The following is a 56988-nucleotide window of genomic DNA, read 5'->3' as shown; positions in this document are numbered from 1 at the left end:
TTCACGGGAGAGCCAGGCGCCGCTGGTGTCGGTGTCCATCTCGCTCATGCCGTCATTGTGTCAGCGCGCTCCGGTGGCAGGGCGGTCGCGTCGCGGTGACCTGACAATGCCGGCAGGGCCGGCGGAATGGGCTTCGCGAAGATCCTCGGTGAGCTCGGCTGAGCCGTCGGCGACCGATCAGCTGCTTCCGCTCACCACCACGGGGATGATCACCGCGGTCATCATCGCGGTGTTGAGGGCCTGGATCGCGCGCGAGACAGCGTCACCGCCGGGGTCCCCGGCTGCTACCTGCTCGATACGGGCTTTCAGGTCGCGCTTGCCCAGACCGCCGGACTCCTGCTCGAGCACCTTGTGGGCGACGTCCAGGCCCTGCAGGATCGACAGCAACGTTGCGTCCTGCGAGGTCGCCGCAGCGCTGCCCGACAGCACAGCAGCCAGACGTGTTCGAGTCTCCTGCTCGGGTTGCGGGTTGAGCACCGGGTAGCGCTCCGGGACGAAGCCCAGTGCCTTCTTCTCGACGACCTCGACCACCCCGTTCGCGGCAAGTCGTTGCACGACAAGGCTTTCCGGGTTCAGCTTGCGGTCATTGATCAGGGACGAGAGCTTCTTGCCGTTGTACTTCTCAGCGATTCTGGCCAGTCCGTGGTCGAGCACGGGGTCGCCGGTGGGGGAGCCGTCCACCATCGTGAGGCGCGGCTGCTTCTCCTTGGTGACGTCGATCTTCCCGGCGCGGATGAGATCGGACAACATGGCGCCCACCAGGCCGTAGCCGCGTTGCGTACCCTTCCCCTCGAGCTTGCCGTCGTCCTTCGTCAGCAGCATGAACAGTTGATCAGTCGTCGGCGTCATGTCTTCGACCCTATGAAAGCTGCCCACCGATGTGGCCGGACGGGGATGACCGCCGGGTGGACCTCTGCTTGGATCGTGGACGGTCGCGGAATCGCGCGGCCGGCGACAGATGGAGATGCGATGACCCCGCCAAGGTCCACGACACCCGCCGCCGATTCCCACGAGATGATCCGCGTGCAAGGCGCTCGCGAGAACAACCTCAAGGGTTTCGACGTCGACATCGCCAAGCGGCGCCTGACGGTCTTCACCGGTGTCTCCGGTTCCGGCAAGAGCTCACTGGTGTTCGCCACGATCGCCGCCGAGTCGCAGCGGATGATCAACGAGACCTACTCGACCTTCGTCCAGGGGTTCATGCCGACGCTGTCGCGCCCCGAGGTCGACCGGCTCGAGGGGCTGACGACCGCGATCGTCGTCGGGCAGGAGCGGATGGGCGCGAACCCGCGCTCGACCGTCGGCACCGTCACGGACGCAAACGCGATGCTGCGGATGCTGTTCAGCCGTCTCGGCGACCCGCACGTCGGCGGACCCAACGCGTACTCGTTCAATGTGCCGACCGTGAAGGCGAGCGGGGCGATCACCGTCGAGCGCGGCGCGAAGACGATCGCCGAGAAAGCGACGTTCAACCGGCTCGGCGGCATGTGCCCGCGCTGTGAGGGACGTGGCTCGGTGTCCGACGTCGATCTCACCGCGCTGTACGACGAGGAACTGTCGCTGCAGGACGGCGCACTGAAAATCCCGGGCTATTCGATGGACGGCTGGTACGGCCGCATCTTCGGCGGGTCCGGCTTCTTCCCGATGGACAAGCCGATCAAGAAGTTCACCAAACGCCAATTGCACGACCTGCTCCACAAGGAGCCGACGAAGATCAAGGTCGACGGGATCAACCTCACCTACGAAGGCGTGATCCCCAAGATCCAGAAGTCGATGCTGTCCAAGGACGTCGAGGCGCTGCAACCACACATCCGCGCGTTCGTCGAACGAGCCATCACCTTCCAGACCTGCCCCGAGTGCGACGGCACGCGCCTCACCCCGGAAGCCCGCTCGTCCACGATCAAGGGCATCAACATCGCCGACGCGTGCTCGATGCAGATCAGCGACCTCGCCGAGTGGGTCCGTGCCCTGGACGAGCCGTCGGTCAAGCCCCTTATCGCCGGGCTGCAGCACCTGCTCGATTCCTTCGTCGGGATCGGGCTCGGTTATCTCGCGCTGGAGAGACCGTCGGGCACCCTGTCCGGCGGTGAGTCGCAGCGCACGAAGATGATCCGGCATCTCGGTTCGTCGCTCACCGACGTCACGTACGTCTTCGACGAGCCCTCGATCGGGCTGCACCCGCACGACATCGACCGGATGAACGATCTGCTGATCCAGTTGCGCGACAAGGGAAACACCGTGCTGGTGGTCGAGCACAAGCCGGAGATGATCGCGATTGCCGACGAGGTCGTCGACCTCGGTCCAAAAGCGGGGACGGACGGCGGGGAGATCGTCTTTCAGGGCACGTTGGACGAACTGCGCAAGGCCGACACACTCACAGGCAAGCACCTGGACGACCGGGCTTCGCTCAAGGAGTCGGTGCGCGACCCCGACGGTGCACTCGAGATCCGTGGAGCCTCCACCAACAACCTGCAGGACGTGGACGTCGACGTACCGCTCGGCGTGCTCGTTGCGGTCACCGGAGTCGCAGGTTCGGGCAAGAGCTCGCTCATTCACGGGTCGTTGGAAGGACGCGACGACGTCGTATCGATCGACCAGGGTGCGATCAAGGGTTCACGCCGCAGCAACCCCGCCACCTACACGGGACTGCTCGATCCGATCCGCAAGACCTTCGCGAAGGTGAACGGGATGAAACCCGCTTTGTTCAGTGCGAATTCGGAGGGCGCCTGCCCGGTCTGCAACGGCGCCGGCGTCATCTACACAGAGCTGGGCTTCATGGACACCGTGACCACCGTGTGCGAGGAGTGCGAAGGCAAGCGCTTCCAGGCGGCGGTGCTGGAGTACAAGGTCGACGGCAAGGACATCAGCGAGGTACTCGCGATGTCGGTCGAAGAAGCCGAGGAGTACTTCGCCGACGGTGAGGCCAAAACGCCTGCGGCACATAAGATCCTGCAGCGACTGGCCGATGTCGGACTGGGCTACCTCACGCTCGGCCAGCCGCTCACGACACTATCGGGTGGTGAACGCCAGCGGATCAAGCTCGCCACGCACCTGGGCGAGAAGGGCGGGATCTACGTCCTGGACGAACCGACCACCGGCCTGCACCTGGCCGACGTCGAGAATCTCCTGGGCCTGCTCGACCGCCTGGTCGATTCCGGCAAGTCGGTCATCGTGATCGAGCACCATCAGGCGGTGATGGCGCATGCCGACTGGATCATCGATCTGGGTCCGGGAGCCGGTCAGGACGGCGGCAAGATCGTGTTCGAAGGGACGCCCGCCGAGTTGGTGAAGAAGAAGTCGACCCTGACAGGCAAGCACCTCGCCGCGTACGTCGGATCGAAGTAGCCCCCCTACACCTGTAGTCAAGGGCGGTCAGAAACCGCCGATGTCGCCACCACCGAAGTCGCCGCCGCCCATGTCGCCACCGAAGTCGGCGCCCCCGAAACCGTCGTCCATGCCATGATCCATTCCGGGGTCCTCCGCGAAACCGTGGTCCGCTGCGCCGGGGTCGCCGGCGTCCGCGCCCGGATCTCCGGCCGCCTCGTCCGCGCCGCCGTTGTTTGCGAAACCGTCGCCGAAGCCGTTCCCGTCGAACATCTCCTGCGCAATCGCGGTGCCGATGAACGCGCCGGCGATGCTGCCCATGAGTGAGCCGCCGATCATCGCGCCCATGCCCATTCCGCCCATTCCGCGCCCCATACCGCCGCCGAACATGCTGCGCATCGCGCCGGGCCGCTGCATCTCCATGCGGGTCGCGCTGCGGGCAAGCGTCTTGGGGGAGTCGTCCTGGGGAGGCTGACCGGGGGCGGCCTCGGCCAGCTGCTGCAACACCTGACGTCGCTGATCCGGAGTCAGCTGCGCGAACGCCTGCTCGTGCGCGGCTTCGATCTGGTCCGGGGGAGCGGTGCGCAACAGATACTCGTACCGCTCGATCGCCTGATCATCCGACATCTGCTGCTGCCCGCCCGGCGGCTGTCCACCCTGGGGCACGCCTTGCTGGCCGGGCGGCGGACCGGCGTCCTGAGCGCCGAACCCACCCGACTGCTGGTGGGGTTGCTGACTGGTGCGGCCGAGGAGCCGATCGAGAATTCCCATGGGTCGACGCTAGAGCCGAACCGTCACGTCGATAGGTCGTACGCAACGGCAGTTTTTCCCGGACGCGAGACCACCCCTTCGGTGCCCCGGCCCGGTCCGCATCGCCGCTACGTTCGAGGGATGACTGATCCCACCGCAGGACCCGGCCGTTCCCGTGGTCGCTTTTCCGCGTTCCCGTTCCCGCGCTACTCCCGCCGCACCAAACGCGGCACCAACGTCTCCGTCGGTGGCTGCTGCCTGCCGATCCCGATCGGATGCATGACCCTCACCACGGCCGCCGCCGTCGGTGCCTACGCATTGCGTAAGGGCTCCGGCCTGGGCTGATCCGACACGCTCGGCAGACTTTCCCGCGAGGCCATGTCGAGAACGACACGGTGGCTCCGTCTCCTTGATGTCAGCGGCCCAGAACGGGCCGAGACGTCACGAAGGGAAAGTCTGATGGCCAAGTACCTGCTCCTGAGGTCCCGACCATCCCTCTAGGCTCGTCCGATGCAGAACGAGCACAGGACGCAGCCGGCCGAGGTCCTCAACCCCGAGGCGGGCATGTACCGGATCACCGCCGATCCGGATCTGCTGGCGGCGTGCGAGCGCGCCATCGACGCGACGTATGCCGAGCACCCGTATTACGCGGCCCGTTTCGCTGAGCGTGGGCGTTCGTTCTCGACCACCGATTCAGGCTGGCTCGTGCACACCTCCGGGCAAGGTGTCGAGCACGCGACCGAGCAGATCGCTTGGTTGTCGAGGGTGCTCGCTTCCCGCGGCATGCCGACCGTGCTGCTCGAGCACCATCTCGGATTGCTCGCGGATGAGGTGCGAGCGGTACCCGGCAATGACGACCGGGCGAACGTCCTTTCGCAGGTCGCACAGCAGATGACCACGCAGCGAACTGCGGTCATCGATGCTCGGTCCACCGCTCGACTCGAGCGAGACTTCGACGAGGCGACTGCCGCGGAGCCGGATCGGGTGGCGCGTATCGGTTTGCTCATCGTCTCCGCAGTGGCGGACGAGGTCAGGGGTTTGGTGAACGTCGAGACGTCGTTGCGCACGTGGGTCGCTGACCCCGCACGGTTCTCCTGCGCGTGGATCGACGCCGTCGACACGTGCTCGAAGGCAGCTCGCGCGGCGGTCCGGACGGCCTGACAGCCGTGTCGATCAGCCCGGCTCGCTCAGAACGGTGTTGATCGTCCCGATGCCCGATCGCGCGAACTGCGGCCAACTCGTCCAGTAGTACGGCATCGCCAGCAGGGAGATGAGCATCGCCCAACCGAGGGCTCGGTGCCAGGTGTCGTCGTCGATCGCCAAGCGTACTCGGTACGCATGACGGGCCTGTTCCGGCAGTTGCCACACCGCTGCATGTTCAGCAGTGGGATTGCCGATGCTCAGCGCACCGAAATCGATGACTCCGGCCAGCTTTCCGTGGTTCGCAGATTCGCGCTGCGAAGGTCGCCGTGCAGTAGCACCTCGTCGACCACCGAGACGGAACATCTGGTTGTCGGTGCCGTGGCCGGCGGGGAGAGGGGCAGGGCTCGCCACTGCGGAGCTTGGGCGTCGATCAATCGTCGTGCGTCATCGACATCGACCGGGACTTCGTCTGAATGCAGGCTCACTCCCTCACCCAATCGGTGCTCGCCCGGACGGTGCAACAGGTCAGCGCATTCCAGTTCGGACTGGTCGCCGCCGCCGGGGGAGTAGCAGGCATCGGCGCAGCCGTCACGACACGAGTCGGACGACGTGACGGCACCGGCCGGACCATCATCCTCTGCCACGTCGTCCCAGCCACGAGGTGGATGAGAACGGTCGCCGCGTGGATGACCGCGAGTTTACCGGCACCCAGGACATGTTTCGCGTGCTGTCTACCTCGGCTCAGATGCGGTACCGCGCCACGGGCCGCTTCCCGTCCGGGATCGCCGGGAGTGTCTATGGGCCATCCGACTTCGCGAAGCGTGGCTTGCCCGCCGATCACGGCACTGTTGAAACGGTCAGCTCTGACGGGCAACAGATCATGTTCCACCGCACCACCGTGTCCGGATGGGTGCTGGGACTCAGCCTCACGCCCGTCGGAGACTCATTTACTGACCTGCTGTACGCCGCACCTGCCACACCGGGCGGACTCCCTGACGGGCCGGGAAATGGATGGGGTCACTCACCCCCTGATTGGCGATAGCACTGGATCATTCAGCCGATGACGTGAACCCTTGCGTCAGCGACGGCGTTTCGTGCTTCAGTCCGCTTGACTCACTCGGTCACCGTTGAGTTGACCGTAGCGGGATGCTAGCCCGCGTGTCGGTGTACGTCGGTGGCCACGTGCGGTTTGACCTGCAGGCGTTCCCACATGGATGGGTATACGGACTGGCAGAGTAAGAGTGTCGCTACGCACGAGCTTGGTCACGCCCTAGGACTGGCCGATCACTACTCGACCTACATCTACGACGTGATATGGGGATACACCGACTCCCGCAAGGCGTCTGTGCCGTATACCCATGACAAGGCCACCTACTACTCGCTCTGGGGATGATGAGATGAACATTCAACGCACCACCCTCGTGATCGCCCTTGCTGCGGCCACGTCGCTCACCGCCTCCGCCTGTTCCCAGGGCTCTGGCGAAGATCAGGCATCCGGACCTACAAAGACAGCTCACTTGAGTCACAGTTTCGACGTCACGGATCAGAGGGCAGTCGCAGGATGGAGCGACCGCATCTTCGTCGGCACGGTCGAGGCCAAAACCGGTAGCAAGTCCAGGGTCAAGGACCTTCCGGCCGGCCAGTGGAAGGTCCGAGTGAAGGAAACCATTAAGGGGCCACAGCTTCAGGTCCAGACCGTTTCGCAGACGGGTGGCAAGGACGCGGATGGCACAGTGATCCTGATGGACGGCGACCCCATCCTGGTGAAGGGGAAGACCTACATCTTCGCGGGCCGGTACGACCCCCGCACGGACACCGTGGTCGTCGTGTCCAAGTACGGGGACGTCCCCGTCTCCGATGTCGCCGACACCAAGGTGAATGCCATGAAGGCATCGGCGAAGAACCCCAAGGCGGTTCACAAGCCGGCGATCTAGACATCTTCAGCCTGTGATACCGAGGGGGTTGATGTCTCGGCATCACAGGCTTGTGTCAGGTCTACATGTACTTGAACTCCCGTTGATTAATGTCCGATAATCTACATTATGTAAAGTCGGATGAATCATCCGTCGACCATCCACCTCTACCCCGTGCGAGCTCAGGCAGGTCGCTGACCTGCAGAAACAGCTATGGAGAGGCGGCGGTTCGATGTTGGCAGCGAGCCGTTGAGTCGATCCCTGGTCGCCCGTCGCTACGTCGCGACACGCCGCTGACCTGCACAAACAGCTATGGAGAGGCGGCCTGCGAACCTCCACCGGTCCGGACAGCCCCTGGCTCTTCCCCGGATATACCGCCGGAAAGCACCTGCACCCCAACACCGTGATGGTCCGACTCCGAAACCTCGGAATCAATCTCCGCGGAGCCCGCAATCGCGCGATCGGCGAACTCGTTCTCGAATGCCCACCATCACTCGTCGCCGACGCACTGGGCTACAGCCACCAAGTCGCCTTCCTCCACGCCAGCAGGGCAGCCGAACGTACGTGCTTGTCGTTCGTGCCGGGGCGGTAGTTTTCCCACCTACTCGTAGCCGAGGCCAGACTCTGGGCGTCGGCGAGTAAGCGCAAGGTTCTCACGAACATCCGTGCCGACGCTCGCAGGTCTTCATCCCGGCAGCGTGTGACGATCTACTCATGAATGACTCATCGGAGCAGTTGATAGCCGAGGCTCGCGGAGCGGCGTGGCTGCCCGTCGGCAGTACCGCTCAGGTGTGGGCAGGCGATGACTGCTCTGGGTTCGTCCCGGCCGTCATCGTCCGGCTGCTACTAACGCGACGATCTCCCGAAGGCGAGCAGTTCTTCACGATCGCCGCGCCAAAGGGAGACGACCTGCCGACGCTGTTCCTCGGTCACTCAGATCAACGACGAAGCGGCGAGGACGGCGTGCAGGAACTGGCAGCCCAGATCGTCGGGGATGCCCAAGCGCCTGTGCAATGCGTTGGATTCGTTCGGAACGTCGTTCCGACGGCAGACGAGACGTATCCCCATCCGGTCCCGCACGCCAACGTGCCCGTGTTCAGAGTGACCAACAGCGCCACTCCAGTGGTCGAGGGCACTTGGTACACCGTTGAGGCCGCACGCGATGCATTGCACCAACGGCACTGGTGGCCCATCGTCGAGCACGCCCTGGAGAAGTGAGGACCATTTGCCAGCGGACGCCACCTGAAGGACATGGGTGGAAGCCTCGCCTTCAGCCGTTCGGTAGTTGGGCCCGACGGCGTTGTCCTGACAGGCACCACGAATCCACAACATCTCGCTGAGACGAGGGCTGTGTGGTAGCAAGCGTGCGGTGGATGGAGACCCGCTCAACTGCCTGCGAGTCGAACGTCCGCAATCAAGGCAAATACGCATGATCTTGATACGCAGCCTGTCCAGTAAACTTCGTAAAGCCGTCCAAGATCCTGTGCCAAGGCCACGGACCACCTCAGTCACAACGCATTGCTAGACGGATCCGTGGACAGAGCCTGAAGTCCGCCCGCGCCGACGTGGACCGGGCGATCGCCTACCTCAAGAACCAGGACGTCACACCATGAGCACCAAGGGAGAACAAGACCTATCCAGCATGCCATTTCGCGCACTGGAACCGACCCGCTCCCCTACTCCGCATACTCACTATGGGCGTCATCACCAGAGGATAGACCGCGCCTTCAACAGCGGTACGCTTGGGAATCCAGGATCAAGCTTCGCGTATCACTACGACAAGCATGGCTGGAAATACGGATCCCGATCCAACTATCTACGCTCAGCGGAGCGCGCACAACGCCGCCTCAAGTCGTCTCCCGGTAATCATTTTCGGGGATCCCCAGGCGGTAAACGACACCACGGAAGGTGGTCGACCTTCTGGTGATTAATTTCCTGCGCCGATATTCGAAGAGGCGCGAGGCCGGCCGGGAGCTGGATCTGGCATACCTCTCGCTGGAGCCATTTGGCTATGACCCCAGGGGCACCTACCCTTCAGATCATCACGAAGTCGAGGCCATGAATGTCGAGGAGATTCTGTCCTTCTTGGCAGGGCTAGTCCCCAGGAACTCGGATCTATTACGCCGAAATTTGCCCCTCACTCTAGCGTTGCTGTCGGAGGTAGAGAAAAGTGCGTCGCAAAAGGGCTTAGAAGAAGCATGTGTTAAGGTTTCCAGACACCTACATGAGGTAGAAAAATTGATGGACCTCGGATGAGTGACGCCACCCTCCCACCGAGCACGCAGTCCTTGGGCTGAATGAACCGTTCCTGCACCCACCAACATCTCGCACGGGCCGATGAAACCGTCCGGACCTTCGAACCTGAGTTGGGTCAAACGCTTAGTGCCTTGAGGGCGGGCGTTCCAGCGCCTCGATGATCTCGGCTTCGTCGCTGTTCAGTGCGGGTGGGATGGTCGTGACGACGCCGTTGATTTCGATGGTGGCTGAGCGCAGTGGTTTGAGGGCGCGCAGGACACGGCGCAGGGACAGCCCGGTCCGGGCTTGTACTTCGCGGCTGACGGCGAGGGCGGTGAACACGATGGTGAGGTGGGCCTCGATCGCGTCGCGGGTGCGGGCGAACATGGGCCGGGCGCGCAGGTCGGTCTTGGACATCCGGAATGATTGCTCGACGTGCCACAGGTCGTGGTAGCTGGCGATCACTTCGCTCGCGGGCATCAGTTCGGCCGGGATGTTGGTGACGTACCCCTTGAGCCCGACCAGCCGGCGTGCCCTCGCCAGTGACGCCTCATCCAGCGTGCGTGAACCGTTGGTGGTTTTGACGAATCGTGGTGTCCGCGCGGCCTTTTCACCGGCGACGACGGCCTTGGCGCGGTTCTCCTGCAGGGTCAAGGTGGTGCTGTCCCGGGCGGCGCGTTTCGCGGAGTACGCCCACACTGCCCGCCACGACCCGGGATGCTGCTCCCGATCCCACACCGGTTCCGCCTTGAGGTTCGGGTCGTTCTCGACCGTGTGCCCGGTCCGTGGGGTGAGGGTATCGATGAGCTGCCCGTCGGTGAACGCGTCACCGTGCCACCGGAAATGAGACTCCAGATCCTTGGGTGCCTTGGTCACCCGGGAGCCCACGATGAACCGCAAGTTCGCCTCGTCGAGGGCTGTGAGGTTGGACGTGGACAGCATCCCCGCGTCGGCGACCACGACCATGTCCGCGATGTTGTGGCGTTCCTGGAACTGCTTGACGATCGGGATGATCGTGGCCGTCTCGGCCTTGTTGCCTTCGAAGCAGCCGATCTCCAGCGGGAACCCTTCCCGGTCGACCAGCAACCCGACCACGATCTGCGGGTCGACCCGCCGCTCCTTGGAATACCCGACCTTACGCAGGCCGTCCTCCTTCTCCGCCTCGAAGTAGAGCGTGGTGACGTCGTACAACACCAACGACACATCACCGCTGGTGCAGGCGTGCTCGAAACAGGCCACCGCGACCTGGTCGCGGTACGAGCCCTGATGCGCCCGCCGCAACGTCCGCTTCCGCGTCGACAGACTCACCGCTCGCCGCCCCAACTCGGCCAGGACCCGGTCCACATCGAGCAGGCTCGTCGGCTCCACGACCCGAGCGATCACCAAGTCCCGGAAGATGTCATCGGCCACGACATCGAAACCCAGGTCCGTGTACACCCCGGCCAGGGCCCCGTACAGCAGCCCCGAGGACGTCTTGAGCACCCGTGACCTCGACACCATCGGCCGAGCCGCTGACACCGCTGGCACTGCCGACACTGCCGACGATGGCTCGGGGTCCATGAACAGCCCCGACGGCCGCGCCGCGGGCACCATCACCGCCTTCGCGGCCACCGGCGTGATCCCGAGGTCCAGCACCCCCTGCCGGTCATCGGCGAGCAGAGCCCGCGCCTGCTCCATCAGCAACCCGAGGTCGGCCTCGTTCCTGGCGGACCCGACATGACGCACGATCCGACGCCGACCGTTGACCGACTCAGCGATCTGCACCGCGGTCGCTCCCGAGGCCGTCCGCACCCGCCGAATCCACACCACCGCGCGACCCTCACCATCGAATTAGTGCCTTAGCGACACACTAATCGTCGGCATCCCCGCAGGTCACAGCGATTCAAACCCCTCGAATCCATCAAAGTGACCCAACTCAGGTCGAACTGTCCGAGCGCGTCCTCCACCGCGCGCCACGTCCTGGGGTTCGACCTCCGTGAGTCCCGCCATCATCTGGTGGAGCACCGATCGACTCACGCTGGAAGCGAACGCAGCCGGCCGCCGACGGCAGCACGACCGGCGACGTGATCGCTCTGGCCTCCACGTCGACGAAGTCGGGCGCTGTGCCCGACACCTCCACCGTCTTGGGTCGCTCCCCCGCCGCCCAGCACTGAGTTGGGACCTCCCCTTGCTCTCACCCCGGTTCCCGAACCCTGTACCGGCCCATCGATGTTGAGTAGCGTCCAGACATGGACATGCTGACTGGGGACCAGATCGCCGAGGCCGACCTGACCGATTGGCGAAAGCTCGCGCAGGGGTTGCACGCCCGCTACGCCGTCGACGACTTCGGTGCCGCTGCCCGGTTCGTAGCTGCGCTGGGCGACGTAGGTGATGAGTTCGGTCATCATCCGCAGGTCTCGATCTGCAGGGGTTACGTCGACCTCAGACTGACTTCCAGCGACGCGATCTACCGCGACGACGACGGCACCGAACACGTCGTCGAGTGGGTGACACAACAGGACGTCGACCTCGCCCGCCGCATCACCGAACTCGCCTCCGACCAGCACCTCTCCCCCGATCCCGCATCGGTCAGTGTGCTCGAACTCGGGTTGGACACAACGGATTCTGCCAAGATCGCACCCGTTTGGGCGGCGTTGCTGACCGGCGACCCGAATGCCCAAGGCCTCGGCTCCCCCAGCGACGAGGTTCGGGACGCCCTTGGACGTGTCCCGAACCTGTGGTTCGACGACCTCGCCGACGACAACGCCTCGGGTCAACGCTTCCACATCGAGGTCTACATCGCCGCCGAAGTAGCCGAAGAACGGATCGCCGCCGTCGTCGCCGCCGGCGGGACGGTCGTCGACGACAGCGACCACCCCGCACTCACGGTGATCGCCGATCAGGACGGAAACCGCGGTGTCCTGTGCGTCGCGGCCAAGCCCACGAGCACGGACTGAGGGAATGGTGAGCACCGAACCCACGTACACGATCGCCTCCCTTACGCCGCAGACGTGGCCTGCGTTCGAAGCACTCGTGCAGCGGCACAACGGTATCTTCGGGGGTTGCTGGTGCACGTGGTTCCACGACGGGCATCCGAACTGCGAAGGACGCGGCGAAACCGCGGAAGGCAACCAGGCTATCAAGAAGCGATTGGTCGACGACGGAGTCGCGCACGCCGCACTGGTGATGGACGGCGACGAGGCGGTTGCGTGGGCCGAGTACGGCACCCCGGAAGAACTGCCGACCCTGCACCACGGCAAGCAGTACCACGCTACGAAAGCAGCCGATCCCGATTACCGCATCACCTGCGTCTTCGTCGACAAGCGACACCGGCGCCGCGGTGTCACCGAACTGGCGATCAGCGGCGCACTCGACCTCATAGCCCAGGCCGGGGGCGGACGCGTGGAGAGCTATCCGCACGACCTCACGGATCAGACCAAGAAGATGTCGTCGTCATTCCTCTACAACGGCACCCGGCGCCTGTATGAGCGGCTCGGGTTCGACTACGACAGACCCAAGGGTCTGAAGAATTGTGTGATGGTCAAGACCGTCGACCCGTCCTGACTCGCGTCCTGGTCGACCGCCTGTGGCCACGCGGGGTGAGTAAGCGGGCCGCTCGATGACTGGTGCAAGGAGGTCTCTCCGTGCACCCAGTTGCGCAAGTGGTTCGACCGTCACCCTGCGAAGTCACCGAGTTCGCCCACAGGTATCGCGCTGAACTCGACGACGCCCCGGACGCAACCTCTGAGCCAGCACTCGACGGTCCCGCTGCTCGACGGAGCGAAGGACACCGAACACAACGAAGCCGTCGTGCTCCAGCGCTACTGCGAGCATCAGGTCGCGGACGTCGTCGGTGCTGGGTGGTTGGCTGCCTATATGCAGCAGAAGCCGGCGGTCGACATCGATCTGATCATCGATCAGATCCGTGAACTACGTTCTGCCCCAGACGATTTCGACAAGATTACGCAACTCGAGAAGATCGAGTCACTCGATTCCGCACTGGCCGCAGCCCGGGCCCGCGTCATGGCCGACTTCGACCGGTCGCAGCGAGAAGAGCAGTGCCAGCAAGGCGTGAGGTCCAGGCAACGTGGACGCGGCATCGCCGACCAGATCGCGCTGGCGCGCCGCATCTCCCCCACCAAGGCATCGCGCGATCTCGCGATTGCCAGGGCACTGCGCACTTTGCGCTGCGACTGGCAGTGGCCTCCTGACTCAACTCGCCGAGGTGCCGCACGGAGTCCACGTCCCGCACCGCGGCCACGGCGGCGAATCTGCCGCACCGGAATGAGTCGGCGAGCAGTGAGGTCTGGATACCGTCGGTGGATGAAGAGCTACGACTTGGTGATCATCGGTAGCGGGCCCGCCGGGACGAGCGCCGCTACGTCCTACGTCGAGTCGGGAGGAACAGGCCGCGTCCTGCTGGTCTCAGCCGATCGACTGCCTCCGTACCAGCGCCCGCCCTTGACGAAGGATGTGCTCGCCGGCCGAAGCGATGTCGAGGCCACCCCGATCGAGGGAAGTGACCTTCCCGACCAGGTGGAGATCAAACTCGGGACGACCGTGAGCTCCATCGACCTCACGGCCCACAGCATCCGTGCCGGCGATGAAGCGATCGCGTTCGAACGACTCATCGTCGCCGTCGGAGCTCAACCGATCCCGCTCCCCGACACCGACTCTGACGCCGAGGTTCTGGTCCTGCGGTCGTTCGACGACGCCGAGCGCCTGGTCGCGTCGGCACAACGGGCGAGGTCGGCCGTCGTCATCGGTTCCGGTTTCATCGGTTGCGAGGCAGCAGCCTCGCTCGCAATTCGCGGGGTCGACACCACGCTCGTGACGCCGGAGCAGGCACCACAGATCGACCGGCTCGGCGAGTTCGCGGCCAGCCGTATCCACGAATGGCTCACCGGGCTCGGTGTCGAACTGCGTACGGGCGTTCAGGTGACCAAGGTGGCCGCGCCGTCGACCGTCCACCTGGACGACGGACACACCCTCTCTCCCGACCTGGTGCTCGCGGCCGTCGGCGTAGCACCGGGCGGGGAACAGTTCGCCGACTCGGGCCTGCAACTGCACGAAGGCCGCATCGTTGCCGATGACCACCTGCAGGTGGCGCCGGACGTCTGGGCGGCCGGCGACGTCGCACGCGCCCACCATGCGATCGCGGCCCGCCCGGTCCCGGTCGAACACTGGGGTGACGCCCTGGCGATGGGTGAGCTCGCCGGACGCAATGCGGCATCGGACGACGACGATCAGCAGCAATGGCGCGATGTGCCTGGATTCTGGAGCACGATCGGTGACCACACCCTGAAGTACGCAGCGTGGGGCGACGGGCACGAGCGTGTCGAGGTCGTCGAATCCGCGGGCGCCTACACCGTCTGGTACGCCGACGCCGAGGACACCGTCGTCGGAGTGCTCACCTACAACAATGACGACGACTACGAGCGCGGTCAGATCGCCATCGAAGCAGCCGAATCACTGGATCAGGTGCTCGACGGGGCCGTGCCCGCCACGGACGAACAAGAGTCGCCAAGGGACGCGGACGGGTGATCGACGCTCGACTGCATATGACGCCGTGCCGATCCCACCCTTTCGGTACGCCCCTGCGGTATCCGCACAGGATTACCGTGACAATCTCCCCTGCCTGGAAGGTGCGCCGATGCCGTCTGCACAGCACGTCTCCGTCCGACTCACCGTCGACGGTCAGGACCACGAACTCGAGCTCGACCCGCGCGTGAGTGTGCTGGACGCACTGCGCGACCGGCTCGCCATCACTTCGGTGAAGAAGGGGTGCGACCACGGCCAGTGCGGCGCCTGCACTGTCCTGGTCGATGGACGCCGCATCGTCAGCTGCCTGACCCTTGCCGCGTCCTACGACGGTGCGGACGTCACCACGGCCGCCGGCCTCGGCACCGCCGACAACCTCGGCGACCTGCAGGCGGCCTTCGTCGATCGGGACGCCCTGCAGTGCGGGTATTGCACGCCGGGTCAGATCTGTTCTGCTGCAGGCATGTTCGCCGAAGCCGAGGCGGGGATGCCGTCCCATGTCACGAAGGATGTAAGCGACCTCGGCCAGGTACGGCTGACTCCCGAAGAGATCGCCGAGCGGATGAGCGGCAACCTGTGCCGCTGCGGTGCTTACTGCCACATCCGTGAGGCCATCACGGACGTCGCGAAGGAACGGGGTCAGGCATGAAGGAGTTCGAGTACGTCCGGGCCGCAACGGTTTCCGATGCACTCTCGATGAGCGGCGTCGGTGACACGGCGTACCTCGCAGGCGGCACGAACCTCGTCGACCACCTACGGCTCGGCATCAAGCGTCCGGATCGCATCGTCGACATCAGCCGCCTCGACCTCGGCGGTGTCGAGGAAACCGCAGACGGCGGCCTGCGCATCGGCGCGAACGTTCCCAATGCCGACCTTGCAGCGGATCCACTTGTGCGGCAGCGTTATCCATTCGTGAGCGAGGCTCTTCTCGCGGGTGCTTCCGGCCAGATCCGTGCGATGGCTTCGACCGCCGGCAATCTGCTGCAGCGCACACGTTGCGTGTACTTCCAGGACACCACCACCCCGTGCAACAAGCGCGAACCCGGTGCGGGCTGCTCGGCGATCGACGGATTCGGCAAGTACAACGCGATCATCGGTCAGTCCGACCAGTGCGTCGCGGTGCACCCTTCCGACCTGTGTCTCCCCCTCGCCGCCCTCGATGCAGTCGTGCACGTGACAGGCTCGGACGGCGACCGCAAGATCCCGTTCGCCGATTTCCACCGGCTACCCGGCGACGACCCCTCTCACGACACCAACCTCGTTCCGGCAGAACTCATCACCGGCATCGAGATCCCGCCGCTGCCTTGGGCAGTTCGCTCTCATTACCGCAAGGTGCGCGACCGGGCGTCGTACGCCTTCGCGCTGGTCTCCGTCGCCGCCGCGATCGACGTCTCCGGCGGTCAGGTGAACGATGTGCGTCTCGCACTCGGAGGCGTCGCCCACAAGCCCCACCGAGCGCGCACCGCAGAGGATCAGCTGCGTGATGGGCCGGCGACCGCTGAGGCGTTCGAGGCGGCCATCGACGCCGAACTCGCTGCTGCACAAGTCGGTTCGGAGAACGCCTACAAGATTCCGATGCTCCAGCGCACTGTCGTCGCGGTGTTGCAGGAACTGGTCGAAGGAGCAAACCGATGAGCATCTCGATGAGCACCGACGCACCGGTCCGCCCGCAGACCCGTCCGGACGAGACCGAGACTCCGGAGCGGACGAACGAAGCACCCGCCGGAGGCGAGAAGAGCGTCGGCACCCCGGTACGACGGGTCGACGGACCGTTGAAGGTCACCGGCACCGCGCCGTATGCGTACGAGCATGACGTCGAGAATCCTTGTTACCTGTGGCCGGTGCCCGCACCGATCACGAAGGGCAAGATCGTCCGCATCGAAACAGAAGCGGCGCGAGCCGTCCCCGGGGTACTGCACATCCTCACCCACGAGGACTCTCCTCGGCTCGCGGTGAAGTCCGACCCGGCGCTGTGGATCCTGCAGGGACCCCAGATCGCCCATCGGGGACAGATCGTCGGTGGCGTCATCGCCGAGACTCCCGAGGCAGCCCGCGCGGCGGCCGAGTTGGTGGAGGTCATCTGCGAGGAGGAGCGGGCGAAGGTCGAGTTCGACCCGCACGACCCGGAGGCTGAGAGCCCGCGCATCGTCCTGATGAAGCGCGGCACGGAGAGCAAGGGTGACCTGGACGAAGGGTGGCGCGAAGCCGTCCACCGGATCGATCAGGAGTATGCGAACCCCACGCACTTCCATGCCCAGATGGAGCCGCACGCGGTGATCGCCGTCTGGCACGACGTCGATGGCTTCGACCCGCGAGCCACTCGCCTGACTCTGTTCGACACCAACCAGGGCCCGATCATCCACCGCACCCTGCTGCCGCCGTTGCTGGGCCTGCTGCCGAATCAGCTCGAGGTCATCTCGCCGTACGTCGGCGGCGGGTTCGGCGGCAAGGCGTTCCCGCACCCGCACATCGCCCTCGCCGCGATGGCCGCGAAAGTGATCAGCCCGCGCCCGGTGAAGCTTGCGCTCACCCGCCAGCAGATGTTCCAGAGCGTCGGCCACCGCCCCGAAGCCAGCCAGCGCATCCGCCTCGGCGCCGACCGCAACGGACGGCTCACCGCGATCGAACACATCAGCACCCAGGCGGCGTCCCGCCTGAAGCGCAACGTGGACCAGTCGTGCTTCGCCACCCGGATGATGTACGCGACACCCAATCGTCGGACCGAGCACCGCGCGGTGATGCTCGACCTGCCGCCGGAGACGTGGATGCGCGCGCCGGGCGACTTCAACGGCATGTTCGCTCTCGAGAGCGCGATGGACGAACTGGCCCACCAGTTGGGCATCGACCCGATCGAACTACGGCTACGGAACGAACCGGACGTGGACCCGGAGACCGAGAAGCCCTGGAGCACAAGAGCATTGGTCCCCGCACTCAAGCGCGGGTCGGAACTTTTCGACTGGGAACGCCGCCAGGAACCGGGCACTCTGCGCGAGGGTGAGTGGCTGATCGGTCTCGGGGTGGCGTCGACCTGCTTCCCGAACCAGCACGTGGCGAGCCTCTTCGCCCGGATCACCTACACCGGCGGCAAGTACGTGGTGCAGATGCAGGCGTCGGACATCGGCACCGGCGCACACACGGTGCTGCGCCAGATTGCGGCAGATGCCCTCGACGTACCCGTCGAACAGGTGGAGACCGACATCGGTCGCACCGGCACCCCGATGGCGATCATGGCCGGCGGCAGCCAAGGCACCTACGAGTGGGGCAACGCCATCGTCGCCGCCTGCGAGAAGCTGCGTCGCAAACACGGCGACAACCCGCCGGACGGTGCCTCCGCCCGCGCCCAGGGACGGCCACCCCGGGGCGCGAGCAAGTACTCCCGGCACGCGTTCGGCGCCCAGTTCGCCGAGGTGGCCGTCAGTTCCGTCACCTCGGAGGTACGGGTGCGCCGGCTGCTGGGTGTGTACGGAGCCGGCACGATCATCAATCCGCTGACCGCACGCAGCCAGATGGTGGGTGGCATGACGATGGCGCTCTCCGCGGCATTGTTCGAGGAGTCGTACCACGATCCGCGTTTCGGCAAGGTGATGAATCACGACCTGGCGAGCTACCACATCGCGGCACATGCAGACATCGGCGAGCTTGAGGTCGAGTTCCTGCCCGAGTACGACAAATGGTTCGGTGCCAAGGGTTCGAAGGGCATCGGTGAGATGGCGATGGTCGGCACACCCGCCGCGATCGGCAACGCGATCTTCAACGCAACCGGAATCCGCCTGCGGGACACGCCTTTCACTCCGGCTTCGCTCATCGAGGCGACCAGTTGAGGTCGCGCCACAGGCCACCGTGGTGATAGCTGCGATCGTGCTGGCCGCCGGTCGTGGCGAACGGATGGGAATGCCGAAGGCTCTGGTCCACGACGCCGACGGGTCGTGGCTGCAGCGCACGGTGGATGCGGTTCGAGCAGGTGGCTGCGACGACGTGGTCGCGGTCCTTGGTGCCGGAGCGGACGAGGCAGCCGCGCTGATACCCGAGGTGGATGTAGTGGTGGCTCAGCACTGGCAGGAAGGCATGGGCGCGTCGCTGCGTACAGGCCTGGACGCGTGCTCGACCCGAGATGTCGACGCTGCCCTGATCACGCTCGTCGATCTGCCGGACGTCGACGCCCGCGTCGTCGCTCGGGTGCTGACCGCGGCCGCGACAGACCCACGCGATGTGCTTGTCCGGGCCACCTATGACGGCGTTCCGGGCCATCCCGTCATCATCGGACGGACCCACTGGGCGGCAGCCGCCGACGTGGCCACCGGTGATCAGGGTGCACGCGCGGTCTTCGTGTCCACCCCGCACAACCTGGTCGAGTGCGGCCACCTGGCGACCGGCCGGGACGTCGACACACCCGTCGACACACCCCAGGAGTTCGACCGTGCGTGACATCCTGCCCGAATTGTTGCGGCGCTGGACCGCAGGTGAATCGGTTGCTGTCGCAACGGTGGTCGCAACGTGGCAGTCCGCTCCCAGACCGGCCGGTGCCACGATGCTCGTCGCGTCTGACGGCCAGGTCACCGGCTCTGTGTCGGGTGGTTGCGTGGAGGGCGCGCTCTACGAACTCAGCCGCGAAGTACTCGGGTCGGGAACGCCGGTGCTGCAGCGGTACGGGGTCAGTGACGACGACGCGTTCGCTGCGGGACTGACCTGCGGGGGAATCCTCGACGTTTTCGTCGAACGGCTCTCCCCCGCCTCCTTCCCCGAACTGGCAGAGGTCGCGGACCACGTCGAAGCACAGCGCCCGGTCGCCATCGCGACGATCGTCGAACACGACGATCCCGATCGCGTCGGGCGACGCCTCATCCTGCGCCCGACCGACGACGGATCTGCCTTTCACACAGGCACCCTCGGCTCGGACCGGGCCGACTCAGCGGTCGTGGACGATGCCCTCGGCATGCTGGCCGGGGGACGTTCCGACACCCTCGTCTACGGTCCGGACGGCCAACGTCGGGGCGAAGGAATGCGCGTCTTCGTGCAGTCCTTCGCCCCGAAGCCGCGCATGCTGGTCTTCGGCGCCATCGACTTCGCCGCAGCGGTCGCGCGGATGGGCAGCTTCCTGGGCTACCGGGTGACGGTCTGCGACGCACGCCCGGTCTTCGCCACGTCCACCAGGTTCCCCGACGCGGACGAAGTGGTCGTCGACTGGCCGCATCGCTACCTCACAGACCAGGCAGAGTCCGGAGCCGTCGATGAGCAGACGGTGATCGCCGTGCTCACACACGACCCGAAGTTCGATGTGCCTGTGCTGTCGGTCGCGCTCCGATTGCCGTCGGTCGCCTACATCGGTGCCATGGGTTCGCGCAGAACTCACGACGACCGGCTCGAACGGTTACGCGAGGAAGGACTGTCCGATCAGGAACTGGCACGCATGTCGAGCCCGATCGGCCTTGACCTCGGTGCGCGCACTCCGGAAGAGACTGCCGTGTCGATCGCGGCCGAGATCATCTCGCTGCGATGGGGTGGCGACGGCGGACGGTTGTCCGAGCGGGGCGGGCCGATCCACCATGACCGGCACTGACCGCGCCCCGATCAGTCAGCGGATCGTCGCCAGCATCGCGCCGACCCCGACGAAGAGACCGCCGAACAGCCGGTTCAACCGTCGCTGACCCCGAGCGCTGCGGGTGAGTCGTTGCAGGCCCCGCGCGGCAACGGCGAAGAAGAACCACATCACCAGCACGTCGATGACGACGACGGTCACGCCGAGCACCGTGTACTGGGGCAGGAGCGCGTTCTCCGGCCGGATGAACTGCGGCATGAAGGCCAGGAAGAAGACGATCGCCTTGGGGTTGGTCAGATTGACCAACAAGCCACGGCGCATCATCGACCAGCGCGGCTCGATCGCCCGCGCCCGATCGGTCTCTTCGGTGTCCGCCGTACGTGAACGCCATTGCCGCACACCGAGATACAACAGATAAGCAGCTCCCGCGTACCGAATAACGTTGAACATCAACGGCGACTCGGCGACGATGACCCCGACACCGGCGGCAACGATCGCGATGTGGATCACCAGGGCGATCTGTTGTCCGAGGATTCCCCAGATGGAACGACTCCACCCGGATGTCAGCGAGTTCGACATGGTGTTGATCGCTCCCGCACCGGGAGTGAACGAGATGAGAGCCCCGGCCGCCACCAGGGTCAGCCAGACCGACCACGACATGGGTCGAAGGATAGAGATGGTCGAGGTGACCGCGCACGAGCGTTCACAGTGCTGAGACGACACGCGAGAATGCATGGGTGTCGGAACTGCATGTGTCCCCCGGACCGGGTATCCCGGGCGGGTTGATCGTGCCGTCGGGCGAACTGCTCGAACGCTTCTCCCGCAGCTCAGGCCCGGGAGGTCAGGGCGTCAACACGACCGATTCTCGGGTGCAGCTGAGCTTGGACCTCGCAGCCAGTTCCGCCTTCAACGACCGGCAGCGCGAGCGCGTGCTGAGTCGTCTGTCGGAGCGACTCGTCGGCACGACGATCACCATCGACGCATCAGAACACCGTTCCCAGCGGCGCAACCGGACGGCGGCCAGAGAGCGACTGGCCGAGATTCTGCGCGAGGCACTCGCACCTGCTCCCCCGCAGCGTCGAGCCACACGTCCGACCCGTGGATCGCAGCGGCGGCGCCTGGCTGCGAAGCGTCGACGTGGCGAGATCAAGAACGACCGCGCCCGCCCCGCAGCGGACGACTGATTCAGTGGCCGGCGACGATGCGCACCCAGTTCGCGCCGCGTCCGATACCTACCCTCGCAAGAACGGTCAGCCGGCCGTCGTCCTCCACGCGGGACAGCGCGGCGGCGGTGGACTTCTCCCCCACCGCGATCACTAACTGCCCGTCGTCCGTGGCGGCGAACCCACGCGGACGAGTCTCGGTCGGTGCGAAGTCCGCGACCTCGCCGAGATGTCCAGCAGCATCCAGTGCGACCGTCGCGAGGGTGGACGCGCTGCGCTCGGAGCCGATGATCCAGCGACCGGCACGGTGCACGTCCGCTCCCCACACCAGACCCTCCTGTGTGGGATCGGCGCCGAATCGACTGTGTTTCAAGCCTGCTGACGGATCGACGATGCTCACCGACTCCGCCGGGGCGAGCGAGCCGTCGGCGCCGACGTCATGGCGGATGACCTCACCGGAGAACTCGGTGATCAGGTAGGCGTTCTCGTCTTGGATGATCAGGTGGCGTGGTCCGCTGCCGTCCGGTTGGGCGATGGTCGCCGGGTCGAGCGGGGTGAGCGTTCCGTCCTCACCCAGGTCGTACTGCGCGATCAGATCATCGCCCAGCGAGACGAAGTAGGCGTGTCCGCGATCGGGGACCACGCAATGCAGGTTCGCAAACTCGACATGTGCGGTGGCTTCTCCCAGATCACCCTCGTTCCCGACCGGCCACACCTCACCGAAGCCACCGCCGTAGGACGCACCGAGCAGGAATGAACGCGATGGGTCCAAGGCGAGGTAGGTCATCGACGCGTCGACGTCGCGGCGGGAGACCGGGTGCAACTCACCGGTCGTGCGGTCGAGCTTCAACGTGACGATCCCCGCCGGCTCACCCTTGTACGCGGCGAAGACCAGATCGCGCGCGGCGTCGATCGCGAAGGTGCTGCACCCCTGCCCGGCCACCGAGGTCGCGATCACATCGAGCCGAGGTTCTTCGCGGCGCTCCAGCCGCAGGGTCGAGATGGTGCCGTCGCCGGCGTTGGCGATCAGCACGAGATCATGGGCGAGGTCACTCATGTCTCAACCCTAAGCACGAGAGAGTGGCTGTATGCCTGGGGCCTGCGTCCGTGATGACTGGCCCCGCGGGTCCTGACAGGTCAGGAGGGCCGGTCGATGCGGTAGTCGATCGGGGTGCAGTTGCCGTTGTTCGACTTCTCCGCCGAGCATGCGGTCAGGCCCACCACGAGATCCATCTCGGCGCGCAGCGTCAGTCGGTCGCCCGCCATCGTCGGCGGCGGGTCGATGTGCAGTTCGCCGTCGAGGTCGGTCCATACGTCCATGAACACGTTCAGCGTCGTGGAGATGCGGTCGGACGAGATGTCGAACGCGTCGAACGCGCTGACGAGGTTTGCGAAGCAGCTCGGGTGTTCGGCACCCTCGAACTCCGGATAGAGCAGGTCGAACGTGTCCTGGCTGCACGGCGTGAGCGTCATGTCGTGCACACCGACAGTGTCCTCGACGATCGTCGCCATGACCCTAGAACGGTTGCTGTACAACCGATCTCCCGGACCGACGTAGATCGAGTTCTTGTAGTCGGTGGTACGGCCGGTGGAGAACCACTCGTCGTGGTCGTCTGCACCGAAGGCGAAGAAGTCACTCACCTGTTCCCCGCACGGGTCAACGATCGTGAGCATCTCCCCCGCTCGCAGGACGAGTCCGACACCTGTCTGTGGCGCGATGCGCTCGAAGCCGGGCGCCGGGGCGTCCGCCCCTCCGGCATACGAGACGTGCGCGTCAGGGCTCGGGGTGCGCGGGCGAACGTGCTGCGTCGTCATCGGGTCTCCTGGGGGACGAAGGGTGCGTGCCAGTCGGGTTCGACGGCGCGACCCGAGTACTGCCGTGCTTCGGAGGAGTCGCCATGGTCGACCGCCATCGGATTCACCGATCCTTGCAGGGCTCGATCGCGTGCCCTGATCAGGTCACGCATCCGTTCGAAGCCACCCTGCTCGCGAAGCAGCTCGAACTGCTCGTGCAGGTTGAACACCAGACAGGGCCTCGGCGCGCGACGCGCCACTCTCGAGGAGTTCGGGTGCAGTCCCACGACGAAGTACGCCACGCCGGCGTAGGAGAACGCGAAGTGAGCCGCATCCGGGTCGGCTCCGACGCCGCGCGCCCAAGGCAGGTCGTCCCCGTCGTGCAACTGCTGCAGCGTGCGCCAGAGCAGATCCTCGAAGGCACGTTCGTCGTCGATGACCGGTCCGTCGAACGTGGCGATGAAGGACTGGAACGGACCGGTCGGATCCGCCGAGCGCCCGTAGACGGCAAGCGCCTTTCCGAGGTCCCGCGCACTGGTGGGGTCTCCCAGTTCGCCGAGGTCGATGCTGGTGACGTTGTCGCGACGGAAGACCGACCTCGCTCCCAGACAGGGATATTCGGGTTGGGCGACCATGTCGGCCAGATCTGACAATCGATCCGATTCGTGGGTCGTGGACATCTTGTGCACCTTCGCATCAACGGGTCGGGCGCACTCGCCCGATCGGTCCGCCAGTCTGTCCCGCGCCACTGGTGTTACGGCCACTTGCATCCACCCTCCGTTGGGGTGAAATTCGCCGATCGTCGCCTTCCGACAAGCGCCAGCCCGTTTCAACCGCGCTGAGCGCCATACCGTCGAAGACGTTCCGGGTCATGCGTGCGGTCGACACTTCCGCACTTCGCTGACACGTCACGGCGAACGCTGCCGTGCGTTCAGGACCCACACTCCTCACAGTCAGGACGAGGTATGTCAGACCACGAACTGCCGGGAAACCCCCAGCACGACATCAAGTACACGGAGGGCCGAGCCGATCTCGACCAGCCCAACCCCACCAAGGACGTCGCCTCCGGTGAAGCCAAGTCCGTCGCGCAGGACGCCAAGTCGTCCGCGTCCGATGTTGCAGGCACCGCCCAGCAGCAGGCAGGTGAGGTCCTGCACGAGGCCACCGACCAGTTGAAGACGCTGATCGATCAATTGAAGAGCGAGTTCGGCGGTCAGAGCTCCGGGCAGCAGCAGCGCCTGGCGAGCGGACTTACCTCTCTCGCAGACGAACTCGACGGAATGTCCAAGGGCAGCGAGCAGTCCGGCGTCGCGTCCGACCTGGCCCGTCAGGCGTCGACCCGGGCCCGGGACGCGGCCACCTGGATGGAGAACCGTGAGCCGGGCGACGTCGTCGAGGAGGTCAAGCGCTTCGCTCGTCAGCGTCCGGGCACCTTCCTGGCCGCAGCCGCACTCGTGGGCTTGGTGGCCGGTCGGATGACCCGCGGCATTGCCGATGAGGCGCGCGACGACTCCGGTGACTCCTACGGCCAGGGCGGTCCGGGTCAGAACCGGTATGTCGCCGGTCGCCCGCAGTCGCACCAGCCCACCGGCTACGCACCGCCCGCAGGCCAGTACGGCATCGGCGAGCAGTACGCCGACAATGTGCACGACGCCCCGCAGTACGCCGAGTACGTCGAAGGTGTCCCCGGCTACCAGCCGGAGCAGTACGTTGACGGTGTTCGGGTCGAGCCCGGCCAGCAGTTCGGCAATGGCACGCCGCGTCGTCCGGAAGACCTGCGCTGATGTCAGTCGGTCCTGACAACGGCACCGGATCGCACGCCGCCGGCCAGGGTGCCGGCGGGTACGGGAGCGGATACGGAAACGGTCCTGCCGACTCCAACCGTCAGTACGAGAACGTGACTGACGCAATCCCGCCGGCCGAGCCGCTGCGTAGTGCACACGGCACGCATGAGAAAGGCGAGGTCTCCTCGATCGGCGCCATCATCGGCGAGATCACCGAGGATATGTCCACGCTCATGCGGCAGGAGGTCGCGCTCGCCAAGGCCGAGGTCCAGCAGTCCGCGTCTCAGGCCGGCAAGGGCGCGGGAATGCTCGCGGGTGCCGGCGCCGCCGTGCACTACGCGTTGTTCTTCCTGTCGATCGCCCTGTGGTGGGCGCTCGGAGATCTCATGGACAACCTCGGTTGGTCCGCGGTGATCGTCGCCCTCATCTGGGGTGTCATCGCCGCCATCCTCGCCTCGATGGGCAAGGGACAGCTCAAGAACGTCAAAGGAATGCCGCGCACCGTCGACACCGCCAAGCGGGTCCCGGATGCGCTCCAGGGAAATGAGGGAAACAACCGATGAGCAACAACGACCCGGAGCAGCTGCGTCAGGAAATCCAGCAGACGCGCTCCAACCTCAGTCAGAACGTCAACGCCCTCGGTGAGGCCGTGACGCCGGGCAATATCGCCCGCCGCCAGGTCGACAAGGTGACGGGCACCGCCGCCGGATTGAAGGACAAGGTCATGGGCACTGCAGAGGACTTCCGCGACGAGCACACCGGCAACGGTCCGGGCGTGGGCGATCGTGTCTCGCATGTCGGCGACCGCGCCGGTGAGCTGCCCCAGCAGGCAAAGCGCAAGGCCCAGGGCAACCCCCTGGCCGCTGGGCTCATCGCGCTGGGCGCAGGCTGGCTCGTCGGCTCGCTGATGCCGGCGTCGCAGAAGGAACGCGACCTGGCACAGCAGGCCAAGGACAAGGCGCAGCCCGTCGTGTCCGAAGCGCAGTCACTCGCGAAGGAGTCGGCTCAGAACCTCAAGGAGCCGGCGCAGGACGCAGTCGAAAGCGTCAAGCAGACCGCCCAGGACGCTGCCCAGACAGTGAAGTCCGAAGGCCAGCAGGCCGCTACGGACGTCAAGGACAGCGCCCAGGAGTCGAAGGACAACGTTCAACAGCACCAGCAGCGTGACGACACGTCGCTGACCTGATCGAACTCAGCCGAGACCGAGGGCCCGTCACCGCGAGGTGGTGGGCCCTCGGTGTCGTCAGGGCTGCCGTCATGGGCGACGCAGGGCAGCACGTCCGAGCACGCCGCCGGCCAGCACCAGGGCGCCGAGTGCGACCGCTTGCCAGGGCAGCGTGGCCACCAGCACGGCGCAGCCCGCCATGCCGAGGATGTTGAATGCACGCGGCCAACGCCGTTGCCCGCAAGGCTGACGAAAAGCGGATGCGTTGGTCACGAAGTAGTAGGTGAGCACCCCGAACGACGAGAAGCCGATAGCTCCCCGCAGGTCGGCGAGCAGCACCAGCAGCACCACGACGACCCCCACCGCGATCTGCGCGGCGGCAGGGACCTGGTGCCGCTCGTCGACCGTGGCGAAAGGACTCGGAAGATCACGCTCGCGCGCCATCGCAAGCATCGTCCGGGAAACCCCTGCGATCAGCGCGAGAAGCGCTCCCAGGCTGGCGGCAACGGCACCGCACCGCACGATCGGGCCGGCCCACGAGGCGCCGACGGCGTCCACCGCGCTCATCAGCGGAGCATCCGCCGCAGCAAGGGATGACCCGAGCACCTTCACCGACACCACGCCGATCACCGCGTACAACGTGACCGCCACTGAGAAGGCGATGAGGATGGCGCGACCGATCATCTCCGGGCGGCGTACCTCCTCGGCGAGGGTCGCGATCCGCGCATACCCGGCGAACGCGAAGAACAGCAGACCCGCTGCCTGGAGCACTCCGTAGGGCTCGGCGGACGCAAGGGCGGCGTTCGGCACGACGCTCTCACGGGTACCCACCAGCACCACGAAGAACACAAGCACCAGGACGGTGATGGTCACCAGCACCTTCGCGGCGACCACAGTCCGGGTGATGCCCCGCAGGTTCAGAGCAGTGAGGGCCACTACGGCTACAGCGGCTGAAAGTCGTTGCAGCACTGAGGTGTCGGGGAAGAGGTAGTACGCGAACGTCATCGCCATCGCGGCACAGGACGCCGTCTTCCCGATGACGAAACCCCACCCTGCGACGAACCCCCACCAAGGCCCCAACACCTCGCGTCCGAACAGGTAGGTGCCGCCCGACGAGGGATACGCCGCGGCGAGCTGCGCCGACGCGACGGCGTTGCAGAAGGCGACGAAGGCCGCGATCGCGAGAGCGACCAGCAGCAGCGAACCTGCGGACGCGGCCGCGGGCGCGTACGCGGAGAACACACCGGCGCCGAGCATGGCCGACAGTCCGACGACCACCGCATCTGCCGTGCCCAAGCGCCGGGCAAGCGGTGCGGATGCCGTCATCGCACGCCTTCGACGCGATTGGTCCAAGGGACACTCACGGTACGAGGATGACAGAACCCGCGCCGTGGGGCCGCGCAATCACTCCTTGGGACGTGCCCGCTCGACGTCCGGGGTGCCGGCACCCTCATCGTCCTTGAGCGCGTCGATGTCCTGCACCACGCGCTTCTTCTCGGCCGAGTCGAGTTCGACACCGGCCTGGTCCAGGCCCTCGTCCAGCTTGTGTTCGATGCGGTCCTTATCGCCGCTGTATTCGTATGACGTCACGTCGTCGACGACGTTCTGCGCTGCATCGGTCGCAGCGTCCTGCTCGGAGTCGTTCGGCTTGCCGGTCTGGTCGGTCATGAGAACCTCCTCGGTAAGGGCGAACGGGAGTCCGCCCGGGTGCGGCCACGTTTGCATGTGGATGGTCACCGCACCACCCCCGATCAGGTGGCCTTCCGTGACAGACTCAGGATGGTGCCGATCCCATTACCCACCAGGCGAATCCGTGACGACGGGCTGACTCGTCGGCGCGAACCGGTGAATGGCGTCATGACCGCCTGGGTGGAGCGACCCGGTCGACCCCACACGCGTCCGCTGGTATTGATCCCCGGCCTGTCGATGTCGTGGCATGCCTTCCGTTGGTTCCTCGACCGGCACCCGCTCGATCGACCGATTCTGGTGATCGATCCGCCCGGTTGCGGACGAAGCGCGCGATTGCCGCACCGGATGGACGCCGACGCGCAGGCGCAGCATGTGGCGGCATGGCTCGACCACCTCGAGCGCGGCCCGGTCGACGTCGTGGGCCATTCCCTCGGGGCCATCACCGCGGCCCGCCTCGCGGCGCAGCGCGCCGACCTCGTCACTTCGATCATCCTGGTCTCCCCCTCGCCGGATGATCGGTGGCCCAGGATGCGCAACCATGTCGGCGCGTTGGTGAAGGGCGTTCCGGCCGAGGCACCGCGGGTCTTCGCTCAGGCCGCGTTCGACTACCTCCGCTCGAACCCTCGGGTGCTCGCCGGATTCAACACCGAAGCCGGACGCCCGGCGTCCGACGTCATGAACGACGTCCACACACGAGTGCTCGTCGTGCGTGGTTCCGCCGACCGGGTCTCCAGTCGCAGATGGTGCGACGAACTGGCCGCGGCAGCGAACGGCAACGTCGTCACCGTGCCTGACGGCGCGCACGGCCTCCCGCAACAGATGCCAGGCGACCTGGTCGCGATCGTCGCCGCGTTCACCGCTCGCCGCGGGCACCCGTGAGAGGCTGGACCGCCCACCCAACCGACTCAAGGGGCTTCGGCCATGGGCTCCCCGCCTACTTCTTCTCGTCCTTGGCCGCAGATGCCTTCTTCGGCGAACGCTTTCGGCGCAGTTCGGGCAATACATCGGTGCCGTACGCCTTGATCATCTCTCGGTAGTCCGGCCCCATGTTCGCGACGTAGATGTCGTCGAAGCCGGCGTCGACGAACGGCTCGAACGCCTGGACGTGCTCGCGGGCATCGGGACCGAACGCGCCGTTCTCGGCGAACTTCTCCCGGGTCACCAACTCCGCAGCCTGCTCGAAGTGCTTCGGACTCGGCAGCACCTGGGACAACTCCCCCGGCACTGCCGCGTTGGGCCAGATCCCGAAGGCGGCATCGATCGCGGCATCCCGGTTCTTGCCCCACGCCACCTTGAAGCCCGCCTGCGTCGGCGCCTTCGCGCCCTTTGCCTTCCGGAACTTCTTCACGCTTTCCGCATCGGGCTGCGTGGTGATGAATCCGTCGCCGATGCGGCTCGCGAGCTCGAGCGCCTTCGGACCGAACGCACTCACGTAGATCGGCGGCGGGCTGTTTGGCACGGAATAGATGCGGGCGGTGTCGACCGTGTAGTACGGCCCCTCGTGTGACACCACCTCGCCGGTCCACAACTCGCGGATGAGGCCCACGGCCTCCTCCAGCATGTCCAGCCGGACGTCGGCGTGCGGCCAGACGTCGCCCAGGATGTGCTCGTTGAGCGCCTCGCCACTGCCCACACCGAGGGTGAAGCGCCCGCCGGTGAGCAGGGCACTGGTGGCTGCTGCCTGGGCGATGATCGCGGGATGGATCCGAACCGTCGGGCAGGTGACCGCCGTCGTGATCGGTAGATCACAGACCTGGCTGATGGCACCGATCATCGACCACACGAACGGCGACTCACCCTGCGCATCGGTCCACGGGTGGAAGTGATCGCTGATCCACAGCGCGTCGAACCCGGCCTCCTGCGCCAGACGTGCCTGCTCGACCAACTGCTCGGGCGAATACTCCTCGCACGAAAGGAAATAGCCGATGCGCTTCATTGCAGATGCCTCCGTCGGTCGTGGTTCGGTGTGAACAGACTGGCACCGCACGGACGTCGGGTGACGGTTTCGTGACCGCCGAGCTTCGCAAGTGGCCAGACTGACGACATGGCCAAGAGCGAACAGACCGCGATCGAGGTCGGCGGTCACGAGATCAAGGTGACCAACCTCGACAAGGTGATGTACCCCGAGACCGGCACGACCAAGGGCGACGTCATCGACTACTACCGCCAGGTGGCCCCGTGGTTCGTCGCGCATGCGTCGCGCCGACCGGCGACACGCAAGCGCTGGGTCAACGGTGTGGGTACAGCTGACGAGCCGAGGGACGCGTTCTTCCACAAGAACCTCGACCCCGCGTCGACGCCGGACTGGGTCGCCACGGTGTCTTTGGAGCATCGCCATCGCGCGTCGACCTACCCACTTGTCGACGACGAAGCCACCCTGATCTGGCTGGCCCAGCTGGCGAGTCTGGAGATCCACGTCCCGCAGTGGAAGGTCGGTCCGCGCGGCGGGCATCAGAACCCTGACCGGATGATTCTCGACCTCGACCCGGGCGAGGGTGCCGGCATCGCAGAATGCATCGAGGTCGCCCACCTCTGCAAGGAACTGCTGGACGGAATGAAGCTGACGTCGGTGCCGGTCACCAGCGGCAGCAAGGGTATTCACCTGTACGCCGGATTGGACGGCAAGCACACGGCAGCACAGGTCACCGAGGTGGCCAAGGCGCTCGCCGAGGCTCTGGAGAAAGAACACCCGGATCTGGTGGTCAGCAACATGCGCAAGGACGTTCGCGGCGGCCGGGTGCTCATCGACTGGAGCGAGAACAACGGCAACAAGACGGCTGTCGCGCCGTACTCCTTGCGCGGACGGGATCACCCGTATGTCGCTGTCCCTCGCGAGTGGAACGAACTCACCGCCTCCCTGGAGCAACTCACGCCGCCGCAGGTACTGCAGCGTCTTGCCTCCATCGGCGATCCGATGCAAGTGCTGCTGGACAAGGACGAACGCGTCTCGCGCACCGCAAAGGATCGGCTGACGAAGTACCGGAGCATGCGGGATCAGGCCAAGACACCGGAACCGGTGCCCGAGGCGTCCCCCGTTGCCGGCGAAGGAAAGTCGTTCGTCATCCAGGAGCATCACGCCAGCCGCCTGCACTACGACTTCCGGCTCGAACGGGACGGCGTGCTGGTGTCGTGGGCGGTGCCCAAGGGGCCACCGGACGACCCGAAGGACAACCACCTCGCGGTCATGACCGAGGACCATCCGCTGGAGTACGGCAGCTTCGAGGGCACGATCCCGCAGGGTCAGTACGGCGGCGGTGAGGTGAAGATCTGGGACGCCGGCACCTACGAGTGCGAGAAGTGGCGCGATGACAAGGAAGTGATCGCTGTCCTGCACGGGCGTCCCGACGGAGGCTTGGGCGGAGAGCCCGTGAAGTTCGCGATCGTCCATACCAAGATGGGCGGCGACGACAAGAACTGGCTGATGCACCGCATGGAGCTCGAACCAGCCGACAGCCAGGCCACGACCGGCACCTCCGATTCCACGACCGACCAGAAGTTGCCGCGCTTCGAGGCGATGCTCGCGAGTGTCGGTTCGGACGACGACCTCGGCACACGTGACTGGGTGTTCGAGACGAAATGGGACGGCTACCGCGCGATCGCCGAGGTCACCGGCGGTCAGGCGTCGCTGCGCAGCCGCAACGGCAAGGATTTCACCCGCACCTATCCCGAACTCGCCGAACTGGGTTCGCTCCTCGATGGCCACACCGCGGTGCTCGACGGCGAGATCGTCGCGCTCGACGAGGACGGCAGGTCAAATTTCGGCAGCCTGCAGAATCACGGTGCGGGTGGATCGAAGGCGCACTACATGGTGTTCGATCTGCTGTACCTCGACGGCGAATCCCTGCTCCGGACGCCGTACTCGGAGCGTCGAAAGGCACTGGAAGCACTCACGCTGGACGGCGAATACATCCACGTGCCAGTGACTTTGGGTTCGGACGCAGAGGCAGCGTTGAAGGTCAGCAAGGACCTGAAACTCGAAGGGGTGATCGCCAAGACCATCGACGGCGTTTATCAGCAGGGCAAGCGCGCGGGGACGTGGTTGAAGATCAAGAACCAGCGAATGCAGGAGGTGATCGTCGTCGGTTGGAAACCCGGTGCGGGCAGTCGTGCGAACACGATCGGCTCGTTGCTCTTGGCCGTCAACGGGGACGACGGACTCACCTACGTCGGACGTGTCGGCACCGGGTTCAACGCCAAGCAGCTGGCCGAGATCAAGAAGCGCCTGGAGCGACTGGAACGCAAGACTCCCGCGCTCGACGACGTGCCTCGCGCCGACGCCAAGGATGCCAAGTGGGTGCGACCCAGCGAGGTCGGTGAGGTGACTTTCGGTGAGTGGACAGCCACCGACCGGCTGCGCCACCCCGCCTGGCGCGGCTGGCGTCCGGACAAGAATCCGCAGGACGTGGTCAGGGAAGATGGCTGAACTGCACGCAAGCCCGGGGCATCAGGTACAGGCCCGAGAGGTCGGTTTCTCGAAGGGGGACGCACCGCAATGGCCGGCCTAAAAACCGGACACTCGCAGCGTCAGGCGTCTTGCGGACGACTCCGCTGTCGTTCACGACCCCCGATCGGAGGATCGCCGCAGCTGGATGCGACGGGGCTGAACCGCTACCTCTCGTCGTGCCGGACGGCGTGCTGGGCCTTCGCGTTGAGCACCTCGGTGCGGATGGCGGCCATGATCAGGTCGGTCGCTTCACGCGCCGCCTGGTCGTCGGTCCGTCCGGCGAACACGCTCAGGTCGATCCGCGGCCCGACACTGAAATGGGCCGAGTGGCGGTGCCAGAGGTGCTCGGTCCCCTGCTTCGGGCCCCAGAGCCCGACCGGGAAGACCGGCGCTTCGGGATGCTTCAATGCGAGCCGTGCAGCGCCTGTTCGGGCCGGTCCCGGCATCCGATCGGGTTCGGTGGTGAGCCGTCCCTCGGGGTAGAGCACCACGACCTGCCCGAGGTCGAGACGGCGCCCGGCCTCGTCCAGAGCTGCAGCGGCGTTCGCGGATCCGCGTGCGACGGGAATCTGACCGGTCGCCCGGGCGAGCCACCCGACCACCGGCCAGGAAAACACCTCACGCATCGCGAGGAAGTGCGGAAAACGACTGTGCCCGATCACCATTCGAGCAACGGCGAGTGGCTCACTCATCGTCATGTGGTTCGCGACGATGATCACCGGGCCTTCGCCCGGGATGTCGTCGGACCGGGTGTACCGCACGCGGTGGGCCACTTTCGCGAGCGACCAGACCAGCGCGAACCCCGCCGCGTCCTTGGCGCGCAGCAGCAGCGGCTTCTTCTGTCCCATTACGCCCTCCCAGCCTCATTCATTGCTGAAGAACACCATGACGGCTCGGGTAAACACCGACAGTCCGACGATCAGTAGAACGACACCCGAGACAAACCATGGCGAGAACTTTCTTTCCGGCGTAAGCCCCGCTCCCGCGCCGCCCGCGAGAACGTGAGGAGAAACAAGTCCCTTGGAACACGTTGCCACGCTATCGACGATCTGCTTGAGTCCTTTATAAATCAGCGTTGCACACACCTGCCATCCCGTCCTGCCGTTTGAGAGGCTGGACTCGTACCTGAAACGACCCAAGGAGACGCCTTGATCTTCATCACCGCCAAGTTCCCTGTGAAGCCCGAGCACGCCGACGACTGGCCGCAGCTGGCCAAGGAGTTCACCGAGGCATGCAACGCCGAGGACGGCTGCCTGTTCTTCCGCTGGTCGCGGTGCCTCGACGACCCGAACGAATACATCCTCATCGAAGCGTTCGAGGACGACGACGCCGGCGCGAAGCACGTGCAGAGCGACCACTTCAAGAAGGCCACCGCCGAGTTGCCGAAGTACCTGCAGCGCACCCCGGACATCGTGAACACGAAGGTCGAGGGGTGGAGCAAGCTCGGCGAGATGTCGGTGGATTGAGTTCAGACCTTGATCGAGTCGGTCAGTGGACCGGTGGTCTGGACAAGGCGCAGACGAAGCGGGCACTGACCGGTGAGGACCCGTTCGACGAGACCACCATGCTCGACGACGACCACCACGGTCACGCGTACGACGGTGGTCACCACGACGAGCCGCGCAAGCAGGCGCAGCACGTCTGAGCGACGCACGATGGGCGCGGTCCGGGAGCGATCCCGGGCCGCGCCTTGCGTCCGCCTATCCTCGACCCCATGCGTTGTGGGTACTTCGATCGGCACGAGTGCCGGTCGTGCACGTTCATGAACGTGCCGTACCCGCAGCAGGTCCACGACGGCGACGACCTCGTCGCGAGGACTCTTGCCGAGCACGTCCGAGCCGAGCAATGGCTGCCACCCGCGACCGGACCCGAGTCGGGTTTTCGCAACAAGGCGAAGCTGGTGGTCGGTGGACGCCGCGGCGCACCGACCCTCGGCATCCTCGACGACCACGGCAACGGCGTCGATCTCACCGGGTGCGGCCTGTACCAACCCGCCTTGGCCGACGCGCTGCCGTTGCTGAGGGAGGTCGTCGCCGAAGCGGAGCTCACGCCGTACGACGTCCCGAGCCGCAACGGCGAGCTGAAGAATCTCATCGTCACCCACTCCCCCGACGGCGAGTTCATGATCCGGTTCGTGCTGCGCTCCACCGGGCAACTGGGCAAGGTGGAACGAGCAATTCCGTTGCTGCACAAGCACGTTCCTGGCACGAGGGTCGTGTCGGTGAACCTGCTGCCCGATCATCGTGCGGTGATGGAGGGTGCGCAGGAGATCGTCCTCACCGAGCACGACACCCTCCCGATGCGGATGGGTGAGGTCAGACTGCACCTGCGGCCGGCGAGCTTCTTCCAGACGAACACATTCGTCGCCACTCAGCTGTACGCACAGGCAGCGGACTGGATCGGCGATCTCACTCCCGCGGTCCTGCTGGATCTGTTCTGCGGTGTGGGCGGGTTCGGGTTGACCGCTGCCGGTCAAGGCGTGCGGGAGGTGTTCGGAGCGGAACTGTCCCCGGACGCAATCATCAGTGCTCGGCGCACGGCCGCCGAACTCGAGTCCGCAGGTGCGACATCCAGATTCACCTTCGTGGCGGGGGACGCGTTCGAAGCTGTCGCTGCGGCGCCCGCGCCGGACGTCGTCGTCGTGAACCCACCCCGACGGGGCATCGGCCCGGACGTCTGCAAATGGCTCGAGCGCTCGGGCACCCGTCACCTCGTCTACTCCAGTTGCAATCCACGCAGCCTGGCGACGGATCTCGTTCTGCTCCCGTCGTTCGGCGTCGACCGAGCACGGGTGTTCCACATGTTTCCGCAGAGCAGTCACCACGAGGTGCTGGTGCAGCTGAGCCGTACATGATCCGGCAGTGGGTCATTCATGAGTCGTAGTCGCCGCCACCGTCCACGATCACCGTTTCCACAGGAACACGGCATCGACGCGATGCGAATATCGCTGCCGCACAATGATTCTTGGACAACGGTGCGTGATCACCTCGTCGAACGTCTGTCGGCGCTCACGCCGGACGAGGTCGATGCCAAGCTCGACGCGGGAGATGTCGCAGAACCCGACGGTACGCAGGTCGGTCGCTCCACGCCCTACGTCGCCGGACGGGTGGTGTTCGTCCGGCGGGAGTTCGCACCCGAGCCGGTCGTACCGTTCGGAATCCCGGTCATCCACGAGGACGAGCGGATTCTGGTCGTCGACAAGCCACCGTTCCTGGCGACGATGCCTCGTGGCAGCCACATCGTCCAGACCGCCGTTGCACGATTGCGAGACGAACTCGATCTGCCGTTGCTCAGTCCGGCTCATCGGCTCGACCGGCTGACCAGCGGCGTGCTGGTGCTGACCAAGGACCCGCGGTGGCGTGGCCCCTACCAGGAGTTGTTCGCCACCCGAAGAGTCGTCAAGACCTACCTCGCACTGGCGCCCGCGCTGGAGGACTTCGACCAAACCACCGATGTGTACCTGCACCTGACGAAGGTGCACGGCGAGCACGCAACCCGTGTCGAGGTTGCCCACCCGGAACCCAACTCTCACACCAGGATCCGACGGGTCGAACACCGTGGCGACGACGCTCGGTACGAGCTACGGCCGGTCACCGGACGGACGCATCAACTGCGGGCGACGATGAGCCACCTCGGTGCACCGATCATCGGTGACCCGCTGTACCCCCGGCAGCTGCAGGTCGCGCGGAGCGACTTCAGCACCCCACTGCAGTTGCTCGCAGCCACCATCGAGTTCGTCGACCCGGTGACGAAGGAGCCGGTCAGCCACCGAAGTGGCCGCCGGCTCCCCGTCTGCGGAGTCTCGTCTTGACGTTGAGCGCGGGACAAGCAGATCTCACGCCTTTCGGTACCACTCCCCGCAGCAGCGGACACCCTCGGCGAGGTCGACCTTCGGACCGAACCCGATCGCCTGTTCCAGCAACTGCACGTCGGGGCAAGGTCGCACCACCGAGCCCAGATCCGGCCGGCCAGCGCGTCTGACCGGGTAGCGGCTTACGCTCTCCGGAGGCGCCCAATTTGCCCAAGTGTTCAATACAAGTGCTCGCGTTACCCTGACGGCAGTCTGATTCGGCGGGACTGCTGCGCATCGCCAGGACTGATGAGCTTGAATCAGGACTCGACCACTGCACCATCGACGACAACCCCAGGAGATCTCGTGGACATCGACGGCAAGGTGGCGATCGTCACCGGAGCGGGCGCAGGCATCGGCGCCGCACTCGGACGAGCGCTGGTGGGAGGCGGTGCACGGGTCGTGCTCGCCGACCTGTCCCCCACCGTGCAGGACGTCGCAGAAGAATTGGGCGACAGCGCAGTTGCCGTCACCGGTGATGTGGCCGATCCCGGTGTGATCGACGAGTTGATCGGCGTGGCCGACGACCGCTTCGGCGACGTCCACCTCTACTTCGCGAATGCCGGCGTGATCGGCGCCAGCGGACTCGAGGTCACCGAGCAGCAGTGGGACCACAGCTTCGAGGTCAACACCCGCGCTCATATCCGGGCGGCACAGCGCCTGGTCCCCCGCTGGGTGGAGGCCGGATCCGGCTACTTCGTCAGCACGGCCTCCGCGGCAGGCCTGCTCACCCAGATCGGATCGGCCACCTACACCGTCACCAAACACGCTGCAGTCGCTTACGCGGAATGGCTCAGCATCACCTTCGGCGATCAGGGCGTCGGAGTCAGCTGCCTGTGCCCCATGGGAGTCGAGACCGCGATCCTGTACGCCGGTCGCGACAGTGGCGACCGGCTCGGAATGGCGGCCACCAACGCCGTGCTGTCGGCGGGAGGCGTGCTGACGCCCGACACGGTTGCGCAGGAGGTGCTGGAAGCCGTTGCGGCGCAGCAATTCCTGATCCTGCCGCACGCCCAGGTGCTTGAGATGATGCGACAGAAGACGTCGGATCACGAGCGCTGGCTGCGCGGAATGCGTCGTTACCAGGCGTCCTTGCTCGCCGACTGACCGCAGCGCAGACCTCGGCTCAGGCGAAACTCCACGATCGTTTGCTGAGTCCGTACCAGAACCCGTCGATCTCACTGCTCCCGCTGACCGCACCATCGACGGAGCCCGCGCCGAGGGCGACGAACAGTGGTGCCCAGTGCTCCGAGCGCGGGTGCGCCTCACGGGCCGCGGGCGCCTTGGACTCCCAGTCGAGGATGGCGTCGACGTCCCCGGCGCCCACGCGCTCGGCCGCCCAGTGGTCGAACTCGCGAGATGGCGTCGGGGCAGGGGCGTCCGCCGGTTCGGACGGGTGGAACCACCCCAGGTTGTGGGTGGTGAACCCGGAGCCGACGATGAGAGTGCCTTCGTCGCGCAGTGTCGACAGCTTGCGGCCGAAGTCGAACAGGCTGCGTGGGTCGAGCGTCGGCAGGGAGACCTGCAGAACCGGCACCTCGGCGTCGGGGTACATCTCGACCATCGGCACGTAGGCACCGTGATCGAGTCCGCGATCCTGGTCCTGGAAGACGGGACCGAGATCGGCGACATTGCGGGCCACCGAGGCGGCGAGTTCGTCCGCGGCCGGCGGTTGGTAGGTCACCTCGTAGTACTTCGGGTCGAAGCCCCAGAAGTCGTAGGTCAGTGGTGCACCGGTGGTCGAAGACACCGTGATCGGGCTGTTCTCCCAGTGCGCCGAGACGATCAGCACGTTGCGTGGGGTGGGCAGCCTCGTGGACCACGCGGACAGCTCGCTCGCCCATGTGCGGTCGTCGGCGAGCGGCGGCGCACCATGGGACAGATAGATCACCGGCATACGTTCGCTCATGGATGCAGCGTAGGCAGTTTTTGTTGATCTATCAACTACTACACCGCAGAGCCGTTCAGTACCCGGCGCCGGGATTGAGCAGGCCCTGCGGATCCCAGACCTTCCGGATCGCGTGTTGCAGACCCATCACGTCCTCACCGAGCTGGCGCGACAGCAACGGCTGCTTGAGCCGCCCGACTCCGTGCTCGCCGGTGATCGTTCCTCCGAGCGAGAGCGCCAACTCCATGATCTGGGTGAAAGCCGTTGCAGCGCGCCGCTTTTCATCCTCGTTCGACGCGTCGTACACGATGACCGGATGGGTGTTGCCGTCACCCGCGTGAGCCACCACAGCGATCAGCAAATCGTGCTCTGCCGCGATGTCGGCCACTCCCCCGACGAGTTCGGGCAGCAGCGGCACCGGTGCTCCGACGTCCTCCAGCATGTAGGCACCGAGCCGTTCGAGGGCCGGGAACACAGCGCGTCGTGCTTCGACGAACATCGCGCCCTCGTCCGGGTCGTCGGTCTCGAAGATCTCGGTCGCGGACGCTTCTTCGCACGCCGCGCGCGCGGCCGCGAGTTCGAGGGCGCGCGACTCGCCGGCGGCGTCCGACTGGATGAGCAGCATCGCGCCGGCCGCACGGTCGAGGCCCATCGCTCGGTGGTCCTCGACCGCGTTGATCGACGCGTTGTCGATGAGTTCGACCATCGAAGGACGACTGGTCGCGCAGGTGGTTACCACCGCTCGAGCCGCGTCCGTCAGCGTCTCGAAGATGGCGACCAACGTCGCAGGTTCGGGCAGTTTCGGCACCAGGCGACACAACACCTCGGTGACGATGCCGAGGGTGCCCTCGCTGCCGACCAGCAACTTGATCAGCGGCAGACCGGCGACGTCCTTCAGTCGCGGGCCGCCGAGGGTGATGAGCCGACCGTCGGCCAGCACCACCTGCAGACCCAGCACGTAGTCGACGGTGACCCCGTACTTCACGCAGCACAGGCCGCCGGCATTGGTCGCGACGTTGCCGCCGATGGTGGAGATCTGGAAGGACGACGGGTCCGGCGGGTACCACAGACCGTGTTCGGCAGCGGCTTGCTTGACGGATGCGTTCAGCGCTCCCGCCTGCGCGCGTGCGGTTCGGGTGGCCGGATCGACCTCGATCGCGGTCATCCGTTCGAGGCAGAGCACGATGCTGCCGGCCTGGGCACTCGCACCACCGGACAAGCCGGAGCCGGCGCCGCGCGGAATCACGAATACTCCGTGCCGCGTGGCCCATCGCATCGTCGCCTGCACCTGTTCGACGTTCCGAGGCAGCACAACCGCCAACGGCAACACCGCGTCCGGGTCACGGGCCCAGTCGTAACGGTAGGCCTCGCGCTGCTCGTCGCTGGTGCGCACCACGTCTGCGCCCAGTTCATCGGTCAGTTCCTGGACCACACCGGCCTGCGCTTCTCGGCTCGCGCTCATCGTGACCTCCTGGATTCGATTCCGCCCTCACCCTAGGACGCGGAACAACCTCGCCCGTGGAGTGGTTTGACCAACCGTGAACCCAGTTATCCCGCTCTCGGTCCTCGAACTCGTCCCGGTCAGCGAAGGAATGGCGCGCTCGACCGCCTTCGACCACACGCGCACCCTCGCGGCCGATGTGGATCGCCTCGGTTACAAGCGCCTCTGGGTGGCCGAGCATCACGGGAGTACGACCTTCATGGCGTCCGCGAGTTCGGTGGTGCTGGCCGACCTGGCACACCACACCGAACGCATCCGCCTGGGCAGCGGCGGGGTCATGCTGCCCAACCACGCACCCCTGATGGTCGCCGAGTACTACGGCACCCTCGCCACCTTGTACGGCGACCGTTTCGATCTCGGCATCGGACGCGCCCCCGGCACCGACCCGATGACCGCTGCCGCCCTGCGGCGCGGCGAACCGGACCTGAACTCGTTCGCATCGGACGTCGTCGCGATCATCGATCTGCTGGGCGAGCCGCGGTCGCTGCCCGGCGGCGTCCGAGCGATCCCCGGCGAGGGCACGAACGTCCCGGTGTGGATGCTCGGGTCGTCCACCGGCGGCGCACAGGTGGCGGCCGCACTCGGGCTGCCCTACTCGTTCGCCTCCCACTTCGCACCGCAGCAAATCCGGGAGGCGCTGCAGGTGTACCGCGAGCACTTCCAGGCCGACGTGCGCACAGCACAGGTGGACCGGCCGACGGTGATGGCGGGGGCGAACGTGATCATCGCCGACACCCAGGCCGAGGCGGAGCGGCTGTTCACCACCTCGCAGCAGATGCGCGTCCACCTGCGCACCGGACAACTCGGCCCGCTGCTGCCGCCGGTCGACGACCTCTCGACGGTCATCCCGGAGGCAGCACTGCAGTTCGCCGGGCGACCCGACGAGCGCGCGACCTTCGTCGGGACGGCGCAGACCGTCCACGACCGGTTGAGCGAGTTCGTCGAGGAGCACTCCCTCGACGAGGTCATCGTGACGACGTACACCTTCGACCCGCAGCACCGTCGCGAGTCCTACGACGCGCTTGCGCAGGTCTGGGGTCTGCCCGGCTGATCGAGACACGGTGACTCGCCGGCGAGTTGTGTCGTCGGATCCCGGTAAGGGATCCGGCGCCGCACGTCAGGGAGTCAGGATCACCTTGCCGGTCGTTCGGCGGCCCTCGAGAGCCTCATAAGCCGCTGCCGCTCGGTCGATCGGGTAACTCGCCCCGATCTCCAGACGCAACGAGCCGTCGGCCAACCCACCGAGCACTTCGCGTGCACGCCAGAGCAATTCGTCGCGGTCGAGCAGGTAGTCACGCAGCGTGGGGCGGGTGACGAACAGCGACCCTCCACTGTTGAGGCGCTGCAGGTCGAACGGCGGCACCTGTCCGCTCGCTCCGCCGAAGAGCACCATCATCCCGCGTGGACGCAGGCTGGCCAGGGACGCGTCGAAGGTCGTCTCGCCCACGCCGTCGTACACGACGTCGACGCCGCGCCCGGCCACCCGTCGGACCTCGTGGGCCAAGGCTTCACCTTCGAACTCGCGGTAGTTGATCGTGTGTGCGGCACCCAGATCGTGCGCGATGCGCAGTTTGTCCTCGCTGCCGGCCGTCGCAATGACGTCGGCCCCTTTGGCCCCGATCATCTGCACCAGCAGCTGACCCACGCCTCCGGCAGCGGCGTGGACGAGCGCGACCTGATCGCGCTGCACCGGCCAGGTGGAGTTGACCAGGTAATGAGCCGTCATCCCCTGCAGCATCGCCGCCGCGGCGATATCGAGACCCAGACCGTCGGGCACGGGCACCACGACAGACGCCTTCACGTTCACCAGTTCGGCTGCGCTGCCGCCGGATTGGCCCCAGGCAACTCGGTCGCCGACGGCGAAATCTGCCACGCCGTCACCGACAGCCACGACCTCGCCGGCAGCCTCCTCGCCCAGGACGAACGGGGTGTCACCGGCGTAGACGCCCTGCCGCTTGTAGACGTCGATGAAGTTGACTCCGATGGCGGCCACCTGCACCTGGATCTCGTCCGGCCCGGGCGGTACGACATCGACGTCCTGCACTGCGAGAACGGATCGGTCGCCGTGTTCGGTCACCATGAGTGCGCGCGTCATGTGTTCACTCTATGGCCGCGATGCCGACGAATCCTTCCCCGGAGTCGGAAGGCTGGTCATACTGGCCGACAGCCGTCTCGGTGCCGATGAGGTTGTCGCGCAGCGGTGTTCCGAACGGCTTCATGCTCTCGGCAGAAAAGGGCAAGGAGCGACTGCTGCTCGAACTCGCCTACGAGATCGAACAAGCGCGACCCTTCCTGCGCATCCAGGACGCGGCGCCGGTCTCCGCCGACGCCGGCCGCTGAGTCACTCGAAGGGCGTGGGATCGCCGGCACCGACCCGGACGATCTCGGGGTAGCCGGACGCGAAGTCCACGACGGTGGTCGGTTCGGTGCCGCACTCCCCGCTGTCGATGACGGCGTCCACCTCGTGATCGAGGCGATCCTTGATCGACCAGCCGTCGACCATCGGTTCGTCCTCACCGGGTAGCAACAGGGTGCTGGTCAGCAGCGGTTCGCCGAGGGCGCTGAGCAACGAGTGCACCACCGGGTGACTCGGAATGCGCACCCCGACGGTCTTCTTCTTGGCGTGCATGAACCTTCGCGGCACCTCGGAGGTGGCCGGCAGGATGAAGGTGTACTGGCCCGGCGTCGCGGCCTTCAGCGCACGGAACACCTTGTTGTCGATGATCACGAACTGGCCGAGCTGTGCGAAGTCGTGACACATCAGCGTGAAGTGGTGCTTGTCGTCCAGCTGCCGGATGCGCATGATCCGATCCTTCGCGTCGGCATTGCCGAGCATCGCACCGAGCGCGAAGCAGGAGTCTGTCGGATATGCGATCAGGCCGCCGTCGCGCAGGATGTCGACCGCCTGATTGATGCTGCGCGGCTGCGGGTCGACCGGGTGGACGTCGTAATAGCGGGCCATGCCGCAAATTTACGCCGGGTCGCCCCACTTGGCGGCCAGGGCGCGAACGACCTTCAGGTCGCGGGTGGTCGCCGGCCCGACCAGCTTCTCGATACGCGCATTGGAGATCTTCGCCTGGTGCGCAGATTTCGCCAACCACCAATGGATTTCGTCACCGTCGACCATCAGTCGCTCGCCGTCGACCTCCCAGCCGCCGATCGTCCGCGCGGTATCGGACGACGGCGTCTCGACGCAGAACGTCACATAGCGACTCTGCACACCGCCGATGGGATCGGGCAATGCATCGGCGTAGGCAGCGATCCTGCTCAGTCGATCCGGTGTTCGGAGCACCACCGGGACAGGGAAGCCGAACTCGTCCTCGATCAGGCGCTCGAGCGTGGCGACGATCTTCGCGCGGCTGCGCATGGCCGTCCTGAACCGGATGTTTCCTGACTGGATGTGGGTTTCGACGTCATCGAAACCGTTGTCGGACAGCAGCTTTCGCAGCTGCTCCATCTTCACCCAACGCGGCGCGACGTTCACCGCTCGCAGGAACGCGATGTGGACCGCCATCGAGGCTCAGCGGCCCTCGGCGATGTCCATCGTCACCGGTGCGCCGAGCTGAACGGTCCGGCTGACCGTGCAGAGACGGTCGTGCGACTGCTGCACCGAATCGGGCAGCACCTTGCGAGCGGCATCGCCTGCCTCGCCCTCGGGGAACGTGACCTCGAACCGCACCGTGATCGGCCCCATGTGGTTGTGCTGTTCGTCGCGCAGCTTCTCCCCCGACGCCGTCACCTCGAAGGTGTCGGGTTCGCTGCGACGGCTGGTGAAGATGTCGACGTCGATGGCCGAGCAACCGGCGATCGAGGCCAACAGAAGCTCGACCGGCGTGAACTGGTCGTCACCGCCGCTGCCGAAGTCGAGGATGCCGCCGCGGGCGTTGGTCGCGCGGAACTTGCCGGCGGACGTCCGGACGATGGAGACCGAGCGCATGGCGTCGTTGTTCGTCATGCTGCCAAGCCTGCCACTAGCGTGGCGGCCATGAGCCAACCGGTGGAGCACAGCCTCGTCCTGATCCGACACGGCCAGACCGAGTGGTCCCGCACCGGCCAGCACACCGGCACCACCGACATGCCGCTGTTGCCCGACGGCGAAGCGGACGCCCGCCGGATGGCCGACTTCCTGGCCGACATGAACTTCGTCGGCGCGTTCAGTTCACCGATGCAACGGGCCGTCCGGACGGCGGAACTGGCCGGTCTGCGCGATGTCGAGATCGCGCCCGAACTTCGTGAATGGGACTACGGCGGCTACGAAGGCATGACCACGCCGCAGATCCGCGAGCAGGTCGGTGATCCGACGTGGGAGGTCTTCAAGGACGGTGTCGTCCCGGGCAAGACTCCCGGCGAGTCCGTGTGGGACGTCGCCGCCCGTGTCTCCCACGTCCTGGCGAAGGTGACGCCGATGATCGACGAAGGCAACGTTGCGCTGGTCGCCCACGGTCACTCGTTGCGCATCCTGGCATCGGTGTTCCTGCAGATGAGTCCCCGCTTCGGCGCCCGTCTGCTGCTGGGTGCCGGCTCGATCTCGATGCTCGGCTTCCACCACGGTCAGCCGACCATCCAGGTGTGGAACCACCAGATCAAGGACTGATCAGGCCACCGCAATCCGTGCACCCTGCGGTGATCGGCGCACCTTGGGACGTGCGCCGATCACGAGAGACCGCGCGGATCCTGGGCCGGCTGCGCCGTCCGATTCTCAGGGCAGCTGCCAGGTGTGCACGGGCTCGTTCGCGCTCATGCCGACCAGGTAACGCTCCATCATGGCGACCAGTGCGTCGTGTCGCGACAGTCCTTGTTCCTCGAGCTTGTTCACGCAGGCGATCTGCCAGGTCGCCCCGTTGACGCCGGCGCGGCAGCGGTCCTCGACGACACCGAGGTAACGGTCGCGCACCGCCTGCGAGACCCCCCACTTCTCCAGACCCTCGTGTGCGAGCGGCAGCAGATGGCGCAGGATCAGTTCGTCCGCAGCGACTTCGCCGAAGCCCGGCCAGTAGACCTTCGCGTCGATGCCTCGGCGAGCGCATTGCGAGAAGTTCTCGTTAGCTGCCGCGAAGCTCATCCGGGTCCACACCGGACGCTCGTCCTCCGCCAATATACGCACCACGCCGTAGTAGAAGGCAGAATTGGCGATGGTGTCGACGATGGTCGGCCCGGCCGGCAGCACGCGGTTCTCGACCCGCAGGTGGGGGCGCCCGCCGACGATGTCGTAGATCGGGCGGTTCCAACGGTAGACCGTGCCGTTGTGCAGGCGCAGTTCGGACAGGTCGGGAGCTTCCCCCTTTTCGAAGAGTGCGACCGGGTCCTCGTCGCTGCACTCGGGCAACAGCGCCGGGAAGTACCGGACGTTCTCCTCGAACAGGTCGAAGATCGAGGTGATCCACCGCTCGCCGAACCAGACGCGGGGACGAACACCCTGATTCTTGAGCTCGACACTGCGGGTGTCGGTCGCCTGCTTGAACAGCGGGATGCGTGTCTCGTGCCACAGCTGCTTGCCGAAGAAGAACGGTGAGTTCGCGCCGAGCGCGAGCTGGACGCCCGAAACGGCCTGTGCCGCATTCCAATACGCGGCGAACTGCAGCGGCTTCACCTGCAGGTGCAACTGCACGGAGGTACACGCCGACTCCGGCGCGATCGAATCGGCGTAGGTCGCCAGGCGCTCGCCGGTGGGGCCCTCGATGTCGATGAAGAGATCCTCGCCGCGCGCGTTGAAGATCGCCTCGTTCAGGGCTGCGTACCGGGTGTTCGCGCTCATCCACTCGGTGTGGAAGTGGTCGGGCATGATCGTCGGCAGGATGCCGATCGTGACGATGCGGGCGCCGGCTTCCTCGGCCAGACCGGCGGCGCGGTTGAGGCTGGCCCGGAGGTCCTGCTCGAGCTTGAGAGCTTCCTCGCCCGGCATCGGACGCGGGCTCACGTTGAGCTCGATGTTGTATTGGCCGAGTTCGGTCTGGTAGTCGGCGTCGTGGATCTTCTCCAGCACCGCCGCATTGTTCATCGTCGGCTGCATCTGGCCGTCGACGAGGTTCATCTCGATCTCCATGCCGGTCAGTTGTCGGTCGAACTCGAAGCCACGGGTGTGCAGCATGCGTTCGAAGACGTCGAGATCCTGACGGACTTTCTCGCGGTAACGCTGTCGTTCTTCGCGGGTGTAACTCGTACCTGCGATGTCGGATCCCATGACCCACCCCTTCGTCGAATGCTGCGCCCAAAACTAACCACAGGAGGCACTACCCGTAGGGCTGTTCGCCCGCTGGACTTCGCAGGAATATTCAGGCGACGGACGTCCGCTTGCCCGGCAACCGGACCCCGACCCGTGTTGGTCGGTGAGGTTGTCGGTGGTGCCACCTAATCTCGCACCATGCGCTTGCTCCACACCTCCGACTGGCACCTGGGCCGGTCCTTCCATGGGGTCGGGCTGCTCGATGCCCAGCGCGCATTTCTGCAGCACCTGGTCGAGGTCGTTCGGTCCGAGCGCGTCGACGCACTGCTGGTGTCGGGCGACATCTACGACCGTGCTCTCCCCTCTCCCGACACAGTCGCCGTACTGGACGATGCGCTGGTCGCCCTGTCGGAGGCCGGCACCAGCGTGATCCTGTCCAGCGGCAATCACGACTCCGCCCGGCGGCTCGGTTTCGGTGCCCGGCTGCTGTCCCGCGTCGGGTTGCACATCGTCACCGATCTGTCGCAGATCGGTTCACCCATCGTGGTGGGCGACACCGCGATCCACGCCCTCCCCTACCTCGAACCTGCTGTTGCGGCCGAGGCGCTCGGTGCCACCGAGCGCACCCACGCGGGAGTGATGCGAGCGGCGCTGTCCCGCGTCCGCGAACACCCGGGGGCCGCACGCACGGTCGTGATGGCCCATTCCTTCGTCGCGGGCGCGACGACCAGCGACTCCGAGCGTGATGTGTCGGTCGGCGGGCTCGGAGTCGTCCCCGTCGAGGTCTTCGACGACATCGACTACGTGGCGCTGGGACACTTGCACCGGCCGCAGGTGCTGCGCGACAACGTCCGTTACAGCGGGTCGCCGATGCCGTTCTCGTTCAGCGAGGCCGGCCACCCGAAGTCGTCCACGCTGGTCGACCTCGACGCCGGCACCTACGAACAGATCCCCACGCCGGTGTTCCGCGGCCTGGCCCGCTTGCGGGGCGAACTCGAAGAACTCCTCGACGACCCGTCGTTGGATCATGCGCAGGACGCCTGGTGCGAGGTCACACTGACCGACGCGCTGCAGCCGGTCGCCGCCATGGAGCGAATCCGTGGCCGTTTCCCGCATACGTTGTCGCTGCATTTCGACAGACCGGTGCGGGCGGACTCCGGCCAGTCCTACGTCCAACGCCTGCACGCCAAGGCCGACGTCGAGGTCTGCTGCGACTTCGTCGAGCACGTCCGTTCCACCCCGGTGGACGAGGCCGAGCAGGCGCTGCTGCAGGAAGGTCTCGGCGCGATCCGGGTCGCTCGCGCCGGCAAGGACGACGAAGGTGTCGCCGACCGGCGAGCGGGTGTGGCGTGAAACTGCACCTCCTCGAGCTGCGGGCGTTCGGTCCGTTCGGCGACACCGAGACAATCGACTTCGATGCCCTCGGGGCGCACGGGTTGTTCCTCATGCACGGTCCGACCGGAAGCGGCAAGACGAGCGTGCTGGATGCCATCAGTTTCGCGATCTTCTCCACCGTCCCCGGAGCACGTCGCTCGCAGGCCGAGCGGCTGGCCAGCGACCACGCCCGTCCCGGCGTCACACCGGAGGTGGCACTGGAGTTCACCGTGGCCGGCCGCCGCCTGCGCGTCACGCGCTCCCCGCGCTATTTCGCGGTGAAGAAGCGCGGCACCGGCCGAGTCCAACGACCGGCGAAGGTGCTGCTGCAGGAACGCACCGGCACCGGGTGGAGCACGTTGAGTACGCGCGCCGACGAGGTTGCAGAAGTGCTCGACGAACTCATCGGCCTCGGCGCGCAACAGTTCGCTCAGGTCGTGCTGTTGCCGCAGGGTGAGTTCGCGGCGTTCCTTCGGGCGAAGGCCGACGACCGCGCCGATCTGCTGCGCAAGCTGTTCGACATCTCCCGATTCAGTGACCTCGAGCAGTGGCTCGTCGACACCCGCCGCTCCGTACGCGCGGCCATCGACGCGAAGGACGCGCAGATTCGCACGGCGGTCGTGCGGGCCGAGGAGTCGCTCGTCGACCTTGCCCCGCAGATCGAACAATGGCGTGAGTTGTCCGTCTGCGCGCTGCCGACGGTCATCGAGTCGACGCGGGAGCACACCTCCGAGCGCCTCACCCACGCGCTCGCGGCCACCGATGCCACCAGCGCCGCGCTCGAGAACGCGACACAGCAGGTCGATCAAGAGACCACACTCGCCCGTTTGCAGCAGCAGGGCGCACGGGCCGGGCAGGTGTGGCAGGCCTGGGAGGAGGGTGCTGACCAACGGGCTGCGCTGCAGCAGCGCCTGGATCGACACGTGTGCGCGACGCGCGTGCAGGGGGCGATCCGCGCACTCGAGCGTGCCCGCGTCCGTGAGCAGCAGGCGCAAACCGCCCTCGCGCGGGTCACCGGCGAACTCGCCGAACTCACCACTGCCCCCGAGCAACTACGTGTGAGCGTCGCCCAGGCCGAGCCCGCCCTGGCACAGGCGGCCGAGGCAGCACGCATCCTCGACCGCGCCGAACGCACGCTGCCCGCGGTCGTCACGACGCTGAATGCCGCCGAGGCGGCCAAGGAAACTGTTCGCACCGCGCAGCGCCAGGTTGCCGAACGACTCCAAGTACTGGCGACCACGGCCCTCGCAGCCGGCCAGACGATCGACACCGTTGCCGATCTCGAACGCCGTGAACTCGTCCTCGCCGAGTGGCAGCAGGCTCGCGACCGAGTCGCGTCGGCGACGAAGATCCTGAGTGCCGCGCAGCGGTCCCTGGAGGCAGCTCGCACCGTATTCCTGGACGCGGAACGCGCTGCCGTCGACCTACGGGTACGACGCCTCGCCGGATTTGCCGGCGAACTCGCAGAAGGCCTGGTGACCGGTGACCCGTGTCCTGTCTGCGGCTCCTGCGAACACCCCGCACCCGCGTCGTCCGCTTCGATCGTGCGCCAGGACGACATCGACCGTGCCGAAGCCGAGGCCGCGACCCGCCGCAAGGAGTACGACGAAGCCGGCCGTCGGGCTGCGGCTGCCCGGGGCACGACCGAGACATCGCAGAGCGCGCTCGAACTGATCCAGGTGCGCTGGTGCGAACTCGCCGCCGAAACCCTCGATGAATCGACCGCGGCCACGATCCGCGCCGAGGTGCAGCGCCGACGCTCGTCGGTCGACCGGGCCGAGGCGGTGCTCGCCTCATGCGAACAGCAGAAGGTGGACCTCACCCACCGCGCCGAACAACTGCAGCACGAGGAGAAGCAGGCCGACGAGTCAGCCATCCGCGCGACCACCGAACGCGACTCGTTGCAGACCCAGGCCGCCGACGCCCGCACTCGTCGCGACGATTGCCTCGCCACCCACGACGAGCTGTGTCCCTGCCGTGCGACCTCGGAGCACGACGACGAGCGCGTCGAGTCGATCGTCCTGGTCCACAAGGCATTGTCCTCGAAACTTCAGCAGTGGGCCGAACTGTCCCGGCAGGCCGAGGACGCAGGCTCGACCGCCGAGGACTGCTCGCAGGAGCTGAACCGTCAACTGGACGATGAAGGTTTCTTAGACGCCGCAGAAGCCGTAACGGCGCGGATTGCCGCTCCGGAGGAAGCCGAACTACGTCGTCAGCTGGAACACGCCCACAACCTGGCCCAGCAAGCACGTGGCGTGCTCGATCAGCCCGAGGTCCAAGAGGCGATGGCGCAGACGCCGGCAGATCCCGCGGCCGCTGCAGCGCGACGCCGGGCCGCCCTCGAGGAGAACAAGAAGGCGCAATCGGTCTTCGAGTACGCCAAGCGGGCGACGGGCAGTCTCGAGCGGCTCGGCGAGGACGTCCGACAGCATCTCGCGCAGTCCGAGGCCGACCGAGAACGACTTCCGGCCCTTGACCGGCTCGCCGACCTGGTCTCCGGCGCGGGCGACAACGCGCTGCACATGCGGTTGTCGGCCTACGTGCTGGCCGCACGCCTCGAACACGTCACCACACTGGCCAATCACCAGCTCACGATCATGTCCGGTGGCCGCTACCAACTCGAACACACCGACGCGAAAGCCAAGGGCGGCGCCCGCAGTGGTCTCGGCCTGCAGGTGCTCGACTCCTGGACCGGCACCTCCCGGGACACCGCATCACTGTCCGGCGGCGAGACGTTCATGGTGTCCCTCGCCCTGGCGCTCGCGCTCGGCCAGGCCGTCCTGCACGAGGCCGGTGGCCGACCGCTGCAGACACTGCTCGTCGACGAAGGATTCGGCAGCCTTGACGACGAGTCGCTCGAGCTGGTGATGCAGGTGCTCGACGAGTTGCGATCGGGCGGTCGCACGGTGGGCATCGTCAGTCACGTGAGCGAGTTGCGAACGCGGGTGCCGGCGCAGATCCGCGTGCACAAGACCGAGCAGGGCTCACGGGTCGAGGTGCTTGTCGGCGATGCGGGCTCAGCCGCCTGACCCGCTGTGGAAAGCTGACCGCATGCGCACCGTTCGCCAGTCCCGCAAGCTCCAGGGAGTTCGCTACGACGTCCGTGGCCCGATCCTCGTCGAGGCTCAGCGTCTCGAAGCCGAGGGTCACCGCATCCTGAAGCTCAACATCGGCAACACTGCCCCGTTCGGTTTCGAGGCGCCGGAGGCGATCGTCGCCGACATGGTGCAGTCACTCCCCGATGCGCAGGGGTACAGCGACTCGCGCGGCATCTACAGCGCACGCACCGCCGTCGCGCAGTACTACCAGTCGCGCGGCTTCCGCGACGCGGTCGTCGACGACGTGTTCATCGGCAACGGCGTCTCCGAGCTGATCAACATGGTGCTGCAGACATTCATCGATGACGGCAACGAGATCCTCGTCCCGGCACCCGACTACCCGCTGTGGACCGGAGCGGTCACCCTCTGCGGCGGCGTGCCGGTGCACTACCGGTGCGACGAGGAGAACGGCTGGAATCCCGACCTTGAGGACATCGAGTCGAAGATCACCGACAACACCCACGCCTTGGTGATCATCAACCCGAACAACCCGACGGGCGCCGTCTACTCCCCCGACATCGTCAAGGGACTCATCGACATCGCGCGCCGCCACGATCTGGTGGTCATGGCCGACGAGATCTACGAGAAGATCATCTTCGACGACGCCCAGCACCACCATGCCGCGACGTACGCGGGCGACGACGTCCTGTGCCTGACCTTCAGCGGACTGTCGAAGGCCTACCGAGTCTGTGGCTACCGGGCCGGCTGGGTCTACATCACCGGCCCCAAGCACCTGGCCACCGACTTCCTCGAAGGCCTCACCTTGCTCGCCAACATGCGCATGTGCGCAAACGTCCCCGCGCAGCACGCGATCCAGACGGCGCTCGGCGGCTACCAGTCGGTCAACGAACTGATCGTGCCCGGCGGACGTTTCTACGAGCAGTCGAAGCTGGCCTCCCGGTTGCTGAACGAGATCCCGGGCGTGAGCTGCGTCGAACCCGAAGGCGCTCTGTACTGCTTCCCGCGCCTCGACCCGGACGTGTACCCGATCAAGGACGACGAACAGTTCGTGATCGACCTGTTGCGCGCGAAAAAGATCCTGGTCACCCATGGCACCGGATTCAACTGGTTCGAGCCCGACCACTTCCGCCTGGTCACCTTGCCCGACGTCGAAGTGCTGACCGAGGCGATCGGCCGGATCGACGAGTTCCTGGCAACGATGCGCTGACCGCCGGTGCAGGCGACATGGCGAAGGGCGCCGGCACACGTCTGTTCCGGCGCCCTTCGCGTTTCGTCACGAGCCCGAGGGGGGAGCCGCGCTCGTCGTTGAAGTGCTCGACGAAGCTGCGGGTGCCGAGTCGGCCGTACTCGGGGGGACAACAAATGGCGGGTCACAACATTTCGCTGCGACCCGCCACCGGCTGTGCTATGCGCTGATCAGTCCTCGTACGCCTCCGGCGCCGGGCAGGAACAGATCAGGTTGCGGTCACCGTAGGCACCGTCGATACGACGGACCGGAGCCCAGTACTTGCGCATCGGGTCGACACCTTCGGGGTAGGCGGCGTCCTTGCGCGAGTACTTGTAGTCCCATTCGCCGGCGAGGCTGATGGCCGTGTGCGGCGCGTTGCGCAGCACACTGTCCTCGGCGGCGATCGTGCCGTCCATGACGTCCTGGATCTCGCCTCGGATCGCGATCATCGCATCACAGAACCGGTCGAGTTCGAATTTGCTCTCGGACTCGGTCGGCTCGACCATCAGCGTGCCCGCGACCGGGAACGACATCGTCGGCGCGTGGAAGCCGTAGTCGATCAGTCGCTTGGCGACGTCGTCGACGGTGATGCCGGAGTCCTTCGTGAGGCCACGCAGATCCAGGATGCACTCGTGCGCGACGAGGTCGCCCTCGCCGGTGTAGAGCACCGGGTAGTGCTCGTTCAGTCGGCTCGCGACGTAGTTCGCGTTGACGACCGCCGCGTTGGTGGCGTCGGTCAGACCGGCCCCACCCATCAACCGGACGTAGGCCCACGAGATCGGCAGGATGGACGCCGACCCGAACGGTGCAGCCGAGATCGGACCCACACCGGTGTCGGGTCCGGCGTGCGAGGACAGTGGGTGGTTGGGCAGGTACGGCGCGAGGTGTGAGCGCACCGCGACCGGACCGACGCCCGGGCCGCCACCACCGTGCGGGATGCAGAAGGTCTTGTGCAGGTTCAGGTGGGAGACATCGCCGCCGAACACACCCGGTTGCGCGAGACCGACGAGCGCATTGAGGTTGGCGCCGTCCACGTAGACCTGACCACCCGCCTCGTGCACAAGGTCACACAGTTCGGTGATGGTGTCCTCGTACACGCCGTGTGTCGAGGGGTAGGTCACCATGATCGCGGCGAGGTTCTCGCCGTGCTGCTTGAGCTTCATCTTCAGATCGTCCATGTCGACCTCACCCGTCGGTGCGGTCTTGACGACGACGACCTTCAGCCCGGCCATCGCGGCGGATGCGGCATTGGTGCCGTGCGCGGACGCCGGGATCAGGCAGACATTGCGATGCCCGTTGCCGTTGGCCTCGTGATAGGCGTGGATCGCCAGCAGACCGGCGAACTCACCCTGCGATCCGGCGTTTGGCTGCAGCGACACCGAGTCGTACCCGGTGATGGCACACAGCCACTGCTCCAGCTCGTCGATGAGTTCACGGATGCCCTCGGTCTGCTCGGCCGGCGCGAACGGGTGCAGGTTCGCGAACTCCGGCCAGGTGACCGCCTCCATCTCGGTGGTGGCGTTGAGCTTCATGGTGCACGAACCGAGCGGGATCATCCCGCGGTCGAGCGCGTAGTCGCGATCGGCGAGCCCACGCAAGTAGCGCAGCATCTCGGTCTCGCTGTGGTGAGTGTTGAACACCGGGTGCTCAAGGAACTCCGACTCGCGCACTAGGCTCTTGGCCCATGTCGGCTCACCATCGGCGGGCACTGGCGCATTCACGCCGAAAGCTGCTGCGACAGCAGCGAGTTCGGGCTCGGTGGTGGTCTCGTCGACGCTGACGCTCACGTGGTCGGCATCGACCCGCCACACGTTGATACCGCGCTCACGGGCTGCCTCGACGACACCGTCGGCGCTGCCGTTCACCACCGCGGTGACGGTGTCGAAGAAGCTGTCGGCGACCAGTTCCACGCCCCCGGCACGCAGCGCCGCGGCCAGACCGACGGCCTTGCCGTGCACGGAGCGCGCGATGCGGCGCAGCCCGTCCGGGCCGTGGTAGACGGCGTACATCGACGCCATCACGGCGAGCAGTACCTGTGCGGTGCAGATGTTGCTGGTCGCCTTCTCGCGGCGGATGTGCTGTTCGCGGGTCTGCAGCGCAAGACGGAAGGCCTGGGCGCCGTCGGCGTCGACAGAGACTCCGACCAGGCGTCCAGGCAGATTGCGTTCGAGACCTTCGCGCACGCTCATGTAACCGGCGTGCGGGCCACCGAACCCCATGGGCACACCGAAGCGCTGGCTCGTGCCGACAGCGATGTCGGCGCCCCACTCCCCCGGCGACTTCAGCAAGGTGAGCGCGAGCAGGTCGGCCGCAGCGGTCACGAGCGCACCGGCGTCGTGCGCGGCGCAGGCCACGTTGCTCCAGTCGACGATCTCGCCGTTCGCGGACGGGTACTGGACGACGACGCCGAACACCTTGCGGCCACCGGCGAACTCTTCGAGGTCCTTCGCGGACGTGACCTTGCGCAGGTCGGCGATGACGACGTCGATGCCGACAGCGTCGGCTCTGGTCTCGGTCACCGCGATGGACTGCGGCAGCACCTGTGCGTCGATGAGCAGAACGGAGTCGTCCTTGGCGCGGGTGGCTCGGTGCATCAGCGCCATCGCCTCGGCGACGGCCGTGCCCTCGTCCAACAGGCTGGCGGACGACGTGGTCAGGCCCGTCAGGTCGGCCACGACGGTCTGGAAGTTGAGCAGCGCCTCCAGCCGTCCCTGGGAGATCTCGGGCTGGTAGGGCGTGTACGCGGTGTACCAGGCCGGGTTCTCCAGGATGTTGCGGCGGATGACGCCCGGCGTGTGCGTGCCGTAGTAACCCAGACCGATCATCGAGGTGAGCACGCGGTTGCGGCTCGCCTTCTCGCGGAGTTCGGCGATGACCGCCGCCTCGCTGGTGGCGGCCTCGACCGCCAGCGCGTCCGAGGTGCGGATCGTCTGCGGGATCGCCTTGTCGACCAGAGCCTCCACGTCGGCGTACCCGATGGCCTGCAACATCTCTTCCAGCTCCTCCTGCGAGGGACCGATGTGGCGACCGACGAAATCCGGCGTCGAACTCGACATGCTGTGCGTCATGCTCTTCCTTCGGGGCGAGGTACGGGTTCGCCTCCCCATCTGTCGGCGCTTGCCTTCAGATTCGCCTCGTCCGGGCGGTCCGGTGGCCTGAGAGGTTCTGGGGAGAATTGCACCTTCGGCGCCACCACCACTGCGGCGGGGGACTCTCCCGCCCGGTGTCGTGAGCTGGGCAACAAAATAGCACCGGGCGCTCGAGGCGCCCGGTGCTGGTTGCTGTTGTTCGACGTGTCCGGCGAGGGGGTCCTCAGACCGCCGCGCGGCGTTCGCGACGTCCGCGCAGCTCGTCACCGGGATGGTCGGCGATCGTCTCGGCGTCGGGACGCTCGGACGGCAACTCGGACAGCGAGCCTTCGACCTCGCGCCAGACCGAGCCCAGCGCGATACCGAAGACGCCCTGGCCGCCGCGCATCAGGTCGATGACCTGGTCGTCGGAGGTGCACTCGTAGACGCTCGCACCATCGGACATCAAGGTGATAGTGGCCAGGTCGTCGACACCGTGGTCGCGCAGTGCGGCGACGGCAATACGGATCTGCTGCAGGGACACACCGGTGTCGAGCAACCGCTTGACGACCTTGAGCACCAGGATGTCGCGAAAGCTGTAGAGCCGGTGGTTGCCCGATCCGGACGGGTTGCGCACCGACGGCTCGACCAAGCCGGTGCGGGCCCAGTAGTCGAGTTGGCGGTAGGTGACGCCGGCCGCGCGGCAGGCTGCGGGACCGCGGTAGCCCAGCTGCTCGTCGTCCGGCAGGTCGATGCCGTCGACGACGGGAGCTTCCAGCGGAGCCGGAGCCCGGGAGCCTTCGGGCTGCACATCTGCGCGTGCCATGGCTACCTCTTCCTCGTGAATGTCAACTGCACGCCTGCGCGTGCCTGGGATTGAAGGTACGACCGACCCCCACGAGCGTCAACGAAGTCGCTCGGCGTGTCGCGGGTGAACTCCAGGTCGGTCGAAACCTTCAACATGTAGTTCATAGTTAATCCTTGCCGCCCTCGGGCCCGCCGGATTCCTCGCCGTCGTCCTCGAAGTCCTCGGCCGAGACGTTGTCGAGGAACTCGCGGAACTTCTCGACCTCGTCCTCTTCCTCGAATTCCATTGCGACGCCGATCTCCTCGAGGATGGAGTCGTCGACGTAGACGGGGGCTTCGGCTCGCAGTGCGAGCGCGATGGCGTCCGAGCTACGGGCGTCGATGCGGCGGCCGTCGGCCAGGACGAGTTCGGCGTAGAAGACGCCTTCGTCCATCGAGGTGATGTCGACGTGCCCCAGGCGGGCGCCCAACGTCTCCATCACACTGAGCAGCAGGTCATGCGTGAGCGGGCGCGGCGGTTCCACACCCTCCATGACATGAGCGATCGCCGCAGCTTCGGGCGCACCGATCCAGATCGGAACGCACCGGTTGCCGTCGGCCTCGCGCAGGATCACGATCGGCTTGTTCGTCGGCATCTCGACCCGTACGCCCATCACCTCGACCTGTTTCACGAGGTCAACGCTACCCCTGCAAGCCTGCTCGGACGAGAGCAAGGTGCAACGCGAGACATTCGCGCACGACCTCGGCGGGCTGAGTGTCGCCCGGGCCGAAGGTCAATTGCTGCACGAGAGAGAGTTCGCGGTCGGCCGCCAACCGGAAGGGACGCAGGTGACGTGCATCGATGCCGTGCGCCAGCAGGGCGGACGCGGCACGCGCGATCTGCAGACCGTTCGCGTCGTAGTAGCCGTCTGCGTCGGGCTTCAGGAGGCCGAAGTCGGCCAGCCCGTTCAGCGCCTTGTGGTCGAGTGCGGTGGCAGAGCACACCTCGTCCGCGGACAGGCGTAGGTCGTGCGCCTGTCCCCCGACCAGGTCGGCGACGCTCGGCACAGAGGAGTCATCCTGGACAGCCGGAACCGACGGGCGACCTTCGACCGGCGCGGGCTCCAGTCCGCGGTCGAAGGCATCCAGGGCTTCCCTGATGACCTTCAACGGCCAGAAACGGTCGCGCTGACACCGCAGCACGAAGCGCAGTCGCTCGACGTCTCGCTGGGTGTAGCGCCGGTACCCGCTGCCCGCACGCTGCGGGCTGACTACGCCCTGTGCGTCCAGAAAGCGCACTTTCGAGAGGGACAGATCGGGGAACTCGTCCTGCAACTGCTTCAGGACCGCACCGATCGACAGTGCCGGCTGCTGGGCGGGGTCGGTCACGACCCGTTCACGCGCCGGTGGGCGCGCCGAAGTAGACGAACCGGAACTTGCCGATCTGCACCTCGTCGCCACTGCGCAGCTCGGCTGCGTCGGTGATGTCGCCGTTGACGTAGGTGCCGTTGAGCGACCCCACGTCGACCACGCTGTAGCCGTGCTCACCGCGACGGAACACCGCGTGGCGGCGAGACACGGTGACGTCGTCGAGAAAGATGTCGCTGTCGG

At 66.2% G+C, this 56988-nt stretch carries 57 protein-coding genes and 1 riboswitch (2 of these 58 only partly in view); of the genes, 31 read left to right on the top strand and 26 right to left on the bottom strand.

The features are described 5' to 3' along the window. Both FB459_RS11120 and FB459_RS11115 read right to left on the bottom strand, forming a co-directional pair. Positions 1-39: the beginning of an NUDIX hydrolase family protein gene (locus tag FB459_RS11120; protein ID WP_370447363.1), read on the bottom strand. It extends 492 nt beyond the left edge of the window; the window shows 39 of its 531 coding nt (coding positions 1-39); the start codon lies at positions 37-39; its stop codon lies beyond the left edge, outside the window. A 138-nt stretch (positions 40-177) separates the two neighbouring features. Further along, on the bottom strand, positions 178-849 hold the full coding sequence (locus FB459_RS11115) for a GOLPH3/VPS74 family protein (protein WP_141928540.1): 672 nt from the start codon (positions 847-849) through the stop codon (positions 178-180). A 120-nt stretch (positions 850-969) separates the two neighbouring features. Here FB459_RS11115 and FB459_RS11110 point away from each other — a divergent pair, with 120 nt between their 5' ends. After that, on the top strand, positions 970-3345 hold the full coding sequence (locus tag FB459_RS11110; protein WP_141928539.1) for an ATP-binding cassette domain-containing protein: 2376 nt from the start codon (positions 970-972) through the stop codon (positions 3343-3345). 27 nt (positions 3346-3372) lie between these two features. On the opposite strand, the gene FB459_RS11105 is transcribed toward FB459_RS11110, so the two are convergent. Continuing rightward, a complete protein-coding gene (locus tag FB459_RS11105) occupies positions 3373-4095 on the bottom strand; it encodes a hypothetical protein (protein ID WP_141928538.1) in 723 nt (240 codons plus the stop codon). Positions 4096-4215: 120 nt separating this feature from the next. Between FB459_RS11105 and FB459_RS11100 the strand changes: the two genes are divergently transcribed. Together FB459_RS11100 and FB459_RS11095 are read left to right on the top strand one after the other, a co-directional pair. Beyond that, positions 4216-4419 carry a hypothetical protein gene (locus FB459_RS11100; protein WP_129626773.1) on the top strand — a complete coding sequence of 68 codons (204 nt, stop codon included), beginning with the start codon at positions 4216-4218 and terminating at the stop codon, positions 4417-4419. A 165-nt stretch (positions 4420-4584) separates the two neighbouring features. Further along, a complete protein-coding gene (locus FB459_RS11095; protein ID WP_141928537.1) occupies positions 4585-5235 on the top strand; it encodes a hypothetical protein in 651 nt (216 codons plus the stop codon). A 12-nt stretch (positions 5236-5247) separates the two neighbouring features. Here FB459_RS11095 and FB459_RS17345 read toward each other — a convergent pair whose 3' ends face one another. Next, a complete protein-coding gene (locus tag FB459_RS17345; protein WP_170221880.1) occupies positions 5248-5397 on the bottom strand; it encodes a hypothetical protein in 150 nt (49 codons plus the stop codon). 1217 nt (positions 5398-6614) lie between these two features. Between FB459_RS17345 and FB459_RS11085 the strand changes: the two genes are divergently transcribed. The 3 genes from FB459_RS11085 (at position 6615) to FB459_RS11070 (ending at position 9386) form a co-directional block, all read left to right on the top strand. Further along, the gene (locus FB459_RS11085) at positions 6615-7151 is read left to right on the top strand and encodes a hypothetical protein (RefSeq protein ID WP_115921555.1); all 537 of its coding nucleotides are present in this window, start codon (positions 6615-6617) and stop codon (positions 7149-7151) included. A gap of 693 nt (positions 7152-7844) precedes the next feature. After that, positions 7845-8348, top strand: a complete 504-nt coding sequence (locus FB459_RS11075) for a hypothetical protein (protein ID WP_141928535.1) — start codon at positions 7845-7847, stop codon at positions 8346-8348. Between the two features lie 705 nt (positions 8349-9053). Continuing rightward, positions 9054-9386 (top strand): hypothetical protein, encoded by a 333-nt coding sequence (locus tag FB459_RS11070; RefSeq protein WP_141928534.1) that lies wholly within the window; start codon positions 9054-9056, stop codon positions 9384-9386. Positions 9387-9509: 123 nt separating this feature from the next. Here FB459_RS11070 and FB459_RS11065 read toward each other — a convergent pair whose 3' ends face one another. After that, positions 9510-11174 (bottom strand): IS1634 family transposase, encoded by a 1665-nt coding sequence (locus FB459_RS11065; RefSeq protein ID WP_141927224.1) that lies wholly within the window; start codon positions 11172-11174, stop codon positions 9510-9512. Positions 11175-11593: 419 nt separating this feature from the next. Between FB459_RS11065 and FB459_RS11055 the strand changes: the two genes are divergently transcribed. From FB459_RS11055 to FB459_RS11015, 8 genes are all read left to right on the top strand, one after another. Next, entirely contained in the window at positions 11594-12301 is a 708-nt protein-coding gene (locus FB459_RS11055; RefSeq protein WP_141928533.1) for a VOC family protein, read from the top strand. 7 nt (positions 12302-12308) lie between these two features. Further along, complete coding sequence (locus tag FB459_RS11050) at positions 12309-12908, top strand: GNAT family N-acetyltransferase (protein ID WP_141928532.1); 600 nt, start codon at positions 12309-12311, stop codon at positions 12906-12908. A 90-nt stretch (positions 12909-12998) separates the two neighbouring features. Next, positions 12999-14888, top strand: coding sequence for an NAD(P)/FAD-dependent oxidoreductase (locus FB459_RS17850; RefSeq protein WP_246092414.1), 1890 nt, complete (start codon positions 12999-13001; stop codon positions 14886-14888). A 109-nt stretch (positions 14889-14997) separates the two neighbouring features. Continuing rightward, on the top strand, positions 14998-15534 hold the full coding sequence (locus FB459_RS11035; RefSeq protein ID WP_141928529.1) for a 2Fe-2S iron-sulfur cluster-binding protein: 537 nt from the start codon (positions 14998-15000) through the stop codon (positions 15532-15534). Beyond that, positions 15531-16520 (top strand): FAD binding domain-containing protein, encoded by a 990-nt coding sequence (locus FB459_RS11030; protein WP_141928528.1) that lies wholly within the window; start codon positions 15531-15533, stop codon positions 16518-16520. The genes FB459_RS11035 and FB459_RS11030 overlap by 4 nt, the downstream gene beginning before the upstream one ends. After that, on the top strand, positions 16517-18706 hold the full coding sequence (locus FB459_RS11025; protein ID WP_211345180.1) for a xanthine dehydrogenase family protein molybdopterin-binding subunit: 2190 nt from the start codon (positions 16517-16519) through the stop codon (positions 18704-18706). Before FB459_RS11030 ends, FB459_RS11025 begins: the two co-directional genes overlap by 4 nt. 22 nt (positions 18707-18728) lie before the next feature. Beyond that, a complete protein-coding gene (locus tag FB459_RS11020; RefSeq protein WP_246092413.1) occupies positions 18729-19310 on the top strand; it encodes a nucleotidyltransferase family protein in 582 nt (193 codons plus the stop codon). Then, a complete protein-coding gene (locus tag FB459_RS11015) occupies positions 19303-20442 on the top strand; it encodes an XdhC family protein (RefSeq protein ID WP_141928526.1) in 1140 nt (379 codons plus the stop codon). The genes FB459_RS11020 and FB459_RS11015 overlap by 8 nt, the downstream gene beginning before the upstream one ends. 15 nt (positions 20443-20457) lie before the next feature. On the opposite strand, the gene FB459_RS11010 is transcribed toward FB459_RS11015, so the two are convergent. After that, positions 20458-21081 (bottom strand): LysE family transporter, encoded by a 624-nt coding sequence (locus tag FB459_RS11010; protein WP_141928525.1) that lies wholly within the window; start codon positions 21079-21081, stop codon positions 20458-20460. Between the two features lie 77 nt (positions 21082-21158). Between FB459_RS11010 and arfB the strand changes: the two genes are divergently transcribed. After that, positions 21159-21605: an alternative ribosome rescue aminoacyl-tRNA hydrolase ArfB gene (arfB, locus tag FB459_RS11005; protein WP_141928523.1), complete on the top strand. Its 447-nt coding sequence runs from the start codon at positions 21159-21161 to the stop codon at positions 21603-21605. Position 21606: 1 nt separating this feature from the next. Here arfB and FB459_RS11000 read toward each other — a convergent pair whose 3' ends face one another. The 3 genes from FB459_RS11000 to gntA form a co-directional block, all read right to left on the bottom strand. Beyond that, complete coding sequence (locus tag FB459_RS11000; protein WP_141928522.1) at positions 21607-22641, bottom strand: lactonase family protein; 1035 nt, start codon at positions 22639-22641, stop codon at positions 21607-21609. A gap of 80 nt (positions 22642-22721) precedes the next feature. Then, positions 22722-23399, bottom strand: a complete 678-nt coding sequence (locus FB459_RS10995) for a DUF1989 domain-containing protein (protein ID WP_141928521.1) — start codon at positions 23397-23399, stop codon at positions 22722-22724. Next, positions 23396-24058: a guanitoxin biosynthesis heme-dependent pre-guanitoxin N-hydroxylase GntA gene (gntA, locus tag FB459_RS10990; protein WP_129623831.1), complete on the bottom strand. Its 663-nt coding sequence runs from the start codon at positions 24056-24058 to the stop codon at positions 23396-23398. Before gntA ends, FB459_RS10995 begins: the two co-directional genes overlap by 4 nt. Before the next feature lie 285 nt (positions 24059-24343). Between gntA and FB459_RS10985 the strand changes: the two genes are divergently transcribed. Genes FB459_RS10985 through FB459_RS10975 form a run of 3 tightly spaced genes read left to right on the top strand, consistent with a single transcriptional unit; the run spans position 24344 to position 26348 of the window. After that, positions 24344-25162 (top strand): hypothetical protein, encoded by an 819-nt coding sequence (locus FB459_RS10985; protein ID WP_129623832.1) that lies wholly within the window; start codon positions 24344-24346, stop codon positions 25160-25162. Further along, positions 25162-25725, top strand: coding sequence for a phage holin family protein (locus FB459_RS10980; protein ID WP_115921869.1), 564 nt, complete (start codon positions 25162-25164; stop codon positions 25723-25725). The genes FB459_RS10985 and FB459_RS10980 overlap by 1 nt, the downstream gene beginning before the upstream one ends. After that, positions 25722-26348: a DUF3618 domain-containing protein gene (locus FB459_RS10975; RefSeq protein WP_129623833.1), complete on the top strand. Its 627-nt coding sequence runs from the start codon at positions 25722-25724 to the stop codon at positions 26346-26348. The genes FB459_RS10980 and FB459_RS10975 overlap by 4 nt, the downstream gene beginning before the upstream one ends. Before the next feature lie 69 nt (positions 26349-26417). On the opposite strand, the gene FB459_RS10970 is transcribed toward FB459_RS10975, so the two are convergent. After that, entirely contained in the window at positions 26418-27653 is a 1236-nt protein-coding gene (locus FB459_RS10970) for an APC family permease (RefSeq protein ID WP_141928520.1), read from the bottom strand. A gap of 78 nt (positions 27654-27731) precedes the next feature. Next, the gene (locus tag FB459_RS10965; protein WP_141928519.1) at positions 27732-27995 is read right to left on the bottom strand and encodes a hypothetical protein; all 264 of its coding nucleotides are present in this window, start codon (positions 27993-27995) and stop codon (positions 27732-27734) included. 189 nt (positions 27996-28184) lie between these two features. Here FB459_RS10965 and FB459_RS10960 point away from each other — a divergent pair, with 189 nt between their 5' ends. Continuing rightward, a complete protein-coding gene (locus tag FB459_RS10960; RefSeq protein WP_170221877.1) occupies positions 28185-28895 on the top strand; it encodes an alpha/beta fold hydrolase in 711 nt (236 codons plus the stop codon). 55 nt (positions 28896-28950) lie between these two features. Here the strand turns inward: FB459_RS10960 and FB459_RS10955 are convergent, their stop codons facing one another. Beyond that, positions 28951-29952 carry a TIGR03557 family F420-dependent LLM class oxidoreductase gene (locus tag FB459_RS10955; RefSeq protein WP_129623837.1) on the bottom strand — a complete coding sequence of 334 codons (1002 nt, stop codon included), beginning with the start codon at positions 29950-29952 and terminating at the stop codon, positions 28951-28953. Positions 29953-30060: 108 nt separating this feature from the next. On the opposite strand from FB459_RS10955, the gene FB459_RS10950 reads away from it, so the two are divergent. Next, positions 30061-32439 (top strand): ATP-dependent DNA ligase, encoded by a 2379-nt coding sequence (locus FB459_RS10950; protein WP_141928517.1) that lies wholly within the window; start codon positions 30061-30063, stop codon positions 32437-32439. A 185-nt stretch (positions 32440-32624) separates the two neighbouring features. Here FB459_RS10950 and FB459_RS10945 read toward each other — a convergent pair whose 3' ends face one another. Together FB459_RS10945 and FB459_RS10940 are read right to left on the bottom strand one after the other, a co-directional pair. After that, a complete protein-coding gene (locus FB459_RS10945) occupies positions 32625-33308 on the bottom strand; it encodes a lysophospholipid acyltransferase family protein (protein WP_129623839.1) in 684 nt (227 codons plus the stop codon). Between the two features lie 15 nt (positions 33309-33323). Next, positions 33324-33545, bottom strand: a complete 222-nt coding sequence (locus FB459_RS10940; RefSeq protein ID WP_141928516.1) for a hypothetical protein — start codon at positions 33543-33545, stop codon at positions 33324-33326. A gap of 63 nt (positions 33546-33608) precedes the next feature. On the opposite strand from FB459_RS10940, the gene FB459_RS10935 reads away from it, so the two are divergent. From FB459_RS10935 to FB459_RS10915, 5 genes are all read left to right on the top strand, one after another. Then, positions 33609-33926 (top strand): putative quinol monooxygenase, encoded by a 318-nt coding sequence (locus tag FB459_RS10935; protein WP_129623840.1) that lies wholly within the window; start codon positions 33609-33611, stop codon positions 33924-33926. Beyond that, positions 33923-34105, top strand: coding sequence for a hypothetical protein (locus tag FB459_RS10930; protein WP_141928515.1), 183 nt, complete (start codon positions 33923-33925; stop codon positions 34103-34105). The genes FB459_RS10935 and FB459_RS10930 overlap by 4 nt, the downstream gene beginning before the upstream one ends. Before the next feature lie 117 nt (positions 34106-34222). After that, the gene (locus FB459_RS10925) at positions 34223-35314 is read left to right on the top strand and encodes a methyltransferase (RefSeq protein ID WP_342771346.1); all 1092 of its coding nucleotides are present in this window, start codon (positions 34223-34225) and stop codon (positions 35312-35314) included. Between the two features lie 120 nt (positions 35315-35434). Then, positions 35435-36271 carry a pseudouridine synthase gene (locus tag FB459_RS10920; RefSeq protein ID WP_246092412.1) on the top strand — a complete coding sequence of 279 codons (837 nt, stop codon included), beginning with the start codon at positions 35435-35437 and terminating at the stop codon, positions 36269-36271. Between the two features lie 345 nt (positions 36272-36616). Further along, entirely contained in the window at positions 36617-37417 is an 801-nt protein-coding gene (locus tag FB459_RS10915; RefSeq protein WP_129623843.1) for an SDR family oxidoreductase, read from the top strand. A gap of 19 nt (positions 37418-37436) precedes the next feature. On the opposite strand, the gene FB459_RS10910 is transcribed toward FB459_RS10915, so the two are convergent. Further along, entirely contained in the window at positions 37437-38219 is a 783-nt protein-coding gene (locus FB459_RS10910; protein ID WP_141928512.1) for a dioxygenase family protein, read from the bottom strand. A 55-nt stretch (positions 38220-38274) separates the two neighbouring features. Then, positions 38275-39660, bottom strand: a complete 1386-nt coding sequence (locus tag FB459_RS10905; RefSeq protein ID WP_141928511.1) for an FAD-binding oxidoreductase — start codon at positions 39658-39660, stop codon at positions 38275-38277. Positions 39661-39736: 76 nt separating this feature from the next. Here FB459_RS10905 and FB459_RS10900 point away from each other — a divergent pair, with 76 nt between their 5' ends. Further along, positions 39737-40750, top strand: coding sequence for an LLM class flavin-dependent oxidoreductase (locus tag FB459_RS10900; RefSeq protein WP_141928510.1), 1014 nt, complete (start codon positions 39737-39739; stop codon positions 40748-40750). Positions 40751-40816: 66 nt separating this feature from the next. Here the strand turns inward: FB459_RS10900 and FB459_RS10895 are convergent, their stop codons facing one another. Further along, on the bottom strand, positions 40817-41794 hold the full coding sequence (locus FB459_RS10895) for a quinone oxidoreductase family protein (protein ID WP_129623847.1): 978 nt from the start codon (positions 41792-41794) through the stop codon (positions 40817-40819). 20 nt (positions 41795-41814) lie between these two features. Between FB459_RS10895 and FB459_RS10890 the strand changes: the two genes are divergently transcribed. Further along, entirely contained in the window at positions 41815-42039 is a 225-nt protein-coding gene (locus tag FB459_RS10890) for a hypothetical protein (protein WP_141928509.1), read from the top strand. A gap of 1 nt (position 42040) precedes the next feature. Here the strand turns inward: FB459_RS10890 and FB459_RS10885 are convergent, their stop codons facing one another. From FB459_RS10885 to FB459_RS10875, 3 genes are read right to left on the bottom strand one after another with little or no spacing between them, the layout of a single operon-like run. After that, positions 42041-42661 (bottom strand): L-threonylcarbamoyladenylate synthase, encoded by a 621-nt coding sequence (locus tag FB459_RS10885; RefSeq protein ID WP_129623848.1) that lies wholly within the window; start codon positions 42659-42661, stop codon positions 42041-42043. A gap of 9 nt (positions 42662-42670) precedes the next feature. Next, a complete protein-coding gene (locus tag FB459_RS10880; protein WP_129623849.1) occupies positions 42671-43213 on the bottom strand; it encodes a DUF1697 domain-containing protein in 543 nt (180 codons plus the stop codon). Positions 43214-43219: 6 nt separating this feature from the next. Next, on the bottom strand, positions 43220-43654 hold the full coding sequence (locus FB459_RS10875; protein WP_129623850.1) for an OsmC family protein: 435 nt from the start codon (positions 43652-43654) through the stop codon (positions 43220-43222). Between the two features lie 30 nt (positions 43655-43684). Here FB459_RS10875 and FB459_RS10870 point away from each other — a divergent pair, with 30 nt between their 5' ends. Continuing rightward, positions 43685-44293: a histidine phosphatase family protein gene (locus FB459_RS10870; RefSeq protein ID WP_129623851.1), complete on the top strand. Its 609-nt coding sequence runs from the start codon at positions 43685-43687 to the stop codon at positions 44291-44293. A gap of 105 nt (positions 44294-44398) precedes the next feature. On the opposite strand, the gene FB459_RS10865 is transcribed toward FB459_RS10870, so the two are convergent. Next, the gene (locus FB459_RS10865; RefSeq protein WP_141928508.1) at positions 44399-45880 is read right to left on the bottom strand and encodes a glutamate-cysteine ligase family protein; all 1482 of its coding nucleotides are present in this window, start codon (positions 45878-45880) and stop codon (positions 44399-44401) included. A 180-nt stretch (positions 45881-46060) separates the two neighbouring features. Here FB459_RS10865 and FB459_RS10860 point away from each other — a divergent pair, with 180 nt between their 5' ends. The 3 genes from FB459_RS10860 to FB459_RS10850 are packed head-to-tail and all read left to right on the top strand — an operon-like array spanning position 46061 to position 51502. Then, positions 46061-47215 (top strand): exonuclease SbcCD subunit D, encoded by a 1155-nt coding sequence (locus tag FB459_RS10860; RefSeq protein WP_141928507.1) that lies wholly within the window; start codon positions 46061-46063, stop codon positions 47213-47215. After that, on the top strand, positions 47212-50265 hold the full coding sequence (locus tag FB459_RS10855) for an AAA family ATPase (protein ID WP_141928506.1): 3054 nt from the start codon (positions 47212-47214) through the stop codon (positions 50263-50265). Before FB459_RS10860 ends, FB459_RS10855 begins: the two co-directional genes overlap by 4 nt. A gap of 22 nt (positions 50266-50287) precedes the next feature. After that, positions 50288-51502: a pyridoxal phosphate-dependent aminotransferase gene (locus FB459_RS10850; protein WP_141928505.1), complete on the top strand. Its 1215-nt coding sequence runs from the start codon at positions 50288-50290 to the stop codon at positions 51500-51502. Between the two features lie 209 nt (positions 51503-51711). Here the strand turns inward: FB459_RS10850 and gcvP are convergent, their stop codons facing one another. The 5 genes from gcvP to FB459_RS10825 all read right to left on the bottom strand — a co-directional run. After that, positions 51712-54591, bottom strand: a complete 2880-nt coding sequence (gene gcvP, locus FB459_RS10845) for an aminomethyl-transferring glycine dehydrogenase (protein WP_246092410.1) — start codon at positions 54589-54591, stop codon at positions 51712-51714. Between the two features lie 65 nt (positions 54592-54656). After that, positions 54657-54752, bottom strand: a riboswitch (glycine riboswitch). Positions 54753-54835: 83 nt separating this feature from the next. After that, positions 54836-55417 carry a MerR family transcriptional regulator gene (locus FB459_RS10840; protein ID WP_141928504.1) on the bottom strand — a complete coding sequence of 194 codons (582 nt, stop codon included), beginning with the start codon at positions 55415-55417 and terminating at the stop codon, positions 54836-54838. 148 nt (positions 55418-55565) lie between these two features. Then, entirely contained in the window at positions 55566-56069 is a 504-nt protein-coding gene (locus FB459_RS10835) for a bifunctional nuclease family protein (protein ID WP_141928503.1), read from the bottom strand. A gap of 10 nt (positions 56070-56079) precedes the next feature. After that, on the bottom strand, positions 56080-56766 hold the full coding sequence (gene ftsR / locus FB459_RS10830) for a transcriptional regulator FtsR (RefSeq protein WP_141928502.1): 687 nt from the start codon (positions 56764-56766) through the stop codon (positions 56080-56082). A 7-nt stretch (positions 56767-56773) separates the two neighbouring features. Further along, a protein-coding gene (locus FB459_RS10825; RefSeq protein WP_129623859.1) for an FHA domain-containing protein crosses the window boundary here: on the bottom strand, positions 56774-56988 show its end. The gene runs 241 nt beyond the window's last position; the window shows 215 of its 456 coding nt (coding positions 242-456); its start codon lies off the right edge, out of view; its stop codon occupies positions 56774-56776.

The organism is Yimella lutea, assembly GCF_006715095.1.
GTDB lineage: Bacteria > Actinomycetota > Actinomycetes > Actinomycetales > Dermatophilaceae > Yimella > Yimella lutea.
The sequence above is the reverse complement of the archived record's forward strand: the minus strand, read 5'-3'. Positions and strand labels throughout refer to the sequence as shown.

Coding starts and splice junctions, on each gene's coding strand:
- FB459_RS11030 (WP_141928528.1), top strand. CDS start 15,531: ATGAAGGAGTTCGAGTACGTCCGGGCCGCAACGGTTTCCGATGCACTC.
- FB459_RS10840 (WP_141928504.1), bottom strand. CDS start 55,417: ATGGCACGCGCAGATGTGCAGCCCGAAGGCTCCCGGGCTCCGGCTCCG.
- FB459_RS11105 (WP_141928538.1), bottom strand. CDS start 4,095: ATGGGAATTCTCGATCGGCTCCTCGGCCGCACCAGTCAGCAACCCCAC.
- FB459_RS10985 (WP_129623832.1), top strand. CDS start 24,344: ATGTCAGACCACGAACTGCCGGGAAACCCCCAGCACGACATCAAGTAC.
- FB459_RS11110 (WP_141928539.1), top strand. CDS start 970: ATGACCCCGCCAAGGTCCACGACACCCGCCGCCGATTCCCACGAGATG.
- FB459_RS10970 (WP_141928520.1), bottom strand. CDS start 27,653: ATGACGGCATCCGCACCGCTTGCCCGGCGCTTGGGCACGGCAGATGCG.
- FB459_RS10905 (WP_141928511.1), bottom strand. CDS start 39,660: ATGAGCGCGAGCCGAGAAGCGCAGGCCGGTGTGGTCCAGGAACTGACC.
- gcvP (WP_246092410.1), bottom strand. CDS start 54,591: ATGACGCACAGCATGTCGAGTTCGACGCCGGATTTCGTCGGTCGCCAC.
- FB459_RS11075 (WP_141928535.1), top strand. CDS start 7,845: ATGAATGACTCATCGGAGCAGTTGATAGCCGAGGCTCGCGGAGCGGCG.
- FB459_RS10885 (WP_129623848.1), bottom strand. CDS start 42,661: ATGGCCCGCTATTACGACGTCCACCCGGTCGACCCGCAGCCGCGCAGC.
- FB459_RS10895 (WP_129623847.1), bottom strand. CDS start 41,794: ATGACGCGCGCACTCATGGTGACCGAACACGGCGACCGATCCGTTCTC.
- FB459_RS11095 (WP_141928537.1), top strand. CDS start 4,585: ATGCAGAACGAGCACAGGACGCAGCCGGCCGAGGTCCTCAACCCCGAG.
- FB459_RS10965 (WP_141928519.1), bottom strand. CDS start 27,995: ATGACCGACCAGACCGGCAAGCCGAACGACTCCGAGCAGGACGCTGCG.
- FB459_RS11000 (WP_141928522.1), bottom strand. CDS start 22,641: ATGAGTGACCTCGCCCATGATCTCGTGCTGATCGCCAACGCCGGCGAC.
- gntA (WP_129623831.1), bottom strand. CDS start 24,058: ATGTCCACGACCCACGAATCGGATCGATTGTCAGATCTGGCCGACATG.
- FB459_RS11055 (WP_141928533.1), top strand. CDS start 11,594: ATGGACATGCTGACTGGGGACCAGATCGCCGAGGCCGACCTGACCGAT.
- FB459_RS10945 (WP_129623839.1), bottom strand. CDS start 33,308: ATGGGACAGAAGAAGCCGCTGCTGCTGCGCGCCAAGGACGCGGCGGGG.
- FB459_RS10955 (WP_129623837.1), bottom strand. CDS start 29,952: ATGAAGCGCATCGGCTATTTCCTTTCGTGCGAGGAGTATTCGCCCGAG.
- FB459_RS10995 (WP_141928521.1), bottom strand. CDS start 23,399: ATGACGACGCAGCACGTTCGCCCGCGCACCCCGAGCCCTGACGCGCAC.
- FB459_RS10865 (WP_141928508.1), bottom strand. CDS start 45,880: ATGGGATCCGACATCGCAGGTACGAGTTACACCCGCGAAGAACGACAG.
- FB459_RS11025 (WP_211345180.1), top strand. CDS start 16,517: ATGAGCATCTCGATGAGCACCGACGCACCGGTCCGCCCGCAGACCCGT.
- FB459_RS10870 (WP_129623851.1), top strand. CDS start 43,685: ATGAGCCAACCGGTGGAGCACAGCCTCGTCCTGATCCGACACGGCCAG.
- FB459_RS10875 (WP_129623850.1), bottom strand. CDS start 43,654: ATGACGAACAACGACGCCATGCGCTCGGTCTCCATCGTCCGGACGTCC.
- FB459_RS11085 (WP_115921555.1), top strand. CDS start 6,615: ATGAACATTCAACGCACCACCCTCGTGATCGCCCTTGCTGCGGCCACG.
- FB459_RS10880 (WP_129623849.1), bottom strand. CDS start 43,213: ATGGCGGTCCACATCGCGTTCCTGCGAGCGGTGAACGTCGCGCCGCGT.
- FB459_RS10925 (WP_342771346.1), top strand. CDS start 34,223: ATGAACGTGCCGTACCCGCAGCAGGTCCACGACGGCGACGACCTCGTC.
- FB459_RS10910 (WP_141928512.1), bottom strand. CDS start 38,219: ATGAGCGAACGTATGCCGGTGATCTATCTGTCCCATGGTGCGCCGCCG.
- FB459_RS10850 (WP_141928505.1), top strand. CDS start 50,288: ATGCGCACCGTTCGCCAGTCCCGCAAGCTCCAGGGAGTTCGCTACGAC.
- FB459_RS10860 (WP_141928507.1), top strand. CDS start 46,061: ATGCGCTTGCTCCACACCTCCGACTGGCACCTGGGCCGGTCCTTCCAT.
- FB459_RS10890 (WP_141928509.1), top strand. CDS start 41,815: ATGCCGACGAATCCTTCCCCGGAGTCGGAAGGCTGGTCATACTGGCCG.
- FB459_RS10975 (WP_129623833.1), top strand. CDS start 25,722: ATGAGCAACAACGACCCGGAGCAGCTGCGTCAGGAAATCCAGCAGACG.
- FB459_RS10960 (WP_170221877.1), top strand. CDS start 28,185: ATGACCGCCTGGGTGGAGCGACCCGGTCGACCCCACACGCGTCCGCTG.
- FB459_RS11100 (WP_129626773.1), top strand. CDS start 4,216: ATGACTGATCCCACCGCAGGACCCGGCCGTTCCCGTGGTCGCTTTTCC.
- FB459_RS11035 (WP_141928529.1), top strand. CDS start 14,998: ATGCCGTCTGCACAGCACGTCTCCGTCCGACTCACCGTCGACGGTCAG.
- FB459_RS11010 (WP_141928525.1), bottom strand. CDS start 21,081: ATGTCGTGGTCGGTCTGGCTGACCCTGGTGGCGGCCGGGGCTCTCATC.
- FB459_RS10950 (WP_141928517.1), top strand. CDS start 30,061: ATGGCCAAGAGCGAACAGACCGCGATCGAGGTCGGCGGTCACGAGATC.
- FB459_RS11115 (WP_141928540.1), bottom strand. CDS start 849: ATGACGCCGACGACTGATCAACTGTTCATGCTGCTGACGAAGGACGAC.
- FB459_RS10980 (WP_115921869.1), top strand. CDS start 25,162: ATGTCAGTCGGTCCTGACAACGGCACCGGATCGCACGCCGCCGGCCAG.